Source organism: Vreelandella zhaodongensis, assembly GCF_013415115.1.
GTDB lineage: Bacteria > Pseudomonadota > Gammaproteobacteria > Pseudomonadales > Halomonadaceae > Vreelandella > Vreelandella zhaodongensis.
In genome coordinates this window covers 112,100-169,557 of record NZ_JACCDD010000005.1, presented here as the reverse complement: position 1 = coordinate 169,557, position 57,458 = coordinate 112,100, and the positions used below count along the sequence as shown (strand labels likewise).

Genomic DNA, 57,458 nt, shown 5'->3' with positions numbered 1-57,458 from the left:
CAGATTGTTTTCATGACAGCTTAGAGGGGATGGATCGTCTGCGCTGTCTCGTCAATGTGTTTACCCGCATGCGTTTTATCGATGCCGATAGCCGGCTGGATTTTGCCGCCAAAGAAGGGTTGGAAAGCGCGCCGGAAGGGTTTTATCCCTGGTTTCAATACCCAAGAAAAGATGCTCTTCAGCTACTGTTTGGGCACTGGGCTGCGCTAGGAGGCCACACGCCAGAAGCACAGGTTAATGTTGAAGCTCTGGATACTGGCTGCGTGTGGGGCGGCTCATTAACCGCAATGAACCTGGCAACCGGTAAGCGTACCAGCGTGCCAAGCCGTCAGCCGAGACATTAAAAAAAGGGCGATGCAGTGTTTCAGGTAGATGCGAAAACGCAAGGGCTCGCTGTGTATCGTGTTGGCGGAGCCGTTCGCGACGAACTGCTGGGGTGGCCGGTGTATGACAACGACTGGGTAGTGGTGGGTGCCACACCAGCGATCATGCGGCAGCGGGGCTTTAAACCCGTAGGTCGCGATTTTCCGGTGTTTTTACATCCCGATACCGCAGAAGAGTATGCGCTGGCGCGCACCGAGCGAAAGTCTGGCCACGGCTACAGCGGTTTTGAAGTGCATGCAAGTCCGGATGTGACGTTAGAGGATGACCTCTCACGACGTGATTTAACTATCAATGCTATCGCGCAGCGCTTTGATGGGGTATTAACCGATCCTTTTAACGGCCAGCAAGATATTCAGCGGCGTGTGTTGCGTCATGTGTCGGCTGCGTTTAGTGAAGACCCTCTGCGGGTACTGCGCACGGCCCGTTTTCTTGCCCGTTATGCGCATCTGGGATTCACCATTGCCCCTGAAACCCTTGCATTAATGCGTCAGGTTAGTCGCAGCGGCGAGTTAAGCCACTTGGCGGCTGAACGTGTGTGGGTGGAGACTGAAAAAGCATTGGGCGAGCCAAACCCAGACAGTTACTTCACTGCACTGGCTGCTTGCGATGCGCTAGTGGTCTGGTGGCCTGAGTTGGCTGAAAAATCGGTACTAAACAGCGCGCTTAAAGCGATGGCTGCGGCGCCGGCCAATAGTGAGTTGCCGCTTGCCCACTGGCGCTATGGCCTGTTGGTGTCGGTGCTGGACGATGATCAGCGTGATGCGTTAGCCGCTCGGCTAAAATTACCCAATGCAGTGGCGCAGCTGGCGCGCCATACGGCACTAAGTAAGGGGTTGCTGGGTGAGCCGCTAAGCGCTGAACGCGTTCTGCACTGGTTGGAGCGTTTAGATGGCTGGCGTAAGCCCGCTCAGGTTGAAAATCAGCTCCAGCTTATTAGGGGGCTGTCAGCAGACAATGTTGCGCCCTTGGTCAGTGCGTGGAAAGCGGCACAAGAGGTGAGTCCTCAGGCGCTGCTAGCGAAGGGGTATCGTGGTGCAGCACTTGGCGGCGCACTGCGCGAGCATCGGCAAATGGCAGTTGCTGGTGCACTATTACGTTAAGTGTACTGACGGGCGGTTAACGAGCGCTGGCCGACCTTTTTTCACTGTCTGCAAGGGATACCCAGCGGTTCCTCCAATAAAAATCTATCGCCCATAGGCGCTGTTCGCCAAGCTCGAAACGTTGCCATAGTGTGGCATACGGCGTATTGCAGATAGGGTGTCGCTCATTTGGCAATAGCTCTGCTAATGGTTGTAGAACAAACGCATTTTGGGTGATTTCCGCCCGAGGGAGACTAACGTTATCAAGAGTGCCGCAGGCGTTGCCCACTGTGAGCAGGTCGATATCGAGCGCGCGCGGACTGCACTTGAGCATCGTTGGGGTGCGGCCATGGGCAATTTCTAACTGCTTGGACCACGCTTGTAGCGCGCCCACTGTCCAGCTACTTTGAAAGGCAACCACAAGGTTGTAAAAATTACGGTTATCTTTAAAGCCCACGGGTTCGCTTTCAAAGATACGCGATATCTGTAGGTGCCCAAAGGTGTCTTCAAGCGCATCCAGGCACAGGCGAATATGGGTGTCGGGATCAATATTGCTGCCTAAGCTAAGAGTAACCAAGTTCATAAGTGCCGATCCTTGGAGGCCTCCTCCGGTAGCGTGCCGCGAATAATCTCTAGACCTACGCTGGCAGCCTTAGGCACCGCGCCAGGTTTACGCACAATGAGGCGTAGCCAGCAGATGGGAAACTCGCACTGTAGGCACTCTGCCAAGCGTTCAGCAAACGTTTCTACCAGCGCAAACTGGTGTTCATCAGCAAAGCGCTGGATTCGCTGGCAAATGGCGGCATAATCGAGCGTTAAGCGTAAATCGTCGGTAGCGGCAGCCGGCCGAATATCCGTCGCGAGTGATAAGTCCAAGCGCAGTGACTGGACTATTGTGCGCTCCCAGTCGTACACACCAATTACGGTGTCTACTGCCAGCGCTTCGATCAAAATGCGATCCACAGGCTTTCCCTCAGCGTCAACAAGCGGGCGATTGTACTTGAGGATGGCGTGAAACGACAGCAGAGCAGAGGCAAGGCATGGTGAACAGACCATGATATGGGTCGTAGTGGGCTACTTATGCGGAAGTTGGCTGGCGGCACTAAGTGTTTGTCAGCTGGCGGGTGTGCCCGACCCGCGTTTTTGCGGTTCGTGTAACCCAGGATTTTCTAATGTGCTGCGACTCTATGGGCCGCGCTTGGCGGCAGCCACGTTGCTGCTGGATACACTCAAAGCTATACCTGCGGTGCTAGCAGCTAAGCTACTTACGCTACCTATTTGGCTGCAAGGTATTGTAGGGCTGGCAGTGCTATTAGGACACAGTTACCCGCTCTGGCATGGATTTCGTGGCGGCAAGGCGGTGGCCAGCGCATTTGGTGTCTTATTGGTATTGGTGCCCAGTGTAGCGCTGCTAAGCGCTGTGTGCTGGTCGCTATTGGCATGGCGACTACGAACCGCGGCCGTGGCATCGTTAATCAGCGCACTGATAGCACCACTGGCTTGTCTCTGGCTAGCCCCCGCGTATGTGGGAGTAGTTAGCGGTTTCAGCGTGCTGGTCCTGACCCGCCACGGGTTGAATATTCGCCGCTTACGTCGGGGGGAAGAGCCAAATTTGCATGATTAGGTGGACGCCTAAGCCGCATTAGGGGGCGTTAATGTATCGAGTGGCCAGCGGGGCGTGGCTTTCATTACGCCGCGTTCATCCTGTTCGCCGGCAGCCAGCCGTTGAGCGCCGACATATGCCATCATTGCGCCATTGTCTGTGCAAAAACGACCCCGCGGGTAATAAGCGCGGGCGTTGCGTTTCTCGGTTTCAATGGCGAGGCGTTCGCGCAAACGTAGGTTGGCGCTGACACCCCCGGCGACCACTAGGCGCTTTAACCCGGTTTGATCCAGTGCGCGGCGGCACTTGATTACCAGAGTATCCACCACGGCCTCTTCAAAGGCTCTGGCGACGTCGGCCCGAGCCTGGGGGTCTAGTTCGCAGGCGATTTCTAACTGTCGAATAGCGGTAAGTGTATGGGTTTTTAATCCGGAAAAGCTGAAATCCAGGCCGGGGCGGTCGGTCATTGGTCGTGGAAAACGAAATCGTTTTGGGTCGCCCTGTTCGGCAAACTTGGCGACCTGAGGGCCTCCAGGGTAAGCAAGCCCAAGCATTTTGGCAGCTTTGTCGAAGGCTTCACCGGCGGCATCGTCAACCGACTCCCCCAATAGTTGGTAGCGGCCAAGCCCCTGCACTTCTACCAATTGCGTATGTCCGCCGGAAACCAGTAATGCGACGAAGGGAAAGTCAGGTGCATCATCTTCTAACATCGGCGCCAGCAAGTGGCCCTCCATGTGGTGTACGCCAAGTACCGGAATATTGAGCGCATGCGCCATGCCGTGGGCCGTGCTAGCACCGACCATGAGTGCGCCTACCAAGCCGGGGCCTGCGGTGTAGGCAATGCCGTCTAGATCGCGCCGTGTCATCTTGGCGTCGCGCAACACTTGTTCAATAAGCGGCAACAGCTTGCGTGTATGGTCTCGGGAGGCAAGTTCGGGCACCACGCCACCATATTCAGCGTGCATAGCAATCTGGCTATACAGCGCGTCGGCGAGCAGGCCGCAGCCGCCAGTAAGCGACGTATCGTAAATCGCAACGCCCGTTTCGTCGCAAGATGTTTCAATGCCCAGTACACGCATCACAGAAAACTCTAGGTAAGTTAAAAATTTTGGGTACGTTAAAAAGCTGCAGGATAAAAAGCAGTGCTGCCAATCAATGCGCTAGTTTAGCATTGTCATGTATGAGTAGCGTAAGCATTTGCAAAGATCGCCAACCACGACTAGACTACTTTGCGCTGTAAACTGGGTCGTACGCTATGTTCATTAGCGTACGTACTATCCGAACTCAAGACTCCTTAAGGTAGGTGAGTGCTTAATGCCTTCTGTAAAAGTACGTGATAACGAGCCGTTTGACGTCGCCTTGCGTCGCTTCAAGCGTTCTTGCGAAAAAGCCGGTGTTCTCTCTGAAGTACGCCGCCGCGAGCACTATGAGAAGCCGACTGCTGAGCGTAAACGCAAAGCGGCAGCTGCCGTAAAACGCCACGCCAAGAAGATTCAGCGTGAGCAAAAGCGTTTCGAACGGCTCTATTGATCCGTACCTGGGGATAGCCAGCGTAGTTAGCGGGTTATCTCAAGAGGGATGCCAAACGGCCGCCACTAGGTGGCCGTTTGTTTTTCGTTTCATGCACCATGTTATGCGTTGTTTAAGGTGATCAGACGCGCTGTCTGATGACGTTAAGCGCGCCCGCAAGCGCACTGCGCGAGGATGCCCGCAGTTCATGGCAGGCCAGATTCCACAGCGTTTTATAGACGACTTGCTTGGCCGCGTTGACGTGGTTGAAGTGGTAGGCGAGCGTGTGCAGCTTAAAAAGGCTGGGCGTAATTACGCGGGTCTTTGCCCCTTTCACCAAGAGAAAACGCCGTCGTTTACCGTCAGCGCCGACAAGCAGTTTTATCACTGCTTTGGGTGCGGCGCACACGGTAATGCGCTACGCTTTCTGATGGAATACGACAAACTGCCTTTTCCTGACGCGGTTGAGCAGTTAGCTAGTCGTTTAGGGCTGGAGGTTCCTAGAGAGGGAGCCGATGATCCGCGTGCTCAACAGCGCGAGAAGAAGCGCAAAGAGGGCGTCAATCTTCTGGAGCTTGCGGCTAGCTTCTACCGAGAACGGCTAAAGATGCAGGAGGGCCAGGGCGCCCAGCGTTACCTGCAGGAGCGTGGGCTATCATCGGACGTCGTCAGTGCCTATGGTATTGGTTATGCACCTGGTGGGTGGGAAGCGCTAAAGCAGCACCTCAGCGAACGAGGCATCGGTGAGCCTGTCCAGATAGAGTATGGTTTGCTGATTCACCGTGAAGATACTGGGCGAACCTACGACCGTTTTCGTGACCGAGTGATGTTTCCCATTCGTGACCTGCGAGGGCGTACTATCGCCTTTGGTGGTCGGGTAATGGGCGATGAACAGCCTAAATATCTTAATTCACCGGAAACCCCTGTCTTTCATAAGGGGCGTGAGCTATATGGCTTATATGAGGCGCGTCAGGCCTCAAGCAAGCTTGAGCAGCTGGTTATCGTCGAAGGCTACATGGATGTCGTGGCACTGGCCCAGTTCGGTATTAATAACGCCGTAGCAACGCTGGGCACGGCGACTACCGACGATCACCTGAGCCGACTGTTTCGTTTGGTTAGTCGCGTTGTGTTTTGCTTCGATGGTGACCGCGCAGGCCGTCAAGCCGCTAGTCGTGCGTTAGAAACAGCGCTGCCGCTGATGATCGATGGTCGTGAGGCGCGGTTTTTATTTCTGCCTGAAGGCGATGATCCGGATACGTTGGTACGTCGTGAAGGAAGCGAAGCGTTTCAAGATCGCGTTACCTGTGCAATGCCGCTATCTGAATTTCTCTTTGAGCAGGCGGCCCTGGGGCGTGACCTGAATACCGTAGAAGGGCGTGAGCGGTTTGCAAGTCAGGTGCTGGAGGCATTGAACAAAGTGCCTGATGGCATGCTCAAATCGTTATTGATGGAAGCGTTAGCCAAGCGCAGTGGGTTGGCTCAGGCACAGTTGCAGGTGCTGCTTGATAAGCGAATCAAAAATGCTGCACAGAAAGATGCTGCAAACTGGGAGCTAGTTGCTGAGCCGCAGCAGGAAGTACGGCAGGATCAGGCTCGCCGTTCAGAAACTACGCGGAAAAAGAGCCCCGCGAACCGGACTCACGTGCGCACCCAGGTACTTTCTACCGTCGCGCGTATCGTGCAGCTGTTATTGCACGAGCCCCGCTTGGTGACATCACTGCCTGACAGCTTGGACTGGTTGCCGGAGGGTGAAGAAACGCCGCTATGCCGTAACTTGATTGAGTTACTGCGTGCTGGGCGTTATCGCAGCCCACAAGTGGTGTTGGCACACTTTCAGGGTAGCCATGAAGGGCAAGTGCTAGCTGAGCTGGCTACTCGGGAGTTACTGATTCCCAAAGGGGCTCGGGAAGCTGAGCTTGCGGGGCTGGTTGAGCATCTTTTAGAGGTTCAACGAAAACGTTCGCCCCAGGAAGAGTATCAAGCGTTGCTGGATTTAGAGCGCTCTGGCCAAAAGCTTGATAAAGCACAAAGGCAGCGTCTGGCTAGCTTGGTAATGGAGCTGGTTCAGCGTAACTGAAGTGGTGGGGTTGAATTTTCTTAACCTGGACACCAAATAAAGAGGTCAGTTGCCAAACATTGGCCTAACCGAACAACCTAACACACCTGGATGACCGCGCAAATACGTTTCGCTGGAAAAAAACCTGCTGATTACGCTATACTGTTCGGCTTGTTGAGTTTAATCGATTCAGCGCCCCAGGTGTTTCATTCTTCTTCGTCGAGATAGGGTTTCTATGGCTGGAAATGCGCAGCAGCAGTCGCGTCTGAAGGAGTTGATCGCGCGCGGTAAGGAGCAGGGCTACCTGACCTATGCCGAGGTCAACGACCATCTACCCGAGGATATCGCCGACCCGGATCAAGTGGAAGACATCATTGGCATGATTAACGACATGGGTATCAGTGTCGTTGAAGAAGCGCCGGATGAAGACACTTTGATGATGTCGGATCACTCCACGGACGAGTCCGCTGCGGAAGAGGCCGTTGCGGCACTCGCCGCCGTGGAAAGCGACGTCGGTCGCACTACCGACCCTGTGCGCATGTACATGCGCGAGATGGGTACGGTTGAACTTCTAACCCGCGAAGGCGAGATTGAAATCGCTAAGCGGATCGAAGAAGGTACCCGAGAAGTCATGTCAGCGCTGGCATATTTGCCCGGCGCGGTTAATTCTATTCTCGACGCCTATGATGCCACGCAGGATGAAGAAGCGCCTGGTCGCTTGTCTGATCTGTTCTCTGGCTTTATCGATCCTGATGAAGGGATCCCGGGCGTTGCTGAAGCTGAAGTGCCTGAACCCGAAGTCGAACCAGAGCTAAGCGATGATGATATCGATAGCGACGAAGACGACGAGGATGATGACAGCACGGCGAGTGAAGGTGGACCAGACCCTGAAGAAGCGAAAGCGCGCTTCGAGCAGATTCGCGAGCAGAACGCTACGGTGGAAGCTGCATTAGCGAAGTATGGTCGTGGTAGCGCCGAACTTAAGGGTGAGCAAGCGCGTCTTGCTGAGCTGTTCTCACCCATTAAGCTGGTACCAAAGCATTTTGAGCGCTTGGTTGGTCAAGTACGCATCAGCGTAGAGCAAGTGCGTGCCCAGGAAAAAGCGGTCATGCAGCTGTGCGTTAAGAAAGCCAAAGTGCCGCGCAAAACGTTCATTAAGTCGTTTCCTGGGTATGAGTCTGACCCGAAATGGTTGGATGCCTTCCAGGAAGCGCAACCCAAGTACGCGGATCGCCTTGAGCCACTGCGCGCAGACATTGCACGCTCGCAGCGCAAGATCGCCTTTGAAGAAGACATGGTGCAGCTCACCGTGGCCGATCTCAAAGAGGTTAACCGCAAGCTCTCTATTGGTGAGGCAAAAGCACGCCGTGCCAAGAAAGAGATGGTAGAAGCGAACCTGCGTTTGGTTATCTCGATTGCTAAGAAGTATACCAACCGTGGCTTGCAGTTCCTGGATCTGATTCAAGAAGGCAATATTGGTCTGATGAAAGCGGTTGATAAGTTCGAATATCGCCGTGGTTACAAGTTCTCGACCTACGCCACATGGTGGATTCGTCAGGCGATTACGCGTTCTATCGCTGACCAAGCGCGCACCATCCGTATCCCGGTACACATGATTGAGACGATCAATAAGCTTAATCGTGTATCTCGCCAGATGCTGCAGGAAATGGGCCGCGAGCCGACGCCGGAAGAGTTGGGCGAACGCCTGGAAATGCCGGAAGATAAAGTACGTAAGGTGCTAAAAATTGCCAAAGAGCCGATCTCTATGGAGACGCCGATTGGTGATGATGATGATTCGCACCTGGGTGACTTTATCGAAGACGGCACCATGCTGTTACCGATTGATATGGCTACAGGCGAAGGTTTGATCGAGGCGACGCGTAATGTCTTGGGCGGCTTAACTGCCCGTGAAGCGAAAGTGCTGCGCATGCGCTTTGGTATCGATATGAATACCGACCACACGCTGGAAGAAGTGGGTAAGCAGTTTGACGTTACCCGTGAGCGGATCCGTCAGATTGAAGCGAAGGCGCTGCGCAAACTGCGCCACCCAAGCCGCTCGGAACCGCTACGCTCGTTCCTAGACGAGTAAGTCAGTCAGGGATAAAGGCATAGACGCCTTTGTGCTTGCTGGTAAAGTACTTACTGATAAAAGTACTCGCCGATAAAAAGCCCGCCGTTCTATCAACGGCGGGCTTTTTGCGTTATGCCATCAGCGTGATGCGATGAAAAAGCTTACAGCGTGTAGTGGGTCGCGGATCCAGGGCCAACTGGCAGGCCAAAGACAAATACCCAGATAAAGAACAGCAGCGTCCAGCCAACCAGCATAAACAGCGTATAGGGCAGCATGATAGCAACTAGGGTGCCAATACCCATATCCTTCCGGTAGCGCGTGGCCACGGCAAGAATCAACCCGAAATAGCTCATCATGGGGGTGATTAGATTAGTGACTGAGTCGCCGATCCGGTAAGCCGCCTGGATCACTTCAGGGGCATAGCCCATTAGCATTAGCATCGGTACAAAGATCGGAGCCGTCACCGCCCACTGAGCTGAGGCGCTGCCCAATGACAGGTTGACGAACGCACACATAATAATGAATAGGGCGAAGAGGCCAGGCCCTCTCAGGCCGAGGGACTGTAGCAGATCAGCGCCTGCAACAGCCGTCACTGTGCCAAAGTTGCTCCAGTTAAACAGCGCCACAAACTGCGCTGCAAAGAATACCAAGACGATATACAGGCCCAGGCTACTCATACTCTTCGCCATGGCATCGACTACGTCGCGGTCATGGCGCATCGTGCCAGCCAAACGGCCGTAGGTGAAACCTAGTAGGGTAAAGGAAACGGCAACGATCACGACAATGCCGCGTAAGAAGGGAGAACCACTAACCAACCCTGTTTCAGGGTCACGCAATATGCCACTCTCGGGTACCACCATGACGGCGATAAGTGCTATTAGAGCTAACGTTGCTAAGCCAGTGCCTTTTAACGCCCGTTTCTCAGTTGCTGTCAGGCCATCCATGCGTTGCTGATCAATGTCGCTATCAGCGTAGGTGGAATCGAATTTCCCAAGCTTAGGCTCTACAATGCGCTCGGTAACAAAGCCACCAATGAGTGTGACAAAGAAGGTGCTGGCGAGCATAAAGAACCAGTTGGCTTCTGCGCCCACAATGTAAGCGGGGTCGAGAAGTCGCGCGGCTTCTTGAGTAATGCCCGAGAGTAGCGGATCAACCGTGCCGATCAACAGGTTGGCACTATAACCACCGGATACCCCACAGAAAGCGGCGGCAAGGCCCGCCAGTGGATGTCTCCCCAACGAGTGGAAGATCATAGCGGCAAGCGGAATCAGTACCACATAGCCAAGCTCAGCGGCCATGTTCGACATAATGCCAGCAAAGACGACGGCATAAGTGACAATGCGCGGCGAGCGGTTGAGGACCAGGACGCGCATACTGGCAGAAAGTAGGCCCGAATGCTCAGCAACGCCAACGCCCAGCATTGCGACGAGCACCGTACCCAGCGGTGCAAAGCCGGTGAAGTTGGTGACCATTTCGGTGACTAAACGGCGCAGGCCTTCTGCATTAAGCAGTGAGTTAACTGCAATCCATTCGCCTTCATTGGCAGGTCGTGGGTCGGCAACAGAAACGCCGAGAGCCCCTGCAATGCCGCTTGCGACCACTACCAATACACACAGAATGGCAAACAGTGTTACCGGATGTGGTAGTAAGTTGCCCAGCCATTCAACGCTGTCTAAAAAGCGAGTGAACGCACCTCGCTTTAGGCTTTCTTCACGATTTTGTGGGTTTCTCATGAGGTTAATGTCGTCAGTAGGTGGTTTTTTAGCAAAATTGCCCATTAATTCCGGTGGACGACAGTACGTTGAAGCAATCAGTGGCGCAAATGGCTTTGCGCATAGCGAGATGTAAAAAATGAAACGCCGCCTAGCGATGCACTAGGCGGCGGTAAATAATCGGTTTGCAGTACGGATAGCAGGCCTTATAGAGCGTCTTGGCGTGCTTTAGAAATTCGCCGAGCGAGAAGTAAAAGTTCAATCATGGCAAACAGAATAAGGCTGTAGCCGAGCAGTTCCACGGCTTCTTCGGCAACGTTCTTAAAATCACGAACATAGTTTTCTTGAAGCACTGCTCGCCAGAGCTCTTGGCGGCCATAAAGGCGTGAAAAGATATAAGTAACCAGGACACCCGCAGCGAACAGTCCAAAAGCAAAAGTGTTGCTATAGTGTGAAAATTCCTCTAGGAAACGCCGACGATGGATGATGACCCAGGTTAGGCTTGGTAGCACAATCAGAGCCACGAGTATTTTCCAGGTATGCCGAGCCACGTAATGGTCGAGAAAATAATCTTGTTCACGTACCAACGATGCGGCGACAAAGGCGAGTAGTAGCAGTGTGACGGTAGGCCATACCTGGAGCACTTGACGTGTATAAATAAGTAGCGCGCAGCAGCAAGCTAACACAACTGTTTGGGTAAGCTCGGTAAACCCTAATTCGCTGTAGCGTACGTTAGGTAAATAAATAGCTTCCAAATAGCCGCCTTGGGCAATCCCTGCGATAAAGAGCACATAAAGCGTTGCGCGCAGTAAAGCGGAACCAAAACTGATTGGCCACTGAGGTGGAGAAGGGGGCATACGAATATCCTTATTGCGGAAATGCGTGACGAACGACGTTAAAAACATCCAGGTGTGGATGTTCATTATATCGTCACCTTTCTATGCTCGCACGCCGAACATACGGGTAATGGCTCGACGACTGACATGTATCGCTGCACATTGGCTGAATTCAAAGTGTAAAAAGACCGATAGCGACCGTTGAGAGGCGGATAACACAATGGCAATTAGCGTTTTTGATCTCTTTAGAATAGGTATTGGCCCATCTAGCTCACACACCGTGGGCCCTATGCGTGCCGCGCGTGCCTTTGGACTTTCGTTGACCGAGGCGTCATTGACACGCGTCACCGTCAGGCTTCACGGCTCATTGGCATCCACTGGCATCGGGCATGGTACAGACAGTGCCGTCATGATGGGGTTAATGGGCGAAGCGCCAGAAACGATTGACCCTGACACTATTGCGGGACGCCTGAAAGCGCTTGAGGAGGGGGTATTGTTAACGATGCCGAACGGTCAAGCGGTACCGTTTGACCGAGGGCGGGATATTGAGTGGGATGAAAGCTCTCTGCCGTTCCATCCGAATGCCATGGTGCTGACGGCTTATCAGCAAGATACGGTTATCGCGACGAATACTTATTACTCATTGGGTGGGGGATTTTATGTCGATCAAGCCAGCGCGGATCAAGGTGGTATAGAGGAAGACAAAACAGCGTTACCTTATCCTTTTGAAACCGCCAACGAGCTGCTCGCCCAGTGCCATACTCATGAACTGCGTATTAGCGAGCTGATGTTGGAAAATGAGAAGGCCTGGCGCAGTGAAGAAGCGATTCGTACTGAGCTGCTGACAATTTGGCAGGTTATGCGTGAAAGTATTGATAACGGCTTAGAGGCCACAGGGCATCTGCCGGGCGGCCTAAACGTTAGGCGGCGGGCCCATGGGTTGCATCAACAGTTACTATCACCGCCACCGAACCAACGACTCATCGTATCGAGTTTCAGCGTGATGGATTGGGTGAACCTGTTCGCGCTGGCGGTGAATGAAGAGAATGCAGCCGGTAAACGGATGGTGACTGCGCCTACCAACGGTGCAGCAGGTATTGTGCCCGCTGTACTTGCGTATTATTTGAAATTTGAACCAGATGCCTGTGATGAAGACATAGTGAATTTTTTACTGGCAGCGGGCGCTATAGGCATTCTGTGCAAAAAGAATGCTTCGATTTCTGGTGCCGAAGTAGGTTGTCAAGGTGAAGTTGGTTCAGCCTGCGCCATGGCTGCAGCAGGGCTTGCTGACGTACTGGGTGGTTCGCCAAAGCAGGTGGAAAATGCCGCTGAAATTGGCCTGGAACATAACCTTGGTCTCACCTGTGACCCAATAGCTGGCTTGGTACAAGTGCCGTGTATTGAGCGCAATGCCATTGCCTCAGTAAAAGCAATTAATGCCGCTCGTATGGCGCTGCATGGTGATGGAGACCATTTTGTCTCACTGGATAAGGTCATTCGTACCATGCGCGATACCGGCCGTGACATGCAGGATAAGTATAAAGAGACTTCCAAAGGTGGACTGGCCGTGAACGCAATTGAATGCTAAGCAGAGGTTTCCTAATTCGTCACATGCTGAGTCGTTGGGTGATTAGGCAGCGTCTTTTCAATATTCGCGACCAGATAATCAACGAGCTGGCGGATTTTGGGGGATAGATGGCGGTGGCGAGGGTAGACCAGCCAAACGGCCGTGTCGTGATGTTGAAAGGGTTCTAGCACAGACACTAATTCACCGCTTTTCAGATAAGGCGCAACGTAGTAGTCGGGCAGTTGGGCAAGCCCTAGCCCTTTCAATGCCGCATCAAGCAGCGCCGGCCCAGAGTTGCCGCTCCAGCAGCTTTCTACCTTTATTTCTCGCCGTTGCCCGTTAACTTCAAAGAGCCAGTTAGGCCGTGAGCCGATCAGACAACGGTGCTGACTTAGCTCGGATAACGTATGTGGCCTGGGTGCCTGGCGGAAATAGGCTCGAGATCCGACCACATACTCCCGCCTCTCACATAGCCTTCGCGCAATCAGGCTAGAATCCTTGAGTACACCCATACGAATGGCAATGTCGTAACCCTCCTCGATAAGCGCTACGGGACGGTTAGTAAAGTGCATATGCACTTCCAGCTGAGGATGCAGGCACTGAAAATCATTGACCAGCGGGGCGATATAGCGCTCACCAAACGTGGTGGCAGAGGTCAATTTAAGCAGTCCGTGGGGTTTGTCCTGAAGCTCGCTGATCGCTTGCTCTGCATCGCGCAGGCCATCAAATAGGTGACGGCAGTGCTCAACATAGATAACGCCAGCATCAGTTAGCCTGATTTGCCGTGTCGTGCGGTATAACAGCTGAACGCCCAGCTGATTTTCGAGCTGACTGACCAATCGACTGATATGCGAGGTCGACACTTTTAAGTGGCGCGCCGCCGCCGAAAACGTGCCTAGCCTCACTACCTCTATAAACGCTTCTATACGATCCCAGCGCTGCATGGGTAATCCTTGGGTATGATTGTTGCTCAGTGGCAATAATTTTATGAGTGTATCCCGCCTTATCCTGCTCGCCTAGCTGGCCTACACTGCATTCAACAAACCTTATTCAATTCAGTCATTCGATTAAATAGTACTCAGTTTTCCACTGAGGCTGTTAAGGAGATGCAAAGATGAAATCACGTGCCGCCGTCGCTTTAGAAGCGGGTAAGCCGCTTGAATTAGTTGAGATTGATGTAGAAGGCCCGAAAGCGGGTGAAGTGTTGGTTAAGATGGCGGCGACCAGCGTATGCCATACTGATGCCTATACCCTTTCTGGCGCGGATCCCGAAGGCAACTTTCCTGCGGTGCTGGGCCATGAAGGGGCGGGCGTGGTGCAAGAAATTGGCGAGGGTGTGACCAGCGTAAAGCCGGGCGACCACGTTATCCCGTTGTACACCGCAGAGTGTGGGAAATGTAAATTCTGCCTATCCGGCAAAACTAACCTATGTGGCAGCGTGCGCGCTACCCAGGGTAAAGGTGTGATGCCTGATGGCACTTCGCGCTTTTCGCTAGATGGCAAAATGCTCCACCACTACATGGGTACGTCGACCTTTAGTGAATACACCGTGTTACCAGAAGTGTCGCTTGCGGTGGTGTCTAAAGAAGCGCCGATGGATAAGATTTGTCTGCTGGGCTGCGGTGTTACCACGGGCATTGGTGCCGTGCTCAATACGGCAAAGGTAGAGCCTGGCTCGACGATTGCGGTATTTGGTTTGGGTGCCATTGGCTTGGCGGTTATCCAAGGGGCGGTAATGGCGAAGGCTTCGAAGATTATTGCCATCGATGTGAACCCCGATAAATTTGAATTGGCTAAGCAGTTTGGCGCGACCGATTTCGTCAATCCTAAAGATTATAGCGACCCGATTCAGCAGGTCATCGTCGATATGACGGACGGTGGCGTTGACTACTCTTTTGAATGTATTGGTAATGTGAATGTGATGCGCTCGGCCCTTGAGTGTTGTCATAAGGGGTGGGGCGAGTCGATTGTTATTGGTGTAGCTGGCGCTGGTGAAGAGATCTCCACGCGTCCATTCCAGTTGGTGACAGGGCGCGTTTGGAAAGGCTCTGCCTTTGGTGGTGTCAAAGGGCGCAGTGAGTTACCGGGTTATGTTGAGCGCTATATGAATGGCGAACTCAATATCGACGACTTTATTACCCACGACATGCCATTTGAGAAAATTAATGAAGCCTTTGATTTGCTACATGCAGGTAAGAGCATTCGTACCGTACTGCATTACTGAGTACTATGGGTAATAGGATAAAAGAACGCGGTAAGGGAAACTCGCCGCGTTTGCATCTTTACAAGGAGTCAGCCCATGAGCATGAGTGAAACTTTAGAACTAGTGTCAGCCAATCGCAGTTTTGGTGGCTGGCACAAGCGCTACCGCCACTACTCCCGGGCGCTGGATTGCGACATGGTGTTTGCCGTTTATCTGCCGCCTCAGGCGGAAAACGAGCGTGTACCGCTGCTTTGGTGGTTGTCAGGTCTAACCTGTAACGATGAAAACTTTATGCAGAAAGCTGGTGCACACCGCATCGCTGCTGAGCTAGGAGTGGCGATTGTTTGCCCTGATACCAGCCCGCGCGGTACCGACCTACCCGGTGAGCATGAACACTATGATTTAGGCTCGGGTGCTGGCTTCTATGTGAATGCCACACAAGCCCCATGGAAATCGAATTACCGCATGTATGATTACGTGATTGAAGAGCTGCCTTCGGTGGTGCGTCAGCACTTCCCGGTGAACGGGCGTGAGTCGATCAGTGGTCACTCCATGGGCGGTCACGGTGCGTTAATTCTGGCGTTGCGTCACCCTGGCCGCTTCCGCTCGGTTTCCGCTTTTGCACCTATTGTTAACCCAATGAACTGTCCTTGGGGGCAAAAAGCCCTCACCAGCTATTTGGGCGACGACCAGTCGCGTTGGCGTCAGTACGATGCCTGCGAGCTGGTAGCTAACGGTGCCTCGCGTCAACGACTGTTCATTGACCAGGGGGAGGCTGATCAGTTTCTGGAAGAGCAATTGATGCCCGAGCGTTTAGAAGCCGTGTGTGAAGCGCATGATCATCCGCTAACACTGCGCCGCCAGTCAGGTTACGATCACAGCTACTTCTTTATCGCCTCGTTCATTGAGGATCATTTGCGCTATCATGCGGAACACCTCATGAAGCGCTAAGGATACTGGAATGCTTAATCGCGCGTTGCGCCGTCTACTGCGTTTTATTTGGCGTCTTATCTGGCGTAGCGCGCTGGCCTTTGTTGCTCTTTCCATTGCGTTGGTGTTGCTCTTTCGCTTCGTGCCGCCCCCGGGGTCTATGGTGATGGTTGAGCGTAAAGTGCAGAGCTGGATCAACAGTGAACCGATACGTATTCAGCACCAATGGCGCCATTGGGACGAGCTTTCAAGCAATGCAAAATTGGCGGTGATTGCTGCAGAAGACCAGCGTTTTCCGCAGCACCGAGGGTTTGATTTAGTGGAAATGCGCCGTGCATGGGAAGCAAGCCGTGACGGGGCGCGCCTACGCGGTGCCAGCACGTTGAGCCAGCAGACCGCTAAGAATGTCTTTTTGTGGAGTGGTCGCAGCTGGGCTCGTAAGGGGCTGGAAGCGTGGTTTACTCTGCTAATAGAACTTCTGTGGGACAAGCAGCGGATTTTAGAGGTTTATTTAAACGTTGCAGAGTGGGATACCGGTGTTTTCGGATTGGAAGCTGCTGCTAATCACTACTTTGGTGCATCTGGTAGTGCTCTAACCGAACGGCAGGCCAGCCTACTGGCGGCTATTCTCCCCAGCCCCCGTACCCGTAGCGCTTCTCGTCCAGACGCCCAGGTTGAGCGTCGTAGCCAGTGGATTCGTCAGCAAATGCGTAATTTAGGCGGCGTTAGTTATTTGCAGCGCTTGTAATCGGTTAAGCTGCTGCTTGACGTGGTTGGCGTACCACCATGACGACTCCTGTGATGGCAATGACCATCCCTGCCAACCCGAGCGCTGGCAGGCGCTCGTCGAAAAGCCACCATGCTTGTAGCGCGGTAACCGGCGGCACTAGATAAAACAGGCTGGCAACACGGGATGCTTCGCCTTTTTTTATCAGCGCCATTAATAGCAAGATGGCGGCGATAGATAGAATAAGCACTAGCCAACTTAGGGTGAGCACAAACGTCATGCTCCATTCGACCTGACGGGTTTCAAACAGTAGCGCCCCAATGCCCAGTAGCACGCCGGCCGCAATATATTGAATAACCGCTCCAGAGAGAAGCGGCATACTGGTGCAGTAGCGTTTCTGATAAAGCGTACCCAATGAAATCCCCACCAAGGCGGCCATTACGCAAAGCAACGCACCCATACCGAACCCAGCAAATAAAGAGGTACCGAATTCCAGCTTACTGCCCAACACAAGGCTGATACCCACAAGGCCGAGGAGCAGGCCTAGCCATTGGCGCTTGGTTAGCCGTTCGCCTAGTAGAGGGCCGGCAAATGCTGCCGTTAGTAGCGGCTGAAGGCCGACTAGCAGTGCTGCCAATCCCGCGGGCATCCCCAAATTAATACCGTAGAAGACCCCTCCCAAATAGGCGCCATGAACAAGCAGTCCCGAAACACCAATATGTAACCAAAGTGCTGTTCCTGAGGGCCATGTAATGCGCATCATCCATATGATTGGAATGAGTAGCATCAGCGTAAGCACAAAGCGAATGAACAGAAAAGTAAAAGGCTCCGCATATGGCAGGCCAAATTTTGCGCCGATAAATCCTGTGCTCCACAGCAAAACAAAAATAACTGGCATGGCGGCAAGGCCAAAGTCAGTGCCATTGATGTTTTTTACGTTTATGATTTTATTGGACATATTTAAAAAGGCTCACGAATTTTATAAGGGTTTATATTTACACTATGTTCTTTTTGTTACATCTCATTACATGAAAAGTTGAACCTGTGCCTGAACAACGCGTCACAGGAGGCACATTCATAACGCATCAATGAGGTTTCTTACTATGCAACGCATTACTGCTCTGTTTTCTGCTGCTCTTCTCGCTACTGGCCTAATCGCTGGCACTGCACACGCTCAGCAAGCTCAAGACCCAGCTCAAGATCCGATGGCCACTCAGCAAGCGCCCGTTCAGGATTTTTCAGATGAGCAACTACAGCAGTTCGCCGATGCTTCTCAAGAAATCGCCGTGATCTCTCAAGAGTACACACAGCGTCTGCAGGAAGCGCAAGACGAAGCTACCCAACAGGAAGTTCGTACTGAAGCCAACGACCGCATGATCGAAGTTGTTGAAGATAGTGGTTTAGATGTAGACACATTTAACGCAATTGGCCAGTCAATTCAGCAAGATCCTGAAATGATGCAGCGTGTTCAGGAAATGGCTAATCAGTCCTAAGTTATAGTGCTAAGTTATCTTATGATGACAGGTTCTTCTTGAAGAGAAAAAGTCGTCTAGTGTAACTTTCTTGATCCTATTAAAGCCCAGCGTTTACGCGCTGGGCTTTTTTTATATCTTTTGACCGTCTCTTTTATACACCTTGGGGTTTACGATACTGCTCAATCAGGACAAACTTAACTCATTGATGTTGCTGCCGCGCCAAGTGCAGGAGATCGCATGGATGTCGAACTGTTGGAAATACGTCAGCATATGGGGCAATTTCCCCCATTTGATGGGTTATCGGATGAGTTGCTGGACGCTATCGCTGAGCAGGTAGAAGTACGTTACTTCAAGACCGGTAGCGATATTTTAGTGCTCAACGATACGCTTAATGAGCTGTGCTTCATCCGAAGTGGTGCCGTTGAGGTGTATCGCCGCCAGGGTGAACTCTATAATCGCCTGGGTGAGGGCGATATTTTTGGACACTTCAGCCTACTGAGAAATCACAAGGTGCGCTTTCCCGCCAGCGCCATTGAAGACACGCTGATTTACTTTATTCCCAATGCTGTTTTCCAGCGGCTGTGCGAGGAAGATGATGACTTTGCTGATTTTGTTGAGCTTGAGCGTCCTCGTTTAGAGACCGCCGCAGAGCAACAGAAAAAGTCCAACGACATGATGGTAACGCGGATACGCAAGCTGGTGACGCGTTATCCCGTCATGGTGGAATCAACGGCCAGCGTTCAGGAGGTTGCCAAGCAGATTAGTGGCGCCCAAGCATCAGCTGCACTGGTGATTGATGAGGGCAGCAGTAATCCGCGCTACAGCTTCCAGGATAGCGAAGGTAAAACCTGGCAAGTATGCGGTATTCTTACGGATAGTGATTTCCGCACTCGCGTCGTCGCAGAAGGGCTTTCACCGCAAACGGCTATCGGTGATGTCATTTCCGAACGATTAATCACGATACAGTCGGATTCATCAGTGTATGAAGCGATGTTGACGATGCTACGCAATAACGTCCACCACCTGCCCGTTATGTACCGCCAACGTCCAGTGGGAGTGGTGCATCTTTCCGATATTATTCGTTATGAGACGCAAAGCGGGCTTTATCTAGTCAGCAATATTTTCAACCAGTCTAGCGCTCAGGGATTAGCCAAGCTTGCGCCGGATGTGCGTGCTGCGTTTGTGAGGATGGTTCAAGAGGGTGCTAACTCGCAGATGGTTGGGAGTGCACTGTCGACGATTGGCCGCAGCTTCACTCGACGCCTACTTGAGCTGGCCGAGGAAGCGTTGGGGCCACCGCCGGTGCCTTACTGTTTTATGGTCAATGGCTCCATGGCACGTAACGAGCAGAGCATTGTCACGGATCAGGACAATGCGTTGATTTTGTCGGATGACTTTAACCCTGACGAGCATGATGAGTACTTTCATGCGCTGGCGGCGTTTGTCAGCGACGGGCTGGACGCCTGTGGTTACACTTACTGCAAAGGCGATGTGATGGCAACCAATCGTCAATGGCGTCAGCCATTACACGTTTGGAAGCGGTACTTCCAGGATTGGATGGCGAACCCTACGCCCGAGAGACTTCTCCATAGTTCGATCTTTTTCGATCTCGACAGCATCTATGGAGAGGATATCTTTGTGGAAGCGCTACAGGACCTAATTGCCCAGACAGCACCTAAGTCGCCGCTGTTTTTGGCTGCCATGGCGCGTAATGCGTTAAACCGCACGCCGCCACTTGGTTTTTTCCGCACTTTTGTCATGGAAAAGGATGGCAAGCATAATAATTCCATCAATCTAAAGCGGCGTGGTACCGCTCCCATGGTTGATCTTATCCGAGTGCACGCGCTAGCTTGCGGCTCCAAAGCGCAAAACTCGTTCCAGCGTCTGAACGATATTAGCAACACTCAGCTCTTGGCCGCTGGTGTCAGTGACAAGCTCAGCTATGCGCTTGAATTTTTGTGCATGTCGCGGATTCGTCACCAGGTGATAGACCTTCAGGAAGATCGTATTCCTGATAACAACATCGAGCCGGAGAATGTTGAAGACAGCGAACGCCATACGCTTAAAGACGCATTTCAAGTGCTGAATAATGCGCAAAAGTTTTTGAAGTTCCGCTACCCTATCCCTACCCAACGGCAGGGGCGTTAGCATGTTTGAAATCCGCCCGCGCAAAAAAGTAGTTCAGGCCAATTGGGAAGGCTATATGGCTGAGCGTGCACAGCGGGTGCATGATGACGCGCTCAAGCGGTTTTTTGACATGCCGCTTCCCAGTCCTGATACGCCTATTGGAAAGGTGCCTATGGTGGCGCTGGACATGGAAACCACCGGGCTAGACGAGCGTCGCCACGCCATTGTGAGCATTGGGGTCGTTCCCTTTACGCTGGACCGGATCCCTCTTGCTCAACGTCGTTACTGGGTAGTAAAGCCGTCAAGACCACTGGATGAGGCATCCATTGCGTATCACCACATTACCCATTCGGAAATTGCCAATGCGCCGGATTTAGACGCGGTGTTGGATGAGCTGTTAGAGGTACTAGCAGGGCGCTTAGTCGTGGTGCATTTCCGAAATATTGAACGGCCCTTTCTCGATGCTGCGGTAAAGGCGAGACGAGGAGAGGGAGTGCTGTTTCCAATGATTGATACGATGTCCCTTGAAGCACGTATGCACCGCCAGACCCTCTGGGCAAGGTTTCGGCGTTGGCTGGGGCGTCCGCCGGTTTCGATTCGCCTAAATGCTAGTCGTGAGCGTTACGGCTTACCTGCCTATCAAGGACACCACGCATTAGTCGATGCGTTGGCAACGGCAGAGCTGCTACAGGCTCAAATGAGTTATCACTACACGCCGGAAACGCCATTGAAAGCGCTTTGGTGCTAAAGGCACACTACTTTCGAGCTACCACCACTACTTGGGTGAACGTCATCAACGCAAACGGGCAGCCATTTGGCTGCCCGTTTGCGTTGGTGCAAGTGTCGGCGATTCGCTACACCGCTTTGGGTTCGCTCATCAGTCCTTTGACAATGGCATAACATGCCACTAATAGGATGATGGTGAACGGGAAACCGGTAGAAACTGCCATGGTCTGTAGTGCAGTCAGGCCTCCACCCAGCAATAACGCAATAGCAATCGCCCCTTCGATGATCGCCCAGAACACGCGCTGAGGTTTCGGTGCATCCACCTTGCCGCCTGCGGTAATGGAGTCGATCACCAGCGAGCCAGAGTCAGAAGAGGTCACGAAGAAAATAATGACCAGCAGGATCGCAATAAACGAGGTGATCTGCGAGAGCGGTAGCTGTTCTAGCATGATGAACAACTGTAGGTCTACGCCTGCATCGCGCACAGCACTAATACCTTGGCTGACGTATTGATCAATGGCAGTACCGCCAAACGTTGTCATCCACAGTACCGATACAACAGAAGGTACAAGAAGAACTGAAATCAAGAACTCACGCACGGTACGTCCACGGGAAACCCGCGCAATAAACATACCAACGTACGGAGACCAGGAAATCCACCATGCCCAGTAGAAGGCAGTCCAGCCTTGGCTAAAGTTAGCGTCTTCACGGCCAAAGGGGTTCGATAGCGCAGGCAGGTGCACGGCATAGTTAATCAGGTTTTCAAAGAAGCCTGTCGCAATGAGCAGTGTCGGACCAACGGCGATAACGAAAAACAGCAGTGCCGCTGCCATCGCAATGTTGATTTTTGATAAAAGCTGAACACCTTTGTCGACCCCTGCCATGATCGAGCCAATGGCGATGATCGTGATACCAACGATCAGCAGGATCATGGTGATGTCGCTTTCCGGTGCGCCAAACAAGTAGCTTAAGCCTGCCGCAGCCTGTGTGGCTCCCAGGCCGAGAGACGTTGCAAGACCAAACAGCGTAGCAAATACCGCCAGGATGTCGATCAAGTGGCCCGGCCAACCCCATACGCGCTCACCCAATATGGGGTAGAACACCGAGCGCATTGAAAGAGGGAGGCCTTTGTTAAACGAGAATAACGCCAGTGCGAGTGCGACCACTGCGTAAATCGCCCAAGGGTGTAGGCCCCAGTGGAAGATCGTCGCCGCCATACCAAGTGCAGCCGCACCTGCAGCATCCCCTTCGGCGCCAGCCAGTGGTGCCCAGTCTCCGCCATCGAATGACGTGCCAAAGTGGGTCAGCGGCTCGTTAACGCCAAAAAACATCAGGCCAATGCCCATGCCAGCGGCAAATAGCATTGAGAACCAGCCGACGTAGGTAAAATCCGGTTTGGCATCAGCGCCACCAATGCGGATTTTACCCAATGGAGAGATGATCAGTCCGAGGCAGAGGATAACGAAAATATTGGCAGCAAAGATAAAGAACCAAGCCAAATTGCCGGTTAAAAAGCTAAAGATAGCGCCATAGATCGGGGCGATAGTGTCTTGTAAAGCAAGCGTTAGAACGACAAACAACAGCACTACGATCGACGATATGGTGAATACCTTACCGTGTAGATCAAGGTTCACTCCCATCGGGCTGGGGGTGATGTTGTCTTGCCCGATCACATAGTCGGTGTCGATGAGGTTCGCCGCGCCGTCAGGGGCTGGGATGCCCTCTGAGACTGGCTCGTCGGGGGAGCGTTTAGAGTCAGGATTATCCACTGGAGCCTCTCCATTTTGAATATAAGCTGTGCATTCGAGGAGTGATGTTTCCTTGGAACCAAGGCCAACCGAAACAACCTTCCGTCCTTGAGATGCGTTAGCTGGCGATTGTTACGTGTACTAAGGTAGCAAATATTGCTTAATCTTATTTCAACGGGGTCACATTAATATAAGCAACAGCTGTATTTACAGCGACAGTGAGAAGCCGTGAACCCTACATTTTTTATAATTAAAATTTAAATTTCTCACGAATAGTGATTAATTTTCATTATACATAGATAGGCAATGTGTGTCACAACGCCTCTTATACCAGTGCCAAATTTTGCCACATGTGTCAAATTGACCCGATTAAAATGCGGGCTTTAATGATGGCTGCGCATGTTTTGTTTTATTTATTGTATTGATTATTAAGGTTTTTTATTTTTTTTGAGGCGGTTGGCACGAACTGTGAAGGAGTATGAATAACCCTATCAGTATGAGTGGAGGTCAGCTTTATGGATAAACAATCGAGAGACGTATCAAAACGCCCGCGTGTACTTACATTATGTATGTTAGCTGCAGCGGTAGGGACACTGGCACTGGCAGGGTGTGGCAATGGGAATGACGATATGCCTCCTGCGGAACAACCTGAAACGATGGAGCAAGATGCTACATCAACTACGGGTCAAATGCCTGAAGCTGAAGACAACGGTATGATGGATCCGCCTTCAGATCCCGCAATGACTAATGACCCTGCAATGGCTGACGACCCTGCGATGAGTGATCCGGGGTTAGGTGACGAAGCGGCTGCTTCTCAAGAGCCCGTGCCGGGTGAGACCCAAGACGCTATGAATCCAGATGAAGAACCAGGATTTGGTAATGGCACTGATCCCATGCCAGGTGCTGATGAAGAAGATGACGAAGAGATGAATATAGGTCAGTAATGGCCAACGCTCCCTACGATGGTAAATTGCATCAGCTGTCTGTTCCCTGCGGCTGCTCCACATGGTTTACCATCTTTTCACCCCCGCGCACGCGGGGGTTTTTTTGCATGAATGCCCCGTAAAATACTGGCTATGATGGCTCGCTATCGTCTTCCAGGCGGCGATAAAGTGTACGGCGGGCAATGCCCAGCACTTCAGCTGTTCGCCGTTTATTACCTCCGGTTGCCTCAAGTACTTTGCGAATATAACGCTTTTCTACTTCCTCCAAACTTGGCCATCGAGTGGGCGCTGGTGCGGGAGCTTGGGTGCCCGGAAGCACTTCTCCACTAAGTGTCGGGGTGATTTCCGAACCACCGTTGTGTTGGTTGGCTTGTTCACGTAGCCGCTCTGGCAGGTCATCGTGCTGTAGCACGCCTTTTTCGCTGAGCGTCACGGCACGCATAATAGCGTTTTCCAGCTCACGTACGTTGCCAGGGTAGGGATAATTCAGCAGGCTATTAAGCGCCTCGGGCTCGATTTGCTCAATCTGCTTCCCCTGGCTTTCGGCGTGCTTATCGATGAGTGCAAAAATAAGCTGCTCAATATCGGTGCCGCGTTCTCGAAGTGGAGGAATACGCAGCGAGAATGTCTCAAGGCGATAGAAGAGGTCGCTGCGAAAATTCTCTTGCTCGATCTCTTTTTCCAGGTTGCGGTGAGTTGCGGCAATAATGCGAACATCCACTGGCTCTTCGCGTTCGCTACCAACGGGGCGCACGGTTTTTTCTTGCAGTGCACGTAATAGCTTGGCCTGGAGATTGACGGGCATTTCACCAATTTCATCCAGAAACAAACTGCCACCTTGTGCGCTATGAAATAGCCCTTTGCGTGCTTCGTTTGCTCCAGTAAATGCACCTTTTACATGGCCAAAGAACTCACTTTCCATTAAGTCTGCGGGGATGCTGGCGCAGTTTACAGGGACGAACGGCGCGTCATGACGTTTGCTCTCCTGGTGAATGGCGAGAGCCAGCAGTTCTTTACCCGTACCGCTTTCTCCCAGAATCAAAATAGGTGCGTCGCTTTTGGCAAGCCGAGAGGCATCGTGAAACAGCGACTGCATGGCAGGGCTTTTTCCTACAATACCGTGGAAGTCATTCGGCTCAGCATCATGGGAAAGGGACAAGCGCTGGCGTTCTAAAACACGAAACACGGCTTCACGTATCGCATCTAAATCCAGTGGTTTGGTTAAAAAATCATCAGCACCCAGCTTCAATGCCTCGACGGCTTGGTCGATGGTGCCGAAAGCTGTGATGACAATAATACCGAGCTCACTGCCGCTTTGGCGTAGTTGCTGAAGTAGCTGAATGCCGGTCATGCCTGGAAGGCGCACGTCCGTAATCATCATGGCGACGGGTGTGTGGCTAAGCAGCGCAAGGGCATCTTCTGCACTGGGGACGCCGAGTGTGTCATAGCCCGCGTCGTTGAGCTCTTCTTCAAGTAACTCACGTATAGCGGCGTCATCTTCCACCACCAATAACGGTAAAAGGTGTTCCTGATGGGTCACAAACGTTTTCCTCAAGCGGATGCTGTTTCACTAAGGGGGAGCGTAATTTCAAATCCAGCGCCACCAAGGCCGCTATTAAATACGCCAATTGTCCCGCCGTGGTCGTTAATAATGCGGTGTACCATGGAGAGCCCTAAGCCGCTGCCTTGGCCCACCGGTTTAGTCGTAAAGAAAGGGTCGAAGACCTGTTGATGGTGCGATGTTGGAATGCCAGGGCCGTTATCTTCTACCCACAATGTGAGCTCTTCATTATGTTGTTGAGCGCTAAGGCGAATGCAGCTCACCTCGGCTGCTTGTGCTGCATTGCGTAATAAATTGGTGAGCACCTGAACAATTTGTTGCCCGTTTACCAGTAAGTGGGGGGTGGGCGAGGGAAGATCAATCTCTAAACGAATATTTCGGGGTTCCAGCTCCTCTTCCACAAGCTCACTGGCGCTCATAATAAGCTGATCCAGGGCTTGATTACCTTTCTCTACGTTATGTTGTCGACCCAATTCCATTAACTGGCGCACAATTTGTACAATCCTTTCAACTTCACCGCGAATTCGCCCCAGTCGCGCGCGCTCGTCGTCACCGATAGTGTCTCGCCGGGCTAAGCGCTGGGCTTGACCGTTGATGACAGTCAGTGGGGCGCCAATTTCATGGGCAACGCCCGCCGCTAGAACCCCCAGCTCGGCAAGTTTCTTGGATTTTCGCAGGCGCTTTTCTAACTCAATTTCGCGTCGTTGACGGGCATCGATATCGCGGTCTTTGTCTGCCATTGCATCTAGCATGCCGTTTAACCCTGATGCCAGACGACGATACTCGGTAGGGCCCTCCACGCTAGCCCGTTGGCTGCGGTCGCCATCTTCGACCAACAACATAACGCGTAGGAGACGATTCAGCGGCCGCTCAATATAGTGCCGAAAGCCCCACCAGATACTAAAGACAATACCTGCCGCTCCAATCACGAAGACCAGCACTGCGACAATGCTGATAAACCCAGTATAGTTTTCGATACCTGTATTCAGGCGATTTACCTGGAGCACGCCATGAACGGATCCATCCTGGGCACGCAGCGGTGTTAGCGCGGAGTAGTAAGTCCACCCTTCGTGCTGGCGGTAGTTGCTGTAGAGGTCGTCGCGTTCAATAACCTGCCGGATCTCTTCCGCGGTAAAAAGATCTTTACCTAACCCTAGCCCGTACACTTCACGGCCTTGGGTGTCGAAGACATAGGCACCATAGATACGGTGGAATGAAAAAGCTGACTGCAGCGCTTCTTCCAACGGCGTATCACTATCACGAGCGACCGCGTAGCTCAGCGATGTACTAAGTGCTCGGGTAATAATCTCTACTTCAGTTTGTAGCTTAGAGCGTACGTTGTCTTCCAGCGACTTGATAGCCACTAAGCTAAAGACCACCAGGACAACAAATAGCGGTACGATCACTGTCAAAATAATTAAGTTACGTAGTCGCATTGCGTATCCATGGTGGTCGTTCGCCGTTTGATAGTGAGTGGTTCGTATCAGCGTGTAAAAAGTGCGATTGAGGCGCTAGGAGGCCTGTTTAGTTGACGGCCTGCAAGCGATAAAGGCTGCCTTGGTTGCTGTCAGTCAATAAATAAATGGCGCCCTCAGGCCCTTGGCGGACATCGCGGATGCGACCGATGTGTCCTTGTAAAATAATCTCCTCACTCACGACTTCTCCATCTTCTAGCTGTAAGCGAAGTAGCTGTTCACTGGCTAGCCCGCCTGCGAGGAGCTGTCCTTGCCAGTTACCCAAGGCATCGCTGGTGACTTCGGCCAACCCTGATGGGGCGAAGCGGCCATTAAAGACATATACCGGATCGACCATGCCCGGCAGCGATTCAGCGCCAATAGGTTCATTGGTACGGTAATCATTGCCAAGGCTAACCTCAGGCCAGCCATAATTGCTGCCCGCTTGAATATGGTTAAGTTCATCGCCTTTACGTGGGCCATGTTCGGAGGCCCAAAGTTCACCGTTACTCAGTACGGTCATGCCCTGGATATTACGATTTCCTAGTGAGTAAATTTCATCCAGGGTGCTGTCATCATCCAAAAAAGGGTTATCGCTGGGTATGCCGCCAGTGTCGGTAAGACGGAGTGTGGAGCCCGCATGGTCGTTGCTTGCCTGGGCGCGAGATGGTTCAAGACCCCGATCGCCAATACTCATTAATAGCGTGCCATCTTTTAACCATGCTAAGCGAGAGCCGTAATGACGACCTGGAGAGGAGGCGCGGTCTTGCTCAAAAAGATGCTCCACGTCACCTAGCGAATCGCCCTGCCATTTTGCTCGGGAGAGAGCAGCGCGGCTATTGTTGCCGTCGGGTTTGCTCCAGGTGAAATAAACCCAATCGTTTTCGCCATCACCGAACTGGGGATGTAGTACAACATCTAACAGCCCCCCTTGTCCGTGATGGTTAACGGTAGGCGTTCCCTCTAATACCTGGGATTGGTCACGCTTAGGATCGATAAGGTTGAGTTGACCATTGCGCTCGCTCACCAGGTAGCGGCCATCAGGTAGGAAAGCAACTGCCCAGGGGTGTTGGAAACCTTCTGCTACTTGCTCAATCGAGATGGTTAGATGCTCGGTTTCGATGGCATCGTGAACGATTTCCGCTTGCACCGTACCCGTGGTACCCACGAGCAGTAGCCCGCCTAAAGCATATCGGCAAACCTGGGGAAATATCTGATGTGCGGCATACATAGCGCTCTCTCCAATGGTGGTCATCGCTAAGGTTCGAGTGTCATCAGTCTAGCAGTGACTGCCTTGAGCAGGAGGGGTTCCCTGTTGGTGCGATATAAAACACTGACATAAGGGACTACATCAGAAAGGCTAACAGCACGGGTAAATAGAAAAGAGAAAGAATGGTTGAACAGAAAACAAGGCTAGCCACATACGCAGGTTCACGCTGGGCGCGCTGGGCAAACAAATAGTTAAACACGGCGACCGGCATACACATTTGCAGTACCAAAATGCCTTGTGCCAACGGAGGGAGGCCTAGCCAGCCAGCAATCAGCCATGCGGCGGCGGCGGCGAGAGGAATGCGCACTAGGCTGAATCCAAGACCAGAACGCAGGCTTTTTACTTGGATGCTGGCGAGAGAAACCCCCAGTGTGATGAGCATGAGTGGGACCGTGAACCCAGACATCAAGTCTACCGTGTTGGCTAACCAAGGAGGTAGGGAGGCGTCGGTTAGCAACAGCACCATCGATAGCACAATGGCATATACCGTGGGCGTTTTTAGCAGCGTTCTCATTGGGTTTTCGCTGCTATTGAGCACGGCTCCCAATGTGAATTGAAATAGGGTTACCGTCACCATTACCGTAATGCCATAGGCGAATCCTGCGCTGCCGAAGGCGTACAGCACAACCGGCAGCCCCATATTGCCGGTATTGGGATACATCATGGGGGCCAGTAAAACACGCCAATGTCGACCCAGTAGCTTGGCGACCACGAAACTTGCAGCACCCATGGCGATAATGACTAGCGAGGTTGCTAGCATCATTCGCCCAAACGTCCCAGCATCAATATTGGCACCAGAGAGGGAGGCCAGCACCAGCGCGGGTGTACCAATGTTAAATACGAGTCGAGTAATAAAATCTACGGGGTAAGGGTGTCCTAGGCGCACCCATAAATACCCTAACCCGGCTCCTGCCAGCACGGGAGCCATGACGGCAAAAAGTTCGGCGAGCATTAATGTTCCTTAACGATCATCAATCGCTCATTGTCGGTAATTAGGCCGCTAACTGGCAAGCTGAATTCATTAAGTGGCGTGGGCTGTAGCCTGAGTGGTTTGCCAGGTGGTAGGTACGTGTTCGCGTAAAAAATCAAGCAGTGCATTGACTCGGCGTGAATGGTGCCCATAAGCGTAAAGCATGGTGATAGGTAAAGGGGTAGGCTCCCAGCCTGGCAAACAGCCAACCAGATCCCCGGGATGATGCTGTTCGCGCTTTCCTACTACCCAGTGAGGAAGTAGGCCAATGCCTTGCCCATAGGCGATAGCATCAATATGTAAGACAGTTAAATCAACCCGCAGCCGAGAGCGTGGGGCATGAAACAGATAATCGTCATGTTGAGGGTGGTGTAGCAGCAATCCATTAGAGGATGTGTCGAGTAAATCAATCCACGCGTGTGTCTTTAACTCGTTTGGGTGTTTTGGGTAACCGGCCTTGGCAAGGTAGCTCGGGTTGGCATATAGGCCCCGAGTCAGGTGCCCTAAACGTTCCTGATTGAGACCGCATTCGTGAGTTGCCCCTAGCCAGATATGCACACTGTTACTGTGCATTTTAGTTGGGGGAGATTCTCGAGTATGGAGGGTTAATTCCACCTTGGGGTAGCGGGTTAAAAATGCATCAACGACACCCGCCATCCAGCCGCGTGCAAGTGCTCCGTGCACTTCAAGGGTGACTTTTCCACTGATCTCCTCACGTAGCTCCGCCAGTGCCTCTTGGCTGTGTGCCGCCATGGCTAAAAGTTCTGTGCAGTAGCTATGAAACAGCAGGCCTGCTTCGGTAGGGATCAGCCGATTGGCTTGCCGCCTCAGAAGGGGCTGCTCCAATCGTGCTTCAAGTTGGCTGATACGGCGGCTGAGCGTCGATTTAGCAAGCCCTAGCTTGTGCGCGCTGCGCGTCAGACTGCCGGTGCTCATCACATCGGCAAAGGCAGAGAGTTCATCAAAATCGTACATGGTAGGGGCCACTGGGCAAACGTAGGCGTGTTATTGTGCCATCTAATGATGTGAATGAAAATAATTGGTATTTGTATTCCGTTTGGGTTTGTGCACCGGCTAGACATCGGTATGGCGTGTATTGAGACAAAAAGCGTTTTTAGCTCAAAACGGTGTGGCCTGTTTAGCAGCAGGTGAAATAAAAAGCCCCAGCATTAAGCTGGGGCATCAAATCAGCATTGAAACAGTAAAAGGAACGCGGTTAGTAAAGCGATACGCCTTAGTGCCGCTTAGAACTCATAGGTGGCTGATATCCAGAAGCTGCGGCCATCCAGTGCCACGCCATTGGTGAAGCTACTGGTTTGAGTAAAGCGGTAGGCACGCAGAGTTTCACCGTTGTGTTCAAAGGTATCAGAACCAGTGAAGTCTTTATCAAACAGGTTGTAGATAGTGCCGGTTACTCGCACGTTGTCGCTGAAACGGTAGGAGTTGCGCAGGTTAAACAGTGCGTAGCCATCGAGGTTATTACCAAGCTGCTCTACCAGGGAAGCAGACTCACCACTTGGCGTGCCGGTGAATCGCTCACGAGAGGAGTAGTACTCGCTTTCCAGCGTAGTGCTCCAGCGGTCGTTAATCGCCCAGGTAAGGTCGGCGGTGAGTTTATGTTTCGGGGTGTTCGTCAACAGCTGACCTTCGTTGGCACCCGACTTCACTTCAGAGTCGGTGAAGGTGTAGCCACCGTTGACATGCCACGCCGGGGCGATTTGATAGCTTGCGTTTAGCTCGACGCCACGGGTTTCGGCTTTATCAATATTGATCTGCTGACGGAAGTTTTCTTGCTGTGTAAAGCTGCCCACGCTGACACAGTTGGCGAGTCCCGCATTGGGGGTGTTGCCGTTGTCATCGATAAACTGGCAGTTAGGTAAGGGAGTGCTGTTGGCAATGCGATCCGTAAAACGATTGTAGAAAACGGTAGCTCCCGCTGCAAAGCCGTCTTGGTTGTCGTAGATAGCACCGATTTCATAGTTGGTGCTTTTTTCTGGTTCCAGGTTGGGAGAGCCAATCGTTACGGTACGGCCTTGCGCAGTAAAGCCGGTTACGCCGTCATGCAGGTCGTTAAGTGAAGGCGTCTTGTAACCACGGCTTACGCCACCTTTCAATGTCCAATTGGGGGTGCTGTTCCACACCAGGTAGCCGCGCGGGCTAAAATGGCCGCCGAAAGCATCGTGGTGTTCGTAGCGTCCGCCAAAGGTAAAGGCGAGATCGTCTCGCAGCATCCACTCATCTTCCGCGAACAGCGCCCAGCTTGTTTGCTCAAACGCTTGGTTACCCGCAGCACCATCTTCTAGCTTGGCATCAATATATTGGCCGCCAACGGTCACCATATGATCAGCAATTGGTGCAACAAACTTGGTGTCCACGGTGATATCGCGGTTTTCTAGCAGGCGAGGTTCGCCTCCTTCAGCTTCATAACCAAAGTCTGGAGCGCTTCCCGGGGGCAGGGTGCGGCCTAGGGTTTCGGTGGTGTTGTGAGTAACGCTGCTTTCCCAGGTGCCTGCGCTGTAGTGCCCCGTGTGTCCAATAGCGACCTGATCGCGATTGAAGCGCAACTCATCTTTATAGCCCCAGGCACTGTCCGGAGCTTCTGTTGAGCAGTCGCGTGCCCATCCATCAAGGCTGCCAAGGCGGCAGTCGTCATTGCTATACGTTTGACGCGAGCGCTCGGCGTCTAGCCAGAATTCATTAGTGTCGTCTGGTGTTACGTTTAAGCGCCCACCGATAGAGTAATTGCGTGCTTCTACTGGGCGAGGGTCGCGCCCTGCGCTGTTTTCAACCATGCGCTCAGAGCTGTCGCGGTCGAATAGGCGACCACGTAACTGAAGGCCAACAGTATCTTCTACCAAGGGGCCAGATGTGTATAAGTTGATCGCTGAGCTATTACCCGTATCGCGATCCTGCTGGAAAGTGTTCTCAACCGTTACTGAACCTACCCACTCTTCGCCTACGCGGCGGGTAATAATATTGATAACCCCACCCATGGCATCGGAACCATAAAGTGTCGACATTGGGCCGCGAATAACCTCAATACGCTCAATAGCAGACAGCGGCGGCATAAAGCCCGTGGAGGTTTCCCCAAAGCCGTTAGGCGTGACACTGCCTGAGGTGTTCTGACGACGTCCGTCAATCAGAATTAATGTGTAGTCGCTGGGCATGCCACGAATCGAAATATTCAGTCCGCCGGTTTTGCCCGTACCGGAACGCACATCAACGCCTGGAACGTCAGCGATGGCTTCAGCAATGTTGGAAAACTGCTTTTGCTCCAGCTCTTCACGGGTCACCACAGAAATGCTGGCAGGCGCACTGTTCAGCGACTGCTCATACCCTGCGGCGGTGACCACCATATTATTAAGTTGGGTATTTTCTTGAGCGCTGGCCACGGTGGCGGTAACGCTAAGGGCGACGGCGCTGGCGAGGGCAGTGCGAGTGAAGCGTGGCATGGTGATCCCCTGAGATGAAACTGAATGCTAATGAAACTGATTATCAAATGAGGCGGCGATTCTAAGAAGAAAAGTTCCCATGTGCGAGCCTGTTTCATCGAACATTGCGTTGCTGAATCTCGAACGCTTATCAATGCCAAACGCCAGAGATCAACTTTATTAGAATGCTAATTAAATTGACGTTGCAGTATCTCGAACAAACGATTCGTTGAAATAGTGATGCAAGTGCTTTTGAGAATCGTTACTATCAGTAGCCACTAACATTCAGGAGAGTCACTAATGGGGTACTCGTCGCTGCGCAACTGGCTAGTGGGTATTGTGGTAAGTGGACTGTTAGTAGGTGGGTCGATGGCAAGCGTCGCACAGGCGCGCACGCTGGACACCGCTTACGGAGACGTTGAGGTTAGCGATGCGCCACAACGTGTTGTCACACTGTATGAAGGCGCACTAGATGCCGCCCTGGCGGCAGGCGTCACCCCAGTTGGGGCAGTTACCACCCGTGGAGGCGATAATGTTGCTGACTACGTGGAAGCCCATCTCAATGGCGAGCGGCCTGAGATTGTCGGTGTGGTACGTGAAATCAATATTGAAGCCGTCCTGGCCCAGCAGCCCGATTTAATTCTGGCGGCTGCTCAGCTACCCGAAGCGCAGTACCGTTTACTTTCTCGCATTGCGCCCACGGTGGTTCCCCACACTCAGCCGTTAGCGTTTGATAACTGGGAAGCGGAAGCGCGGCTTTATGGCCAGGCGCTTAACCGTGAAGAGGCAATCGAAGGCGCCATTGCGGCTGTCGATCACCGGATTAGCCAATTGGCCACTGCTATTGATGATGCCGGAGTGGGTGGCACTGTGGTGCTGGCTCGCTGGATGCCCAATGGCCCGATGGTGATGTCCACAGAGCTGATCGCCACTGGCCTATTAGCGAGAGTGGGGCTGGCGGTTCAGGATGCCGGTCTTGTCAATGAAGGTCACCCCCATAGCGACATACTCAGTCTTGAAAACCTTTCCCAGGTCGACGGCGATTGGCTATTCCTAGCCACGCTTAACGCCGATGGCCAAGCGGCGTTAGATGCCGCTAAGAAAAGCGCGGCCTTCACACGTTTGGACGTGGTTAAACAAGACCAAGTTGTGCCGGTGAATGGCCAGCTGTGGAGCAGCGCCAATGGCCCGTTGGCTGCTCAGGCCATGTTGGATGACATTGAGAACGCATTGTTGCCGTGAAAGATGCCGTGACATCACTACCTAGCGCAGTGAGCAGCGCCAGCCGGCGCTATGCTCCCCGTACATGGATGCTTATTCTTCTCACCGCCCTTGTGGCGGTGAGCGTCGTTAGTTTGCTGATTGGGGCAGGTGAGGTAGGGCCACGGCGAGTCCTGGGGTTGCTGCAAAACGCAAGCGACAGCGAGGCGCAGTTTATCGTCTGGGAGCTGCGCGCTCCACGCACCTTAATTGGTATAGCTGTCGGTATTTCATTGGGCGTTGCTGGGGCGCTGCTCCAAGCCATTTCCCGCAACCCACTTGCCGAACCTGGTTTGTTAGGGGTAAGCGCTGGGGCGGCTTTTGCGGTAGCACTGGCACTCGTGCTAGGGGCGAGCGCTGCTACGCTACGTATCTCGGTTGCCCAGCTAGGAGCATTGGTTGGCTGCATCTGTGTTCTCAGCGTGGCGCGTTTTCGTGGAGTGGGGAATGACCCCGTGCGCCTAGTGCTGGCGGGGGCGGCATTTTCTGGATTGTTAGGCTCACTCACCTCATTAATGCTGTTGTACGATCAGCGGGCCGCCGATGAGATTCGTTTTTGGGTGGTGGGCAGCCTTGCCGGAAGACGGCTGGATGATCTTGTGGCGGTGCTGCCGAGCTTATTAGTCGCGGCGATAGCGGTGGTTGTTATGGCGAGGCCACTGGCAGCGCTGGCGCTAGGTGAGCGAGCGGCGAGTGGCCTGGGGCATCACCCCACGCTGATTCGCTGGGTAGCCGTAGGCTGCGTAGCACTGCTGGTTGGCGCGGCGACTGCCATTGCAGGGCCGATTGCCTTTGTAGGACTGGTGGTGCCGTTTGTAGCGCGAGCGTTTGCCGGGCCGGATATTCGCCGCACGCTGTGGTTTTGCCTGCCTATTGGCCCACTGATTGTGCTCACAGCGGATATTATCTCGCGTGTTGTCGTTGCACCTTCCGAGCTGCCATTGGGCGTGCTCACCGCGCTATGTGGCGCGCCGGTATTGATAGCGGTGGTGCGTGCCAAACGGCTCCCGATGCTATAACGCCTTTTTTTAACACCATGCCGCCCAGGCGTCACGGTGTCATCTTGGTGATGTGTTGATATGAAAATAATGGCGAATCATCCGTCTTTAACGGGCGTTGCCACCGAAAGCCATGCTGTTCCAAACCATGCCGCGGAATATGCCAATAGGGTGCCAGCGCCGGAAGGTTACTGGCATATCGCGCTGCCCCGTTGGGGCTATAGTTTTCTTCTCGAAAAGCGCGCACTAGCGGTCAATATTGGTTTGTTGATTGCGCTGCTGGCAGCGTGCCTTCTCTATCTAAGCTTAGGTAACGTACCGCTGGCGCCCAGTGCGGTCATTCCTGCGGTATTGGGGAAAGGTGACATGATGACGGCCTTTATGGTTCAGGAGTTGCGCTTACCACGTTTAATCGCTGCTTGCTTTACCGGAGCGGCGTTCGCGCTTTCAGGTATTTTGATGCAAACCCTGGCCCGCAATCGTCTGGCTACGCCCGGTATTATCGGTATTGATAACGGCGCGACGGCCTTCGCTGTGGCCTCTATTGTGGGCATGGGCGTGTCTATTGCGCCACCCGCCATGGCCCTGGCAGGGGCAACCACTGCCGCTGTGCTTACCTTTGGCTTGGCTGCTGGTAGTGGCACCCAGGGTTACCGGTTTATTGTCGCGGGGATTGGTGTGGGGGCGGTATTTGGTGCGATCACTCAACTGATGCTGGCGCAGGTAGCGATCGATACCGCCAATGCCGCTTATCCATGGACTGTTGGCTCGTTGAATGCCCGCCCAGGCGGGGCAGTACAGCTACTGGGCATTGGCTTGGCATTAGGGATAGTTGCCGCCTTGGCGCTGGCGCGCTCGCTGAGCCTGCTGCGTTTTAAAGATGCCACTGCCAGCGGTCTCGGCGTTCGTGTCAAAGCTCGTAGGCTGCAGGTGCTAATGCTATCTGTCGTGCTCACTGCCTTTGCGGTTGCCGTGGCGGGGCCGGTGGGCATGGTTGCGTTGATTGGCCCTGAAATTGCCCGCTCGCTTTCCCGCGCCCGCCATGTGCCGATTCTAGCCGCCACCTTAGCGGGGGCTCTGGTGATGCTGTTGGCAGACCTTGCCGGGCGCACCCTGTTTGCCCCCGTTGAAATTCCTGTGGGCATTGTCACTGCGGTGGTTGGTGGCCCCTGGCTAATCTGGATATTAATGCGCCCACAACGGAGCCGCCCATGAATGGCACATCGCTTTCACCAACGCTTGCCACCGATGCGTTGTGTATGAGCTACGGCCAACGTCGAGTAATTGAAGACCTGGGCGTTAGCTTACCCAGTGGGCAGGTCACGGCCATTGTTGGCCCTAACGGCTGTGGCAAATCAACGCTACTTTCTGGTCTGGCTCGTCTGCACAAACCTGACAGCGGCGCGGTACTGCTGGATAGTCAGGATATTCAGCGTCTGCCCGCGCGTCAGTTAGCCACCCAGCTAGCGTTGTTGCCCCAAGAAGCAGTGGCTCCGGAAGGGCTAACCGTCACCGAGTTAATTCGCTTTGGCCGGCAACCCCACCAAGGCTGGCTGCGTCAATGGTCGTCTGAAGACCAGCGTGTGGTGCAGTACGCGCTCGATGCTGCTGGTTTGGAAGACCTTGCCGACCGGCCGTTAGAGGCGCTTTCCGGCGGGCAACGCCAGCGCGCCTGGATCGCCATGACCATTGCTCAGCAAACCCCATTACTGTTACTAGATGAACCGACCTCTGCACTCGACTTAGGCCACCAGATTGAAGTATTCGAGTTAGTGCGCCACTTGGCTTGCCATGGCCGTACGGTAGTGATGGTATTACATGACCTCGCCAGCGCCTGCCGTTATTCAGACAACCTGATAGCCATGCGCGATGGCCAGGTTATTGCGCAGGGAGCGCCTGCCGAGGTAGTCACGCCAGCGCTAGTGCGTGAGCTTTACCAGGTAGACTGCACGCTGCTGCTTGACCCGGATACTGGAAGCCCCTTGCTGGCCAATGTGCGCCGTTTGGCTCGGCCAGAATAAGCGTCACGCTGTAACGCAGCTTAATAGGTTGCCTACCATTTACTTCTTTAAAAGGAACCGATGTGGCTTCTTCTCCACCCGATTCTCACGCTAAACCTTCAGGAAATCAGGGGGCTCATAGCCAAAGCTTTCAAGCACTCGTGCGACTGCTGCGCTATGCCAAAGGGTATCGGCGGCGGATTGCCGCAGCGACCACCTGCTCCATTATCAACAAACTGTTTGATATCGCTCCGGAAATCCTTATCGGTGTGGCGATTGATGTGGTGGTGAACCAGGAAAATAGCTTTGTAGCGAGGCTTGGCTTCGAAACGCCGCACCAGCAAATCGCCATTCTTGCGGTGCTAACGTTCTTTATTTGGGCGGGGGAGTCGCTGTTCGAGTACCTCTACCAGATCCTCTGGCGCAACCTTGCCCAGCGGCTGCAGGCGGATATGCGCCAGGATACCTACGAGCACGCCCAGCGATTGGACATGGCGTTTTTCGAATCGAAAAGCTCCGGCCAGCTTGTCGCCACCATGAACGACGACGTAAACCAGTTGGAACGCTTTTTAGACGGCGGTGCCAACTCGCTGATTCAAGTTGGCGTGACCGTAGTGGCGGTGGGTGCGGTGTTCTTTGTGCTGTCGCCGCTTATCGCTTTACTGGCGTTTACCCCAATCCCACTGATCATTTGGGGTGCCTTCTTCTTCCAACGTAAAGCTGGGCCGCTGTACAGCGATGTGCGTGAAAAAGTTGGTGATTTGGCCAGCCGTCTTTCCAATAACCTGAGTGGCATCGCCACCATTAAAAGCTTTACCAGCGAAACGCGGGAAGCCGAGCGGCTGCGCGCGGTTAGTGAAGCCTATCTAGAAGCCAATCGTCGGGCGATTAGGGTGAGCTCCGCCTTTATTCCGGTCATTCGTATGGCGATTCTGGCAGGCTTTCTTGCCACTTTTACCGTTGGCGGCATGATGGCGCTGAACGGTACTCTGAATGTCGGTGCTTACGGTGTGCTGGTTTTCCTTACCCAACGCCTGCTGTGGCCGCTTACCGGCCTTGCCCAGGTGATTGACTTGTTCGAGCGCGCCATGGCCAGCACCAAGCGAATTCTTGACCTGCTGGAAGTGCCGATTACGGTGAAAGATGACAGCACGACGCCCCTGGCTGCGCCGATTAAAGGCGAGGTGCGATTCGAAGCGGTGAGTTTCCACTATGCCGAGAGCCACGTCGGGGTGAAGGGCATCGACCTGCATGTGCCAGCAGGCAACACCTTAGCGCTGGTAGGGGCGACGGGTTCCGGCAAATCGACCCTGATCAAACTGCTGCTACGTTTCTACGACCCCACCAGCGGTCGTGTACTGGTCGACGGCCAGCCGATCACCGACGTCAGCATGCACTCGCTGCGCCAAGCGATTGGTTTGGTCAGCCAGGATGTGTATCTGTTTGAAGGCAGCATTCGCGACAACATTGCTTACGGCAAACCCGATGCCTCTGAGGCCGAGATTATGGACGCCGCGAAAACCGCCGAAGCCTGGAGCTTTATTGAAACGCTGCCCCAAGGATTGGAAACCCCCGTTGGTGAGCGGGGCGTGCGGCTTTCTGGCGGCCAACGCCAGCGACTTTCGCTGGCCAGGGCGCTGCTTAAAGATCCGCCAATTCTGGTGCTGGATGAAGCCACTAGCGCGGTGGATAACGAAACTGAAGCCGCCATTCAGCGTTCACTAAAGCGCATCGCCCATGGCCGCACGGTGATTATGATTGCCCACCGGCTTTCAACCATTGTGCATGCCGATGAGATCGTGGTGATCGAGCAAGGCCAAGTGGCTGAGCGCGGCAACCATTCAAACTTGCTGGCGGCCGATGGCCACTATGCCGCCCAGTGGCGAGTACAAACTGGCGCCGCCCAGGCAGGAGATGTGGAAACACTCAGTCACTGAGCGCGCCTTTTTAACGTGCTAGCGATTCACCAGAAGGGCATTCAGGGTGACTGGTACGTGCTCGTCAATCTCTTGATAGCCTAACAACGACAGCACGGTTCGCACCGTGCTGTTGGCCATCAGCGCGTTACCATCTAGCGCCATGGGCTCAGCGTGGGTAACGCGCACCTCGTTCAATCCTTCACGGGTAAAGCGTAGCGGCACCGCCTCTTGCTGATTAATCAGGTCGGTTTGTACCCGAAAGGTCAACGTTTCCACCATGGATTCACCAATATCCAAACCATCCAAGCGCTCCGGTGGCATTTGCGTGACCAGCGTGACCAGCGTGGTATTGGCCAGTAAGCCCACCCACGGCGGCAAATCACCAAAGCGGGTAAGCAAATCCGTTTGGCTCAAACGCAACGGCAGGCGCAGGGTGCCATCATCAGAAATATCACCCTGCAAATTACTCACCTGATGGTGGTGGGTTTGTGGGGCATCGCCATCTAATTGAGTAATCGACGCCTGTACCTGCGACTGACCAGGGTCTAGCTGCCAATCCGCATGAACCGGCACCGCCAACAATAGCGGGATAAGAGCAATCAAAGCTTTCACAGCGCGTCTCCGCATTAGGAACTCACTACCAGACCTCACGCTTTTAAATAAGTGCCCCTAAAAAATTGCTGCGATCACCACAAGATAGCACTGCTAGGGGTAGCCTCGCCCGAACACATTCGCTATTATATGCACGCTTTGCGGGCCTATAGCTCAGTTGGTTAGAGCAGGGGACTCATAATCCCTTGGTCGTAGGTTCAAGTCCTACTGGGCCCACCATTTCTATATTTGCCTATTTTAAAAGCTGGGGATTATCAGTCCCTTGGTTTGCGGCAATAAAAGCTTTCAATTTCTTAAGTCTATACAACTGAGTGACTAAGCGAGTACGCATGATTATGCCGCTATGGTCTAAGGCGGTAGTATGGCTATAAATTTTATAGGTTCGTGCGTGCCTGTATAGGCAAATACTATCGCCAACGGTCTAGTCGTTGATGGCATTCGTTTTTCGGTAGCCTGGCACCCGCTTTTAGCATCGATTCCAAAGAGTCGGCCAGTTGGCTTGGCGAAAGAAGGGCATGAGCTTCCAGCTCATCTAATATCCAAAGTACACCACGAACCTCTAGTTTGCTTTGTTGCCCTGATTTCCTGAGTGCGCCGTCATTGGTCAGCAGCGTCCAGCCTCTTTCCTTGGCTAGGAAGTAGCACGACACATCCGCTAGTGAGGAATTACCCAATGTTTGGCGTAGCATAAAAAGCGTTGTAACTTCCTCACCATTGAATGCCTCAACCACAAGGCCTAATTCCGTTAATTCTTGGCCAGTGGGCTTTTTCAGCTCCCGCCACACAAAGTCGGTGGTAACGAACTGGTGAGGTAGGGCAAACACGGTTTCAAGCAGGCCACTGCGGTGAAGATCTATCCAGATATTGGTATCAGAGACAAGAATTTTCGCTGACATGCTCACCATCACCTGCCTGTCCGTTTGCCATGATTTCCTCAATCTCGCCGAGGCTTACACTGAGTAACTCCGCTGCTCTTGAAGGAGTAACCAGTCCTTCAGCCAGCGCCCTGTAAACCAATTGCTTCAGGCGATAGGATTTTTCAGGCTCTTGTCGACCAGGTTCACTTTTTCGAAAACCCTTCATCGACCACAGGCGAAAAGTGTTCTGATAGAAGCTCGAACTAACGATATCCAGGTCATATAACCGGCGCAAAGTGGCTTGAATAGAAATACCCCACTCCTCCTTGGCCAAAAGAAACTCTTGGAACAGCACCCGTTTGCGGTGCTCACCAAAGGTGACGCGCACTTGATTTGCAGGGAAGAGAAACGCCCCAGCAAAGCGGTGGCACCAGTTTTCTTCACCCCGAGTGCCATGAAGCTCCTCAGGCAATGACATAACCAAATGTCCTAGCTCATGGGCGAGATTAAAACGCTGACGTTCACCAGGACGCTCAGTATTACTGACAATAACGGCATCCGCGCCATCGTTGACGAGGGCGCAAAGCCCATCAAATTTCTCGTGAGCCTGAAGACTGACGACTTTAATGCCGTTTTCTTCCAGGGTTTCAGTCATATTGGCGATGGGGTTTAGCCCAAGCTGCCATTCTTCGCGGAGTTTATTAGCTGCTTGTTCAACTTCATCGATATTGGATACGGAAAAACGCTGATGCCATTTGGAAAATTCATCAGGTGATTGGCCGGTGTGAAACAGGCTCTCTGCTGCTAAATAGCGCTCAAGATGCTCACGCACTTGCTCCTTGACGGCTTCTTGCTGGCGTTTCCCAAAGGCAGAGTGCTTACGGAAATCTACTTTTCCCAGTTCTACTGAGTCTGAACGGAAAAAATACTCAGGGTTAACCCCAAGCGCATCCGCCAGCTGAATCAAGCGAGTCGAACTGGGCGCGTCCTTGCCCTGTTCATATTTCGACAGAGCTTGCTTGGTTATGTCTCCCAGCAGATCAGCTAACTGCTGCAAGGTCATATTCTTAAGGACACGCGCACGATGTATACGATCATGCAGCATGATTTTCTACCTTATTTTAAGATGGTTTAAGTTGACAATGTGATGATTCGGTTGATGCCTGTCAACCAAATATGTAAATTTAGACATAGGAATACTTCATGTAGTGGCTTCTTTATTAGAGAGCTACTACAAGGAAATCAGGGAAGACGAAATGAAGAAAAGGATTCCCAACCAAGGTTGCCGCCTTGGCCGAGAGGACGCGAAAGAGCAGGACTTAGCATGGCGGCCCTGTTCTCTTGGCGAGTTGCTATATTCGATAGCATGGCGAAGATTAATCTTTGCCTGGCCAAAGGTCATTGCTTGTATTGGTAAAAGCGCTAATGCGAAGCAAGTTCGTTGAAAAAAGCTGGGTTGTCTTGAATTGTCGCCAGTACCTTAGCGGCTAGCCCCGTTGGGTTACGGCGCTTGGTTTCCCAGCTTTTGATGGTGTCCACACTAGTTCCCATGGCCTCGGCAAACTCCGCCTGAGAGACATGAAGCTTGGCGCGAATGGCTTTTACATCAGCCACCTCATGGCGTGTGATGCGACTGGCCTGCGCTTTACCATGTTTGATCTCAACGGCTTCCTGCAGCGATGTTTGCAGTTCGTCAAAAATGCTCATTTGGAAACTTCCCCCTTCAGTTGGTGGGTCAGTGTTTTCAGTGCAGCCTTTTCATCGGGCGTTAAGCTGTCTTTCATGCTCTTGGGGTAGGCCATGAGCGTGACGGCTTGTGACGACGCGGTTGCTATGTCCAAGTAACGCTTGAGCCACTGTCCCTGTGCGTCAACCTGGAAAGCCTCATCCGCAAGTCTTCCCTTGATTTACTCCTAACGTTGGGTTGCAGGTGGCCATTGGAGAGCCGTATGCACCACGTTAAGCACACGTACCTGTATGCACACGATGTCATAGACAAGCATGTAATTGGGGTGGACGATCAGCTCGAGGGTGCCCGGCGTCCTGTCAGTCCGTCCGCTGCTAGGGTGATTCATCAGAATTGCGGCCTGCTCGGAAAAAAGCCCATCTAGCGTCAAGGCCGCCAGCGGGTTTTCAATCTCTATGTAATCGTAAATGTCATGACGGTCTTGTATTGCCTCCGGTGTCCAGGCCAGCTCTATCATTTAGTCTTTGCCAGCCGGGCTTGGGTTGCTGCACGACGGGCTGCAAACTTGGCTTCAACATCGGTGGCTGGGATAAGATTACCTGCTTCCGCAGAAGCTCGTGACTGCTCTACCTTGGCAATCAACCAAGAGTCATAATCCTGTGCTTGCTGCTGCGCCACATAGCTGCGCATAAAGTCGCGCAGAAGCTGTGCCCCTGTACGGTCGTGGGCCTTGGCTACACTGGAAAATTCTGTTTTAAGGTCCTCATCGACCTGAAAGGTAAAGGTAGCATCGCTCATGATACATATCCTCATGTGTTACACGGTAAGTGCATGGTGGCACAGAAGGTTTGCTATGCATCTACTCTAGCTAGTCATGAAGAAGTAGCGCAGTGGCTCAAATGCTAGAATTCAATTACTTACCTACTGCAATTGTACCTTTTTTACGTCCTTGTTCTTGAGCTTGGCCAGTATTCTTGCCATGGTTTCTTCGTCATTGCGGGCGGGGAGGGAGGTTGAGTGTCAGGTTGATATTTTTCTCTTTATTCCCTGAGCTCAGGCATCAAGACAGGTATTTGGTAATGTGAAATTGGTTTTTAAAATATTGATTATAATATAAAAAGGAATTTTTATGCGTATTGGGCAGGTGGTAGGTGCTGTCGCGATGGCAGTCAAAATGTTCGTGACACCAGTTTTCGCTGATGGCTATCCGGAGTCCTTGATTAATCGACATCTTCAGGAGGCCAAAGAAACCGTTGATGTGAACCTGTCTCAGCTTAAACCTGGTCAGCGACTGATCATCGAATACATCGATTACCCAGTGTTTATCTATCGGCGTACAGAGGCAGACTTAAATGAGTTAGAAGACAATGTGATGAAGCGAGCTGACCCTGATGGAGAAACCCATCAAGTCAGTATCGATAAAATGTACACCTATTCAGGCGCTCGGGTCTTGTCGCAGATATTATCGATCACTCCGCCCGATATTACGCACCAAGCATATCGCTCGCTAAGCGAAGAATATTTTGTTGCTGTAAGTTTTGGACCGGTAGAGCGATGTATGCTCCGATTTGTTGATAATGATAAACAAACCCCTACCGTATTCTTCGATCCGTGTAGTGGAGTACGTTATGACACGGCTGGACGAGCGCTTTCGAATGCAAACAAAGCTGAATCTGAAGTGGCACGTTTTAGTTTATATATTCCGCCTCATTCTTTTCCAGGTAACTCTTTACTCAAATTAGGTTTAGGCCCTGAAGATTGGCCTCTTCCTGATCCACCGGAAGTTCGAATTCATGATCAGCATCTTAGCCCTACACAACGCTTGATCCAGGCAGCAAACTATAACGACCTTGAAGCTGCGCGAGCTGCAATCAATGAGGGGGCGAATGCCAATTATTTCTGTTTGGGTGAAGACAGTCCGTTCAATGCTGCTATCATTGGAGGCTCAATGGAGTTGCTTAATCTTATCGTGGAGGCTGGAGGGCGGCCGACGCCTAATTCTCTGGAGGTGGCTAAAATTATGGATCGAAAAGATGCTATTGAGCTCATCAAAGAACTGGGCGATTCCTCCATCTCACGAAATGCCTTGAACCCGCCGTAAAAAGAGGGGTTAGGGAGTCGAATATAGCAGCAATTTGCACATACTGGCAGCGCTGAACTAGTTATACCGGTTAGATCTGATAAGCCCAGTGATCCTAGATTCGAAACATTGAGTATCGAGACTATCAACCCTTAGAGAGTCCCACCCTCAGTGTAACGGCACTCACAAGGAATAGTGTCAGTGCTTCCATCCTCGCTATTCGAACCATTTTTAGCCCTAGTGCTGCGCGCTAATGCCGTGGAAAATTTGACGAAGAAGTTTCCATGGTAGGGTGGTCCGTTAGGTGGCATGCATAGCCGCTCACGTCAGGGATGCCTATTTGCCTTATCAGCAAGTTGTCGTGTTGACTGTAATGATTTTTTTATAATATCAACATCTTGGAATACAATGCGCAGTCGTCGGCATAGCATTTACAGGACGCTTCGATCAGTCCCTGTCGGTCAATGATGATGATTTCTCCGCGGTGATAGCGGATAAGGCCGCGTGTCTGCAGGGCAATGGCCGCTAGTGTAATCCCCGCGCGTCGAACGCCTAGCATCATGGCTAGAAACTCGTGGGTCAGCTGCAGGGTATTCGTCTTGGCGCGGTCATGGGTCATTAATAGCCAGCGAGCGAGGCGCTCTTCAATACGGTGAAAATGAATGCAAGCTGCTGAGTTAGCCAGTTGGTTCATGACCACATAGAGGTATCGTTTCAGGCGTTGATGCAATACAGGACTACTTAACAGGAGCCGTTGAAAGTTGGCCGCGTTAATGCGTAGGGCTTGCCCCTCACCTTGAACTAATGCAAGCAGCGGTGCTTCTTCGACGCCAAGCACCAGTGAAATACCTAGCATGCCCTCACGTCCTGCCATCGCGACTTCAAGCCGACTGTCTACCAGTATGGCGATCTGTGAAATGAAGCTATCGATAGGAAAGTAGGCATGGGTAACTTGCTGGGTGGGCTGGTACAGCACCTCGCCAAAGGTAAGTTGCACGGTTTCGCAGGTAGCTATAAAGGCATCCCGCTCAGCGACAGGCAGATCAGCAAGCAATTGATTGGCATCGGCAGCGTGAAAAATAGACGTCATGTGCCTCTCCGGTTGAAAGAACCTGGCAATCGGCACAATGAAGGTTATTATCATTTCGATGTCGGCTGCAGATACATCGTCAGAAGGCCTTCTGGCTATGTATCCACATATTAACATTGGATAAATCAAGCGTCGGCACGCTAGCGTACATAACTCGCTAAAACTATTAGCATTATGTTAGCGGCTTCATTTCTATCGCTCACATAACGTTATGGTGGTTTAACAAGCGGTCATACTCGTCCTTAACGACCGAATAGCATTCGCAAACCCGCTCTTCTAGGCCTAGTCGGTCAAGCACGTTGATATGCCCTCGGTGGTAGGAGATCAGGCCAGCCCTCTGCAGTTTACCCGCCGCCTCGGTGACTCCCTCGCGACGAACGCCCAGCATGTTGGCAATTAACTCCTGAGTCATAATCAGTTCATTGCCTCGTAGTCGGTCAAGACTGAGTAGCAGCCAGCGGCATAGCTGCTGGTCGAGGTTATGATGGCGATTGCAAACTGCTGTTTGCGCCATTTGTGTCAGCAGGGCTTGGGTATAGCGCAGCAGCAGTCGCTGCATGGGGCCAGCGCGGTAAAATTCGTTTTTGAGCAGCTGGCCTTTTAGGCGTAGTGCTTTTCCGGCACTCTGCACGATCGCGCGGCTGGGGGTGGTTTCACCGCCCATGAACAACGATACGCCCACGACTCCTTCATAGCCTACGACAGCAATTTCCGTAGAGGCACCATTCTCCATTACGCACAGTAGCGAGACGATGGAATCCAGCGGAAAGTAGACATAGTTCATGTGCTGCCCTGATTCACACAGCGATTGACCCAGGGTAAGCGTCACTTCCTCAAAATGAGGCAAAAGGCGGTTCAGTTCTTCTTGCGGCAGTAAACCAAGCAACGCATTTTGCTGAAAATCACGTGGTTCAAGCATTGAATATCACCTTATCCTTAATTGACGCGCCGCTTCTGATGAAAAGTCGTCCACCTAGGGGTGCCGAATTGTGTGTTTTAGGGTTGGCCACCTCAAGTTGATAGGCACATATCTTTTAAGTATAGAGTGCTTGGAAATAAACTCTGTACGTTATCGCACATAGCGCTCATTTAAGTAGGCGTAGAAGCGGTAAATTTTTTGGGCTGTGAGTATTTTGCAACTGTGTACGCCAGCGCACAGTGAGTGATTGAATTAGCGCCTAATGTCAGTATCAGTGTGGCAACGGATATGCCTAAACAGGATGTTGCACTGCGCGCTGCAAGGAATGCAGCGCCGACCTCGCTTTCTACCAAAAGCCCAGCTCGCTGCTGGGCTTTTGGCGTTGACGCCAACTGTTCTGTTAGGCAAGAGGATTTTCTATCTATACTGGGTGCATTGCCTGTTCATCTTGAGCCTGAACAGCTAACCAAGGAGCTGGTAATGCCGCTGATACGTTGCCGTTTTATCGCTGTTTTTACGTTTGTGATACCCGTTGTACTCCTTAGCTGGGCGGTCTCCGCTAATGCTCAGCAGGCGAGCACTCAGGTATTAAGCGCTGAAGACTCTGACCCTAACCGGCTAGGATGGATGCAGGGTTTTCCTCCCGCGCCGGAGCGGGTGATTGGCCAGCCGGACTCCAACTACTTTAGCTTCCCCAAAATGCGCTGGACGGTGTGTCACTTCCGCGAGCTACTGCCCACTAAGCAGGTTAGCCGTGGGTTGGGCGCGCCTGTGCCGCTGACCTACGCATTAGATGACGCGATAAACGATGTCACTTTCACCCCGATTGACGGTAGCGAGTCTATGTCTTGGCAGGCATCGCTAAATGAGAACTACACCGATGGTCTGCTGATACTTCACCAGGGACAAGTGGTGTATGAGGTTTATTCCGGTTGTTTAGATGAAACGGGCCAGCACGGCGCTATGTCGGTGACTAAATCCATGACTGGCTTGCTGGGTGAAATTCTGGTGGCAGAAGGCGTGCTGAATGAGCAGGTGTTGGTGGGGGATATTCTGCCGGAATTAGCCGACAGTGCTTTTGGTAATGCCACTGTAAAACAGTTGCTTGAGATGACCACTGGTCTTGCTTACAGCGAAGATTACAGTGATCCCAACGCTGAAATCTGGGCCTACAATGCCGCGGCAAGCCCGTTACCCAAACCAGACGATTACACCGGACCGCGCACCTATTATGAGTATTTAGCGACGGTGCAACCGCAAGGCGAGCACGGGCAAGTATTTGGCTATAAAACGATCAACACCGATGCATTGGGATGGGTGATCGCGCGCACGACGGGCGAGTCGGTGGCATCGCTGTTGTCTTCGCGACTTTGGCAGCGGTTAGGCATGGAACAGGATGGCTACTTTACGGTAGATTCTATCGGTACGCCGTTCGCTGGTGGTGGCTTGAGTGCGGGCCTTCGGGATATGGCCAGGGTAGGGCAGCTGGTGCTCAATGAAGGCCGAATGAATGGCGAGCAGCTATTTCCCGCCGCGGCCGTTGAGCGCATTCGACAAGGCGGCGACAGACAAGCGTTTGCGGCCGCGGACTACCGTTACTTACCTGGCGGCAGCTACCGTGGCATGTGGTGGTCGCTGCATAACGAGCATGGTGCCTTTGCCGCTAGAGGCGTACACGGACAAACCATTTATATTGACCCTACCGCTGAGATGGTGATTGTGCGCTTTGCATCGCACCCGATGGCGGGCAATGCGGCTAACGATCCTACTTCGCTACCCGCCTACCAAGCCGTGGCGGAGTACTTGATGGAAAAAGCGGCCAAGCGTTAAAGCGTTGCTACGAGCTCTACTAAGCCAAACGCCGCGACTCCGGCAGCCACGGGCCAGCCTAAAGAACGTAACCGCCACCACACCAGTAGCGTGATGGAAAGCCCGATGGCGGTGGCTAGCCAGGAAATAGCGCTTGGGTTGACTGGCACAATGGAAACTCCCAGCACGGCGGCAATCATTAATGGCCCAAGAATACCCAGCCACTGAGGCATCGTGTTAATGCCCGTGTCGCTACCCAGGCGACGCTGCATCCATAAGAAGGGCACCACGCGCATCAGTAGAGTGCCAATAGCGGAAACCGCCACGGCTAGCCATAGCTCGATACTCATGATGTGCGCCTCCATGTTTCGAATTTCACCATGTAAAAGCACAGTGCGCCGCAGGCAGCAGCAAGCGGAATAGCCACGTTGCTCCACCCCGCGATGGTTAAGCCCAGTGCGGTTAAAATGGCGCACCCCATGGCGGCTGCCCAGCGTTTATTGGTGAATCGCGGTGCCACCATGGTCAAAAATAGTGCGGGCAGTGCGAAGGGCATGATTTCTCCCAGTAGCGGCCAGCGTGCGGTAAATGCTTCACCTGCTGTGGCGCCCACCGTAGTACCTACAATCCATGCACTCCACGCTAGTAGCGATGCGCCCACAAACCAGCTAAAACGCTTAGCGTCTGGCAGCTGTGGAAGCCGGGTTAAGGCCAGGGCAAACACTTGATCGGTGAGACCATGCATTAGCCAAGGCCAGTGGCGACTGCGTGGTAATAGTCCGGCTAGGTTGGGGCCGTACACCACATGGCGTACGTTGATCAGCAGTGTTAGCGCCACCACCAACCATAGCGGTGCGCCGGTGGCGATCATACCGACAAACAGAAACTGTGAAGCGCCTGCGTAAATTAGCGCTGAAATAGCCGTGGCTTCCAGCGTGCTAAAGCCTGCCTGGCTAGCCACTAACCCGAACGACAGCGCCACTGGAATGTAGCCGCCTAATAGAGGAATGGCTTCCCGTACGCCCTGCAGTGCGCTACGCCACGGCGAGTGGTTGGCAAGTTGGTTCATTATGCATCTCCCTGTTCGCCGTAGGTAACGGTGAGTAGCATGGTGGCTTCTTGGTCTTGGGTGCGGTAGCAGTGTGGCTGGTCGGCGGGAAACGTTTTGGTCTCTCCAGGCGTTAGCACTGTGGTGGCTCCCTCTGGACCTACTTCTAACCAGCCGCTAATCAGGGTCAGCGTTTCTTGAGTACCCCGTGTATGAGCTTCAGCGTGGCGCAGGGTATGGGGAGCACAACGCATCCAGTAAGCATCTACCTGGGGCACGCCTTTTCCCTGATCAATCAGCTGCACCTGCACGCCATCTTCGCCGAGAGGCACATTAATGGGGGCAACCAACGTGCCGAAGGGCACGTTAAGCTGTACTGCCAACCGCCAGATAGTATCCAGAGTTGGATTGCCGTTGCCTTGCTCAAGGCGGCACAGGTTAGATTTGGCAATACCCGCTTTATTGGCTAAATGCGACAGCGACCAGCCCCGCTCAAGCCGAAGTGCTTGAAGGTGTTGGCCTAGCGTGTTGAGTGAGGGCTTATCCATGACCTGTCGTCCAGCTGTTCTTTATATAGAACGTTCTATATAAAGAACGTTAGCCTGTCAACGATTGTGTTGATGACTTCCAGTGACATCCTTTATGCGTCGACTTTTAGATACTCACCATAAGGCAGTGCAAGGCGCTCACTGGTAATGGCGCTGGGGGAAGGGCTTCTCTAGCACATTGGCGGAGATGATCATGTCAGGTTATAGCGATGCGAGTGGGTGCAAGTGCTTCACGGGTCACAAAAGAACGGCTTGCTCTCTAAGCGGCAAGCCGTTTTATTTTATTGCGTGGGTAAGTAATTAAGCGACGGCTGTTGGGGCGGTGGGTGTGAAGTATGAAAGACCGTGTGCCGTGTGAGAGGTAGATGGTACGGTATCAGTTGTGCTTAAGGCTGCCATATCGGCATAGGCCTGTTCGGTAAGGGTGACTACATCTGGGGAGGCTCCCCATTTCAGCAACATTTCGTCGATATGACGTTCAGCTGCTTCAAACTGGCCGCAATGGCTAAGCAGTTTAGCGATGGTGTAGTCGCACTCTGGGGTGTCAAACATTTCTTCTTTGATCTCTTGGATCGCTAATTGGAGACCTGCTTGAGAAATGTCTGCTAGTTGGGTGTTGTGCATGCCACGACTCCTTGTGAATGCGTACAATGACTGTTGTACAAACAGAGTAACCATATACGTTGTACACTACTTGTATCCATTGAGGCTAATACAGTGTTTTGTGAGAAGCAATTGCATAGGCAAAATATTTATAAAAGTTAACTGGGGCCAATGATTGCCTATCTGACAAGGATTTCATTAAGCGATATGGTCTAATATTTCTAGCGTCCAATGCCTCGAGAGTGCTTCAGTGTCCAATAACCGCCCCATAGCCGTGTGGCTGCTGTGACTAGGCAAGCGGCTGCAAACAGGCCCGCTAGCCAAGGGAAATGCTGTGGGAAGAGACAGAATAGCACCAGCGCGATAATGGTTTCTGTCCCTTCGGTTAAGCCCTCTAAATAGTAAAAGGCTTTTTGTGGAAAGTTTGGCCGTTCGACATTGCGAGCTTTCGCCGCAATAGCAAAGGCTAAAAACGAAGTCCCCGTTCCGATAAACGCGAATAGCAGTACCGCCGCCGCTAGCGCATTTTGCGTGGGGTTAGCCAGCGCAAACCCCAGTACTATCGCGGCATAAAAGACAAAATCCAACCCGATATCAATAAACCCGCCTGCATCGCTTTGCTGGCCGCTTAGTCGGGCAAGGGCACCATCCAGCCCGTCACCCAGTCGGTTCAATAAAATCGCTATTAGTGCTAAAACGTAATATTCAAAGGCCAGTAGCGGTAGTGCGCTCATGCCAACCAGAAAAGCAACCAGGGTGACTTGATCAGGAGTAATTTGTCTGCTGTTGAGATGCCGAGCCAAACTGGCCAGTGGACGATGGGTTAGCGGCATGGCGAAACGGTCGAGCACGTGAGTATCTCCTTGGAAAAGCGACTCAAACCTACCGTGATAAGAGCGCAGTGTCATGTCAGGGTAAGGCAAATTAATAAATGCGACTAAAGTGGTTAGACTTTGGTTGTAATTTCCGGCAGTTCGCTGGACTAATCCTTTCCCGCAGTGAATAAAGGGCACCGAAAAAGCTAGCTAGTTTTTTAATACGTCATAGGGTTTTGCTTTACGAAGCGGCCTTTCGTTCACCTGACTGCGAGCGGTACTTAAATAATGCGCAGAACTGCCACGATGACGCTCTGGGATTCGCTTTGGCACTCCCATGACCAAGTCAAACATCTACTTATGTGCGCGTTGCCAGCCTCTGGCGCAGGGCGTTCATCCTCTAACCCTTCAGGCAAGCAACAAAGCGCGGGTGGCAAACCGCCGAAACCGCCTGCTTATACTAAAGCTCAAAAGGTTGGCTTGGTGTTAGGGCCGATGCTGTTTGCGTTTGTACTGCTGTTTTTTCACCCTGCGGACCTGAGCATAGAAGGCCGAATGGTACTTGCCACCACGCTATGGGTGGCTGTTTGGTGGATCACCGAAGCGATCCCTATTCCGGTCACGTCGCTGCTGCCCATCGTGCTACTGCCCATTACTGGGGCGCTTGAGAGTAGTGCGGTAACAGCGGCTTATGGCAATCCTATTATTTTCCTTTTCCTCGGCGGTTTTATGATTGCTCTGGCGATGGAGAAATGGGACCTGCATAAGCGTATTGCACTCAATATTATTTCGGTACTGGGCACTAGCATTAACAGTATTGTGTTCGGCTTTATGGCGGCCACCGGCTTTTTGTCGATGTGGGTATCCAATACCGCGTCGGTCATGATGATGCTGCCTATCGGCACCGCGATTGTGTATCAGGTGACCCAGGAGCTGAATAAAAGCGAGGGTGACCATAGCGAAGACATTGATAAATTCAGCAAGGCGCTCATTTTTGGGGTTGGTTACGGCGGCACGATCGGTGGTTTAGGAACGCTGATTGGTACCCCTCCTAATATTATTCTGGCAGCGATCGTGAATGAGCTGTTTGGTGTAGAAATCACCTTTGCCAGCTGGATGATGTTTGCTTTTCCAGTCGTTGTGATACTGCTGTTTATTGGTTGGCTGATGCTGACGCGTTTTATTTACCCGATTAAATTTAGCAGCCTGCCCGGAGGTAAAGCACTTATTGCCCAAGAGAAGGAAGCATTGGGAAGGATTACCTTCGAAGAGAAGGCCGTGTTGGTCGTTTTCCTGTCAGCGGCATTTTTCTGGATTACCCGTTCTTTCTTATGGCAAGGCCAGATTCTGGCTATTCCTGGTATTAACGACACGATGATCGCCATTGTAGCGGCGATTGCACTGTTCTTGATTCCTTCGCCAAACAAAGGTGGTTGCCTACTGGGATGGGATATCGCCAGGGATGTGCCTTGGGGTATTTTGCTGCTGTTTGGCGGTGGTTTGGCGATTGCTGCTGGTTTCAGTTCTTCTGGATTAGCCGTGTGGATCGGTGGTCAGATGAGTGTGCTGGAGGGCGTTAACTTCTTGCTGGTGATCTTGTTAGCCGCTGGAATGGTGCTGTTTTTGACCGAGATCACCTCCAACACAGCAACAGCCACGATGATTCTTCCGGTACTGGCATCGCTGGCCCTGGCGCTGGACATTCACCCATTTGTACTGATGGTGCCAGCGGCAATGGCAGCCAACTGCGCCTTTATGCTGCCGGTGGGGACACCGCCTAACGCGATCATTTTTGCCACCGGTAAAATCAAAATTATTGAGATGGTACGCAATGGGTTCTGGCTTAATATTTTTTCGTTACTGCTGATTGTGGCGGCGGTTTATTTCTTACTCCCCCTGTTGTGGGGAATCGATCTAACCACGTACCCGGATGCATTCCGCAACTAGGTCTCAGCCAGCACCCCTTCTCTAAGCCCCGCCATGTGCGGGGCTTTTTGCGGAAGGGTGAAAGACAGTTTGGAAGGTGGATTGCTATGATAGGTCATATTTTTTGCGTTGAGCCTGCCATGCGACTACTTCATACCGCCGATTGGCACTTAGGGCGGCTGTTTCACAATCTCTCGCTGCTTGAAGACCAACGCCATGTGCTGAATCAGCTGCTGGAGATTGTTGACCGCGATGCGGTGGATGCTGTGCTGATTGCTGGTGATATCTATGACCGTTCGGTGCCTCCAGCCGCCGCCGTCACGCTATTAGATGACGTGCTTGGTGAGTTGTGTGAAAAGCGTGGTTTGCCGGTGATTATGATTTCTGGCAACCACGACGGCGCTGAGCGCCTTGGCTTCGGTGCGCGCCACCTGCGCCAAGCAGGGCTGCATATTCTGTCTGATCTATCCGCCTGCGATCACCCCGTGACACTGTCGATTAACGGGGCAGACGTGGATGTGTTCGGTATTCCTTACGCTGACCCAGAGTATGTGCGCAGCCAGTTTTCGGTGGATGTACGCGACTTTGATGGTGCTCACCGCTACTTAGTCGAACGTATCAACACCCAGCGCCAAGTTGGCCGTCCCACCGTACTGATGAGCCACTGCTTTGTGGATGGTGGCAGTGCCAGTGATTCAGAACGCCCGTTAACCTTAGGAGGCGCGGAAAGTGTTGCTTGGGAGCCGATGCAGCCGTTTGACTATGTCGCCTTAGGCCACCTTCATGGCCCGCAATATCGCGGCGGTGAACATATTCGCTACAGCGGCTCGCTGCTTAAATACAGCTTCTCAGAGGCTAACCAGCGCAAAGGCGTCACGCTGGTGGATATTGGCCCAGAGGGGGTGAACCAGATCGAACACCGCCCGTTGATACCGCGCCGAGAGGTACGTGTGTTGGAAGGCGAACTGGCCGAGCTGTTAGTACAAGGCAGAGCTGATGCCCAGGCTGATGACTACCTGTTAGTACGGCTGACCGACCGCCACGCGATTCTTGACCCCATGGGCAAGCTGCGCGAGGTCTACCCCAATGTGCTGCATTTAGAGAAGCCTGGCATGCTGGAAGCGCGAGGGCGTCAGCAGCTAGATCGCGAGCGGCTGCAGTTCAGCGCGTTGGACATGTTTAGCGATTTCTTTACCCAAACCAGTGGAGACACCATGAGTGATGAGCAGGCCACCGCTATGCGTGAGCTTATCACTGCCCTAAGTCGTGAGCAGGAGAGCCAGCCATGACGCCGTTAGCGCTCACCATGCAGGCGTTCGGCCCCTTTGCAGGCAAAGAAACAATCGATTTTACTGCGCTGGGCAAAAGCCCACTGTTTCTGATTAACGGCCCCACGGGTGCCGGAAAAAGCTCGATATTAGATGCTATCTGCTTTGCGCTTTATGGCCAAACCACCGGTAATGACCGCGATGCTGGGCAAATGCGTTGCGACCAGGCCGCCGATACCTTACTAACTGAGGTCAGCTTGGATTTTCGCCTGCGCGAGGGAGCTTATCGAGTGCGTCGGGTGCCTCAGCAGGAGCGCCCCAAGGCGACTGGCGAAGGCACTACCACACAAAGTGCTGAAGCCCAGCTGTGGCGGCTGACTCCGGAAGGTGAAGAGGATGAATGTCTGGTGGCGCGTAAGGTCACTGATGCCAACAGCCAACTGCATGCATTAATAGGCCTGGATGCTAACCAGTTTCGCCAAGTCATGGTGCTCCCCCAAGGGAAGTTTCGCGAACTGCTGCTAGCAGAGTCGAAGGATCGCGAGAAAATTTTTTCTCAGCTGTTTCAAACCCAGATTTTTCAGCGCATTGAAGAGCGTCTGCGTACCCAGGCAAATCAAATTGAACGAGCGGTGAATGATCATCGCCAACATATCAGTGGCATTTTAGCCGGTGGTGAGCTGGAAAGCGAAGCGGCGTTAGCGCAAGAGTTAGCGGCGCTAACGCCGCAAGTAGGGCAGGCGCGCCAGCGTTTTGAAGCCGCTCAGCAGCAGCGCCGCAGCGCTGAACAGCGGCGAGATGAAGCCCTAACGCTACAGCGCCAATTTGAAGCGCGGGACAGCCTTGCCACGGAGAAAGCACGCCACCTTGAGCAGCAGGCGCAAATAACGGCCTCTCAGAACCGCTTGACCCAAAGTGACCACGCCCGAGCGCTGCGGCCTCACAGCACTGCGTTAGTCCAAGCGCAACAGGCGCTGAGTACCGCTCAAGCAGAGCAGCAGCAGGCAACTGCCGCGCTAACTACCCAGCGTACCAATACTGAACAAGCACAGCGTGCATTTGAAACGGCGCGTCAGCGCCAAGCCGAACTGCCCGCACTACGTGAACGCCATCGTCAGTTGGGCGAGTTTATCCACAAAGGCCAGCAGTTAAGCGAGCTTGAAGCGCGCTTGCAAACGGCCCAGGTCGCTTGGCAGCAAGCCGATGCCACCCTAAAGCGCGATGAGGCGCAGTTAGACAGCATTCGCCAACAAGGTGAAGTGATAAGCCTTAATCTTGAGCGCCTGCAAGCGGAGGGGCAGCAGCTGGCCAGCGCCTCCGCAGAGCTAAGTCGCCATGAGAGCCTGCTAGCTCAGCGACAAGAGTTGGATGATCTGACTCGGCAGGGGCGTGAGCTCACTGCTCAGCAACAACAGGCTGCGGAGGCTCTCAACCACCGACGCAGAGAAGCGGAGCAGGCTAGGCGGCACGCGACTGAGCAAGAGATGCGCTGGCACCAAGGGCAAGCCGCACTGCTAGCGCTCACCCTTGAAGAGGACGCACCTTGCCCAGTGTGTGGCAGCCTTGAGCACCCAGCTCCGGCGGTTAAACATACTGACATCGTTACCCAAACCCAGGTGGAAACAGCCCGCTCAGCCGAGGAACAGGCCCGCCACGCATTAGAAACCGCCGAGCGTCAGGATCAACAGTTAGCACAACAGATTCGTTACAACGCCGAGCAGAGGCAGCGCCTTAGTCAACAGCTAGGCGAGTGGGCCAACCAGCCGCAGGCTGCGTTACAACAGGCATGTGAACAATTACGCCGCCAAGTCGAGCGTCAAAAAAATGTCGAGGGTGAGATTCACCAGCAAAACAGTGCCCGTGACGAGCTACGCAGTGGTTGGGGCACGCTGGATAAACAACTCAAAGCCCAGCGGCCTATGGTTGAAAAGGCTAAAGAGGAAGCGCTACGAGTAGAGAGCCAGCGCGATCAATTAAGTCAATCGCTGCCAGAGGATGCCCGCAACCCGTTGACCATGCGCCAAACGCTCACGGAGCTAGACAGCCAGATTGCTGAGCTTGAGCAAGCCTGGGAGTGTGCTCAGCAGGTGCTCTCAGCTAACCAAACCCAGCAGGCGCGGTCAGAAGAGCAGCTGCGTGGCGCGAATCAGCGAGTAGAGCGTAGCCAGCAAGCGCTTGAACAAGCGCAGTCTGAGTGGCAAACGGCACTACAAGCCAGTTCGTTTGAAAGTGAAGCTGCCTTTCAGGCTGCTCAGCTAGAAGATAACCAACGGCAAGACCTGGCACGCCAAATAGAGGCGTATCAGCGCCGCCTAGCAGAGCTTGAAGGCGCGCTACACAATTACCACACTCAGCTTGCCGAAAAAACGCCGCCAGATCTCGCCGCACTCACCACTCTGACAGAAGCCGCTCAAGCAGAGGAGCATACCCAGCTAGAGGCGTGGCGTGCGCAGGATGGGCGGTTAAAAACCCTGCAGGGTGTTCGTCAAAAACTGACCGCCGCTCACACGGCCCAGGCCGAACTTGAAGCCCAGTATCGGGTGTGGGGAACGCTCAGCGAGGTGGCCAATGGACGCACTGGTAATCGCATTAGCTTGCAGCGGTTTGTGCTAGGAGTGCTGTTGGACGACGTACTGATTCAAGCGTCTGAAAGGCTGGTGCGTATGAGCCGCGGGCGCTATCAGTTGGTGCGCCGCGAAGATCCTTCAAAAGGCAATAAAGCGTCAGGATTGGAGCTGGACGTGGCCGACACTTACACTGGCAAGAGCCGTTCAGTAGCGACGCTCTCTGGTGGTGAGTCGTTTATGGCGGCCTTGGCGCTGGCATTGGGGCTTTCCGACGTGGTACAGGCCTACGCGGGTGGCATTCAGCTGGATGCGCTATTTATTGATGAAGGCTTTGGCAGCCTGGATCAGGATGCATTAGATCAAGCCATTGCCATGCTCAGCGAGCTGCAAATGGGCGGACGTATGATTGGGATTATCTCCCATGTTAGCGAACTCAAAGAGCAAATGCCGGTCCGTGTTGAAGTACGAGCCAGCCGTCAAGGAAGTTCGGTAGACGTGAAAGGCGCGTTAATATAACAGTGTCCAGCAGCGTTGAGTGCTGCCTCGACATGCGCTTTGTGGAGTGACGTATATTAATACGTCGCCTGTTAAATTACTTGGGAGTACAAGGATGAACGCAAGCAACATTCTCCAGCAGCTTATGCAGCAAGCATCTAGCGGCGGTGCGCAAACGGGACAGCACAATAGCCGTCAACAGCAACGCCCACAGAGCGGTGGCCTAGATGTAAAAGGGATGCTGGGTGGTTTGGCCCGACAGTTGGGCATGGGAGGAAACCAGAGCCGACATAGCAACCAAAACGCCAGTCGTGGTGGTGGTCTGGACATGACAAGCTTACTCGGCGGCGGCGCAATGGGAATGCTCTTGGGCTCTCAACGTGGTCGCAGTACCGGAGGCAATGCGCTTAAGTATGCCGCTATTGCGGGCGTGGGCAAGCTGGCTTGGCAAGCGTGGCAAAACTCTCAGGCAGCCAAAAATGACACGGCTCAGCAGGGGGCAACTCAGAGCTCATTCGAAGGCGAACAGGTAGAAGCACTAAGCGGCGAAATGCAGGAGCAGCGCAGTCTTGAA

Annotated in this window: 52 protein-coding genes and 1 tRNA gene (2 of these 53 running past the window's edge); 26 read left to right on the top strand and 27 right to left on the bottom strand. The window is 53.0% G+C overall.

Annotation, left to right across the window (positions count from 1 at the left end):
• Positions 1–344 carry the 3' portion of a symmetrical bis(5'-nucleosyl)-tetraphosphatase gene (locus tag HZS79_RS10510; protein WP_179927836.1) on the top strand. 472 nt of this gene lie to the left of the window's left edge, so only the last 344 of its 816 coding nucleotides appear in the window; its start codon lies beyond the left edge, outside the window; the stop codon is at positions 342–344.
• Positions 345–359: 15 nt separating this feature from the next.
• Positions 360–1,484 (top strand): tRNA nucleotidyltransferase/poly(A) polymerase-related protein, encoded by a 1,125-nt coding sequence (locus HZS79_RS10505; RefSeq protein WP_179927835.1) that lies wholly within the window; start codon positions 360–362, stop codon positions 1,482–1,484.
• A gap of 16 nt (positions 1,485–1,500) precedes the next feature.
• Here the strand turns inward: HZS79_RS10505 and folK are convergent, their stop codons facing one another.
• Entirely contained in the window at positions 1,501–2,046 is a 546-nt protein-coding gene (gene folK, locus HZS79_RS10500) for a 2-amino-4-hydroxy-6-hydroxymethyldihydropteridine diphosphokinase (protein WP_162217794.1), read from the bottom strand.
• Positions 2,043–2,426, bottom strand: coding sequence for a dihydroneopterin aldolase (gene folB, locus HZS79_RS10495; RefSeq protein ID WP_179927834.1), 384 nt, complete (start codon positions 2,424–2,426; stop codon positions 2,043–2,045). The genes folK and folB overlap by 4 nt, the downstream gene beginning before the upstream one ends.
• A gap of 91 nt (positions 2,427–2,517) precedes the next feature.
• Here folB and plsY point away from each other — a divergent pair, with 91 nt between their 5' ends.
• Complete coding sequence (gene plsY, locus HZS79_RS10490) at positions 2,518–3,087, top strand: glycerol-3-phosphate 1-O-acyltransferase PlsY (protein ID WP_162217796.1); 570 nt, start codon at positions 2,518–2,520, stop codon at positions 3,085–3,087.
• A gap of 8 nt (positions 3,088–3,095) precedes the next feature.
• Here the strand turns inward: plsY and tsaD are convergent, their stop codons facing one another.
• Entirely contained in the window at positions 3,096–4,145 is a 1,050-nt protein-coding gene (gene tsaD / locus HZS79_RS10485) for a tRNA (adenosine(37)-N6)-threonylcarbamoyltransferase complex transferase subunit TsaD (RefSeq protein WP_179927896.1), read from the bottom strand.
• Positions 4,146–4,380: 235 nt separating this feature from the next.
• Between tsaD and rpsU the strand changes: the two genes are divergently transcribed.
• From rpsU to rpoD, 3 genes are all read left to right on the top strand, one after another.
• Positions 4,381–4,596, top strand: coding sequence for a 30S ribosomal protein S21 (gene rpsU / locus HZS79_RS10480; RefSeq protein WP_007113641.1), 216 nt, complete (start codon positions 4,381–4,383; stop codon positions 4,594–4,596).
• Between the two features lie 187 nt (positions 4,597–4,783).
• Positions 4,784–6,652, top strand: a complete 1,869-nt coding sequence (dnaG, locus tag HZS79_RS10475) for a DNA primase (protein WP_179927833.1) — start codon at positions 4,784–4,786, stop codon at positions 6,650–6,652.
• 214 nt (positions 6,653–6,866) lie between these two features.
• Positions 6,867–8,720: an RNA polymerase sigma factor RpoD gene (rpoD, locus tag HZS79_RS10470; protein WP_162217798.1), complete on the top strand. Its 1,854-nt coding sequence runs from the start codon at positions 6,867–6,869 to the stop codon at positions 8,718–8,720.
• Between the two features lie 143 nt (positions 8,721–8,863).
• Here rpoD and HZS79_RS10465 read toward each other — a convergent pair whose 3' ends face one another.
• The gene (locus HZS79_RS10465) at positions 8,864–10,435 is read right to left on the bottom strand and encodes an AbgT family transporter (RefSeq protein WP_179927832.1); all 1,572 of its coding nucleotides are present in this window, start codon (positions 10,433–10,435) and stop codon (positions 8,864–8,866) included.
• Positions 10,436–10,620: 185 nt separating this feature from the next.
• Positions 10,621–11,271 carry a hypothetical protein gene (locus HZS79_RS10460; protein ID WP_179927895.1) on the bottom strand — a complete coding sequence of 217 codons (651 nt, stop codon included), beginning with the start codon at positions 11,269–11,271 and terminating at the stop codon, positions 10,621–10,623.
• Positions 11,272–11,470: 199 nt separating this feature from the next.
• Between HZS79_RS10460 and HZS79_RS10455 the strand changes: the two genes are divergently transcribed.
• Positions 11,471–12,838, top strand: a complete 1,368-nt coding sequence (locus HZS79_RS10455; RefSeq protein ID WP_179927831.1) for an L-serine ammonia-lyase — start codon at positions 11,471–11,473, stop codon at positions 12,836–12,838.
• 11 nt (positions 12,839–12,849) lie between these two features.
• Here the strand turns inward: HZS79_RS10455 and HZS79_RS10450 are convergent, their stop codons facing one another.
• Positions 12,850–13,761 (bottom strand): LysR family transcriptional regulator, encoded by a 912-nt coding sequence (locus HZS79_RS10450; protein ID WP_179927830.1) that lies wholly within the window; start codon positions 13,759–13,761, stop codon positions 12,850–12,852.
• Between the two features lie 170 nt (positions 13,762–13,931).
• On the opposite strand from HZS79_RS10450, the gene HZS79_RS10445 reads away from it, so the two are divergent.
• The 3 genes from HZS79_RS10445 (at position 13,932) to mtgA (ending at position 16,698) form a co-directional block, all read left to right on the top strand.
• Entirely contained in the window at positions 13,932–15,041 is a 1,110-nt protein-coding gene (locus tag HZS79_RS10445; RefSeq protein WP_162217803.1) for an S-(hydroxymethyl)glutathione dehydrogenase/class III alcohol dehydrogenase, read from the top strand.
• A gap of 75 nt (positions 15,042–15,116) precedes the next feature.
• Positions 15,117–15,971 (top strand): S-formylglutathione hydrolase, encoded by an 855-nt coding sequence (gene fghA / locus HZS79_RS10440; protein WP_162217804.1) that lies wholly within the window; start codon positions 15,117–15,119, stop codon positions 15,969–15,971.
• Positions 15,972–15,981: 10 nt separating this feature from the next.
• Positions 15,982–16,698: a monofunctional biosynthetic peptidoglycan transglycosylase gene (mtgA, locus tag HZS79_RS10435; RefSeq protein ID WP_179927829.1), complete on the top strand. Its 717-nt coding sequence runs from the start codon at positions 15,982–15,984 to the stop codon at positions 16,696–16,698.
• Positions 16,699–16,702: 4 nt separating this feature from the next.
• Here the strand turns inward: mtgA and HZS79_RS10430 are convergent, their stop codons facing one another.
• The gene (locus HZS79_RS10430) at positions 16,703–17,635 is read right to left on the bottom strand and encodes a DMT family transporter (RefSeq protein WP_179927828.1); all 933 of its coding nucleotides are present in this window, start codon (positions 17,633–17,635) and stop codon (positions 16,703–16,705) included.
• 145 nt (positions 17,636–17,780) lie between these two features.
• Between HZS79_RS10430 and HZS79_RS10425 the strand changes: the two genes are divergently transcribed.
• From HZS79_RS10425 to HZS79_RS10415, 3 genes are all read left to right on the top strand, one after another.
• The gene (locus HZS79_RS10425; protein ID WP_162217807.1) at positions 17,781–18,170 is read left to right on the top strand and encodes a DUF4168 domain-containing protein; all 390 of its coding nucleotides are present in this window, start codon (positions 17,781–17,783) and stop codon (positions 18,168–18,170) included.
• 219 nt (positions 18,171–18,389) lie between these two features.
• Positions 18,390–20,300: a DUF294 nucleotidyltransferase-like domain-containing protein gene (locus tag HZS79_RS10420; RefSeq protein WP_179927827.1), complete on the top strand. Its 1,911-nt coding sequence runs from the start codon at positions 18,390–18,392 to the stop codon at positions 20,298–20,300.
• A gap of 1 nt (position 20,301) precedes the next feature.
• A complete protein-coding gene (locus tag HZS79_RS10415; RefSeq protein WP_179927826.1) occupies positions 20,302–21,027 on the top strand; it encodes a 3'-5' exonuclease in 726 nt (241 codons plus the stop codon).
• 106 nt (positions 21,028–21,133) lie between these two features.
• On the opposite strand, the gene HZS79_RS10410 is transcribed toward HZS79_RS10415, so the two are convergent.
• Positions 21,134–22,774, bottom strand: a complete 1,641-nt coding sequence (locus HZS79_RS10410; RefSeq protein WP_162217810.1) for a BCCT family transporter — start codon at positions 22,772–22,774, stop codon at positions 21,134–21,136.
• A gap of 494 nt (positions 22,775–23,268) precedes the next feature.
• Between HZS79_RS10410 and HZS79_RS10405 the strand changes: the two genes are divergently transcribed.
• Positions 23,269–23,697, top strand: coding sequence for a hypothetical protein (locus tag HZS79_RS10405; RefSeq protein ID WP_179927825.1), 429 nt, complete (start codon positions 23,269–23,271; stop codon positions 23,695–23,697).
• Between the two features lie 130 nt (positions 23,698–23,827).
• Here HZS79_RS10405 and HZS79_RS10400 read toward each other — a convergent pair whose 3' ends face one another.
• From HZS79_RS10400 to HZS79_RS10375, 6 genes are all read right to left on the bottom strand, one after another.
• Positions 23,828–25,237: a sigma 54-interacting transcriptional regulator gene (locus HZS79_RS10400; RefSeq protein ID WP_162217812.1), complete on the bottom strand. Its 1,410-nt coding sequence runs from the start codon at positions 25,235–25,237 to the stop codon at positions 23,828–23,830.
• A gap of 11 nt (positions 25,238–25,248) precedes the next feature.
• Positions 25,249–26,694 (bottom strand): sensor histidine kinase, encoded by a 1,446-nt coding sequence (locus tag HZS79_RS10395; protein ID WP_162217813.1) that lies wholly within the window; start codon positions 26,692–26,694, stop codon positions 25,249–25,251.
• 88 nt (positions 26,695–26,782) lie between these two features.
• Complete coding sequence (locus HZS79_RS10390) at positions 26,783–27,943, bottom strand: PQQ-dependent sugar dehydrogenase (protein ID WP_162217828.1); 1,161 nt, start codon at positions 27,941–27,943, stop codon at positions 26,783–26,785.
• A 115-nt stretch (positions 27,944–28,058) separates the two neighbouring features.
• Positions 28,059–28,934 (bottom strand): AEC family transporter, encoded by an 876-nt coding sequence (locus tag HZS79_RS10385; RefSeq protein ID WP_179927824.1) that lies wholly within the window; start codon positions 28,932–28,934, stop codon positions 28,059–28,061.
• 69 nt (positions 28,935–29,003) lie between these two features.
• Positions 29,004–29,927: a LysR family transcriptional regulator gene (locus HZS79_RS10380; protein WP_162217815.1), complete on the bottom strand. Its 924-nt coding sequence runs from the start codon at positions 29,925–29,927 to the stop codon at positions 29,004–29,006.
• Between the two features lie 269 nt (positions 29,928–30,196).
• Positions 30,197–32,404, bottom strand: a complete 2,208-nt coding sequence (locus HZS79_RS10375) for a TonB-dependent receptor domain-containing protein (RefSeq protein ID WP_179927823.1) — start codon at positions 32,402–32,404, stop codon at positions 30,197–30,199.
• Positions 32,405–32,683: 279 nt separating this feature from the next.
• Between HZS79_RS10375 and HZS79_RS10370 the strand changes: the two genes are divergently transcribed.
• From HZS79_RS10370 to HZS79_RS10350, 5 genes are all read left to right on the top strand, one after another.
• Positions 32,684–33,625, top strand: a complete 942-nt coding sequence (locus HZS79_RS10370; RefSeq protein ID WP_179927822.1) for an ABC transporter substrate-binding protein — start codon at positions 32,684–32,686, stop codon at positions 33,623–33,625.
• A 68-nt stretch (positions 33,626–33,693) separates the two neighbouring features.
• Complete coding sequence (locus HZS79_RS10365) at positions 33,694–34,662, top strand: FecCD family ABC transporter permease (RefSeq protein ID WP_162217829.1); 969 nt, start codon at positions 33,694–33,696, stop codon at positions 34,660–34,662.
• A 60-nt stretch (positions 34,663–34,722) separates the two neighbouring features.
• The gene (locus tag HZS79_RS10360; protein WP_179927821.1) at positions 34,723–35,856 is read left to right on the top strand and encodes a FecCD family ABC transporter permease; all 1,134 of its coding nucleotides are present in this window, start codon (positions 34,723–34,725) and stop codon (positions 35,854–35,856) included.
• Entirely contained in the window at positions 35,853–36,662 is an 810-nt protein-coding gene (locus HZS79_RS10355) for an ABC transporter ATP-binding protein (protein ID WP_179927820.1), read from the top strand. Before HZS79_RS10360 ends, HZS79_RS10355 begins: the two co-directional genes overlap by 4 nt.
• 62 nt (positions 36,663–36,724) lie before the next feature.
• A complete protein-coding gene (locus HZS79_RS10350) occupies positions 36,725–38,578 on the top strand; it encodes an ABC transporter ATP-binding protein (RefSeq protein WP_371829570.1) in 1,854 nt (617 codons plus the stop codon).
• Positions 38,579–38,596: 18 nt separating this feature from the next.
• Here the strand turns inward: HZS79_RS10350 and HZS79_RS10345 are convergent, their stop codons facing one another.
• Positions 38,597–39,187: a hypothetical protein gene (locus HZS79_RS10345; protein WP_179927819.1), complete on the bottom strand. Its 591-nt coding sequence runs from the start codon at positions 39,185–39,187 to the stop codon at positions 38,597–38,599.
• A 127-nt stretch (positions 39,188–39,314) separates the two neighbouring features.
• Between HZS79_RS10345 and HZS79_RS10340 the strand changes: the two genes are divergently transcribed.
• Positions 39,315–39,391 (top strand) — tRNA-Ile (locus HZS79_RS10340).
• A gap of 188 nt (positions 39,392–39,579) precedes the next feature.
• Here HZS79_RS10340 and HZS79_RS10335 read toward each other — a convergent pair.
• From HZS79_RS10335 to HZS79_RS10315, 5 genes are all read right to left on the bottom strand, one after another.
• Complete coding sequence (locus HZS79_RS10335; protein WP_179927818.1) at positions 39,580–40,068, bottom strand: PIN domain-containing protein; 489 nt, start codon at positions 40,066–40,068, stop codon at positions 39,580–39,582.
• Positions 40,043–41,134 (bottom strand): XRE family transcriptional regulator, encoded by a 1,092-nt coding sequence (locus HZS79_RS10330; protein WP_179927817.1) that lies wholly within the window; start codon positions 41,132–41,134, stop codon positions 40,043–40,045. The genes HZS79_RS10335 and HZS79_RS10330 overlap by 26 nt, the downstream gene beginning before the upstream one ends.
• Positions 41,135–41,451: 317 nt before the next feature.
• A complete protein-coding gene (nadS, locus tag HZS79_RS10325; protein ID WP_179927816.1) occupies positions 41,452–41,736 on the bottom strand; it encodes a NadS family protein in 285 nt (94 codons plus the stop codon).
• 206 nt (positions 41,737–41,942) lie between these two features.
• Complete coding sequence (locus HZS79_RS10320) at positions 41,943–42,233, bottom strand: type II toxin-antitoxin system RelE/ParE family toxin (RefSeq protein ID WP_218927980.1); 291 nt, start codon at positions 42,231–42,233, stop codon at positions 41,943–41,945.
• Positions 42,230–42,514 carry a CopG family ribbon-helix-helix protein gene (locus tag HZS79_RS10315; protein WP_179927815.1) on the bottom strand — a complete coding sequence of 95 codons (285 nt, stop codon included), beginning with the start codon at positions 42,512–42,514 and terminating at the stop codon, positions 42,230–42,232. The genes HZS79_RS10320 and HZS79_RS10315 overlap by 4 nt, the downstream gene beginning before the upstream one ends.
• A gap of 331 nt (positions 42,515–42,845) precedes the next feature.
• Between HZS79_RS10315 and HZS79_RS10310 the strand changes: the two genes are divergently transcribed.
• Positions 42,846–43,817, top strand: a complete 972-nt coding sequence (locus tag HZS79_RS10310; protein WP_179927814.1) for a Rieske (2Fe-2S) protein — start codon at positions 42,846–42,848, stop codon at positions 43,815–43,817.
• Positions 43,818–44,178: 361 nt separating this feature from the next.
• On the opposite strand, the gene HZS79_RS10305 is transcribed toward HZS79_RS10310, so the two are convergent.
• Positions 44,179–44,886, bottom strand: a complete 708-nt coding sequence (locus HZS79_RS10305) for a Crp/Fnr family transcriptional regulator (RefSeq protein WP_179927813.1) — start codon at positions 44,884–44,886, stop codon at positions 44,179–44,181.
• 199 nt (positions 44,887–45,085) lie between these two features.
• Complete coding sequence (locus HZS79_RS10300; protein WP_162218712.1) at positions 45,086–45,805, bottom strand: Crp/Fnr family transcriptional regulator; 720 nt, start codon at positions 45,803–45,805, stop codon at positions 45,086–45,088.
• Positions 45,806–46,048: 243 nt separating this feature from the next.
• Here HZS79_RS10300 and HZS79_RS10295 point away from each other — a divergent pair, with 243 nt between their 5' ends.
• Positions 46,049–47,635, top strand: a complete 1,587-nt coding sequence (locus tag HZS79_RS10295) for a serine hydrolase domain-containing protein (protein WP_340159019.1) — start codon at positions 46,049–46,051, stop codon at positions 47,633–47,635.
• Here HZS79_RS10295 and HZS79_RS10290 read toward each other — a convergent pair.
• The 5 genes from HZS79_RS10290 to HZS79_RS10270 all read right to left on the bottom strand — a co-directional run bounded on the left by HZS79_RS10290 (position 47,632) and on the right by HZS79_RS10270 (position 50,664).
• Positions 47,632–47,964, bottom strand: coding sequence for an AzlD domain-containing protein (locus HZS79_RS10290; RefSeq protein WP_162218709.1), 333 nt, complete (start codon positions 47,962–47,964; stop codon positions 47,632–47,634). The genes HZS79_RS10295 and HZS79_RS10290 overlap by 4 nt on opposite strands.
• A complete protein-coding gene (locus HZS79_RS10285) occupies positions 47,961–48,683 on the bottom strand; it encodes an AzlC family ABC transporter permease (RefSeq protein WP_179927812.1) in 723 nt (240 codons plus the stop codon). Before HZS79_RS10285 ends, HZS79_RS10290 begins: the two co-directional genes overlap by 4 nt.
• Positions 48,683–49,210: a helix-turn-helix domain-containing protein gene (locus HZS79_RS10280; RefSeq protein WP_179927811.1), complete on the bottom strand. Its 528-nt coding sequence runs from the start codon at positions 49,208–49,210 to the stop codon at positions 48,683–48,685. Before HZS79_RS10280 ends, HZS79_RS10285 begins: the two co-directional genes overlap by 1 nt.
• A gap of 300 nt (positions 49,211–49,510) precedes the next feature.
• Positions 49,511–49,834, bottom strand: coding sequence for a hypothetical protein (locus HZS79_RS10275; protein ID WP_179927810.1), 324 nt, complete (start codon positions 49,832–49,834; stop codon positions 49,511–49,513).
• A gap of 200 nt (positions 49,835–50,034) precedes the next feature.
• Positions 50,035–50,664 carry a CDP-alcohol phosphatidyltransferase family protein gene (locus tag HZS79_RS10270; protein WP_179927809.1) on the bottom strand — a complete coding sequence of 210 codons (630 nt, stop codon included), beginning with the start codon at positions 50,662–50,664 and terminating at the stop codon, positions 50,035–50,037.
• Positions 50,665–50,916: 252 nt separating this feature from the next.
• Between HZS79_RS10270 and HZS79_RS10265 the strand changes: the two genes are divergently transcribed.
• The 4 genes from HZS79_RS10265 to HZS79_RS10250 form a co-directional block, all read left to right on the top strand.
• Complete coding sequence (locus HZS79_RS10265) at positions 50,917–52,575, top strand: DASS family sodium-coupled anion symporter (protein ID WP_238401447.1); 1,659 nt, start codon at positions 50,917–50,919, stop codon at positions 52,573–52,575.
• Between the two features lie 119 nt (positions 52,576–52,694).
• The gene (locus HZS79_RS10260) at positions 52,695–53,843 is read left to right on the top strand and encodes an exonuclease SbcCD subunit D (RefSeq protein WP_179927808.1); all 1,149 of its coding nucleotides are present in this window, start codon (positions 52,695–52,697) and stop codon (positions 53,841–53,843) included.
• Positions 53,840–56,905 (top strand): AAA family ATPase, encoded by a 3,066-nt coding sequence (locus HZS79_RS10255; RefSeq protein ID WP_179927807.1) that lies wholly within the window; start codon positions 53,840–53,842, stop codon positions 56,903–56,905. The genes HZS79_RS10260 and HZS79_RS10255 overlap by 4 nt, the downstream gene beginning before the upstream one ends.
• Before the next feature lie 94 nt (positions 56,906–56,999).
• On the top strand, positions 57,000–57,458 hold the 5' portion of the coding sequence (locus HZS79_RS10250) for a tellurite resistance TerB family protein (protein ID WP_179927806.1). The gene runs 333 nt beyond the window's last position; only the first 459 of its 792 coding nucleotides appear in the window; its start codon is at positions 57,000–57,002; its stop codon lies beyond the right edge, outside the window.

What these genes read in the sequence shown, in the direction of transcription:
- fghA (WP_162217804.1), top strand. Translation starts at nt 15,117, where the DNA reads ATGAGCATGAGTGAAACTTTAGAACTAGTGTCAGCCAATCGCAGTTTT.
- HZS79_RS10265 (WP_238401447.1), top strand. Translation starts at nt 50,917, where the DNA reads ATGCGCAGAACTGCCACGATGACGCTCTGGGATTCGCTTTGGCACTCC.
- HZS79_RS10300 (WP_162218712.1), bottom strand. Translation starts at nt 45,805, where the DNA reads ATGCTTGAACCACGTGATTTTCAGCAAAATGCGTTGCTTGGTTTACTG.
- HZS79_RS10445 (WP_162217803.1), top strand. Translation starts at nt 13,932, where the DNA reads ATGAAATCACGTGCCGCCGTCGCTTTAGAAGCGGGTAAGCCGCTTGAA.
- HZS79_RS10380 (WP_162217815.1), bottom strand. Translation starts at nt 29,927, where the DNA reads ATGTACGATTTTGATGAACTCTCTGCCTTTGCCGATGTGATGAGCACC.
- HZS79_RS10460 (WP_179927895.1), bottom strand. Translation starts at nt 11,271, where the DNA reads ATGCCCCCTTCTCCACCTCAGTGGCCAATCAGTTTTGGTTCCGCTTTA.
- HZS79_RS10415 (WP_179927826.1), top strand. Translation starts at nt 20,302, where the DNA reads ATGTTTGAAATCCGCCCGCGCAAAAAAGTAGTTCAGGCCAATTGGGAA.
- HZS79_RS10430 (WP_179927828.1), bottom strand. Translation starts at nt 17,635, where the DNA reads ATGTCCAATAAAATCATAAACGTAAAAAACATCAATGGCACTGACTTT.
- folK (WP_162217794.1), bottom strand. Translation starts at nt 2,046, where the DNA reads ATGAACTTGGTTACTCTTAGCTTAGGCAGCAATATTGATCCCGACACC.
- HZS79_RS10395 (WP_162217813.1), bottom strand. Translation starts at nt 26,694, where the DNA reads ATGCGACTACGTAACTTAATTATTTTGACAGTGATCGTACCGCTATTT.
- HZS79_RS10260 (WP_179927808.1), top strand. Translation starts at nt 52,695, where the DNA reads ATGCGACTACTTCATACCGCCGATTGGCACTTAGGGCGGCTGTTTCAC.
- HZS79_RS10310 (WP_179927814.1), top strand. Translation starts at nt 42,846, where the DNA reads ATGCGTATTGGGCAGGTGGTAGGTGCTGTCGCGATGGCAGTCAAAATG.
- HZS79_RS10465 (WP_179927832.1), bottom strand. Translation starts at nt 10,435, where the DNA reads ATGAGAAACCCACAAAATCGTGAAGAAAGCCTAAAGCGAGGTGCGTTC.
- HZS79_RS10345 (WP_179927819.1), bottom strand. Translation starts at nt 39,187, where the DNA reads ATGCGGAGACGCGCTGTGAAAGCTTTGATTGCTCTTATCCCGCTATTG.
- HZS79_RS10370 (WP_179927822.1), top strand. Translation starts at nt 32,684, where the DNA reads ATGGGGTACTCGTCGCTGCGCAACTGGCTAGTGGGTATTGTGGTAAGT.
- HZS79_RS10405 (WP_179927825.1), top strand. Translation starts at nt 23,269, where the DNA reads ATGGATAAACAATCGAGAGACGTATCAAAACGCCCGCGTGTACTTACA.
- nadS (WP_179927816.1), bottom strand. Translation starts at nt 41,736, where the DNA reads ATGAGCATTTTTGACGAACTGCAAACATCGCTGCAGGAAGCCGTTGAG.
- rpoD (WP_162217798.1), top strand. Translation starts at nt 6,867, where the DNA reads ATGGCTGGAAATGCGCAGCAGCAGTCGCGTCTGAAGGAGTTGATCGCG.
- HZS79_RS10285 (WP_179927812.1), bottom strand. Translation starts at nt 48,683, where the DNA reads ATGAACCAACTTGCCAACCACTCGCCGTGGCGTAGCGCACTGCAGGGC.
- HZS79_RS10390 (WP_162217828.1), bottom strand. Translation starts at nt 27,943, where the DNA reads ATGTATGCCGCACATCAGATATTTCCCCAGGTTTGCCGATATGCTTTA.
- HZS79_RS10275 (WP_179927810.1), bottom strand. Translation starts at nt 49,834, where the DNA reads ATGCACAACACCCAACTAGCAGACATTTCTCAAGCAGGTCTCCAATTA.
- HZS79_RS10420 (WP_179927827.1), top strand. Translation starts at nt 18,390, where the DNA reads ATGGATGTCGAACTGTTGGAAATACGTCAGCATATGGGGCAATTTCCC.
- HZS79_RS10315 (WP_179927815.1), bottom strand. Translation starts at nt 42,514, where the DNA reads ATGAGCGATGCTACCTTTACCTTTCAGGTCGATGAGGACCTTAAAACA.
- rpsU (WP_007113641.1), top strand. Translation starts at nt 4,381, where the DNA reads ATGCCTTCTGTAAAAGTACGTGATAACGAGCCGTTTGACGTCGCCTTG.
- HZS79_RS10290 (WP_162218709.1), bottom strand. Translation starts at nt 47,964, where the DNA reads ATGAGTATCGAGCTATGGCTAGCCGTGGCGGTTTCCGCTATTGGCACT.
- HZS79_RS10320 (WP_218927980.1), bottom strand. Translation starts at nt 42,233, where the DNA reads ATGATAGAGCTGGCCTGGACACCGGAGGCAATACAAGACCGTCATGAC.
- tsaD (WP_179927896.1), bottom strand. Translation starts at nt 4,145, where the DNA reads ATGCGTGTACTGGGCATTGAAACATCTTGCGACGAAACGGGCGTTGCG.
- HZS79_RS10355 (WP_179927820.1), top strand. Translation starts at nt 35,853, where the DNA reads ATGAATGGCACATCGCTTTCACCAACGCTTGCCACCGATGCGTTGTGT.
- HZS79_RS10385 (WP_179927824.1), bottom strand. Translation starts at nt 28,934, where the DNA reads ATGCTCGCCGAACTTTTTGCCGTCATGGCTCCCGTGCTGGCAGGAGCC.
- mtgA (WP_179927829.1), top strand. Translation starts at nt 15,982, where the DNA reads ATGCTTAATCGCGCGTTGCGCCGTCTACTGCGTTTTATTTGGCGTCTT.
- HZS79_RS10280 (WP_179927811.1), bottom strand. Translation starts at nt 49,210, where the DNA reads ATGGATAAGCCCTCACTCAACACGCTAGGCCAACACCTTCAAGCACTT.
- HZS79_RS10305 (WP_179927813.1), bottom strand. Translation starts at nt 44,886, where the DNA reads ATGACGTCTATTTTTCACGCTGCCGATGCCAATCAATTGCTTGCTGAT.
- HZS79_RS10375 (WP_179927823.1), bottom strand. Translation starts at nt 32,404, where the DNA reads ATGCCACGCTTCACTCGCACTGCCCTCGCCAGCGCCGTCGCCCTTAGC.
- plsY (WP_162217796.1), top strand. Translation starts at nt 2,518, where the DNA reads ATGATATGGGTCGTAGTGGGCTACTTATGCGGAAGTTGGCTGGCGGCA.
- HZS79_RS10455 (WP_179927831.1), top strand. Translation starts at nt 11,471, where the DNA reads ATGGCAATTAGCGTTTTTGATCTCTTTAGAATAGGTATTGGCCCATCT.
- HZS79_RS10425 (WP_162217807.1), top strand. Translation starts at nt 17,781, where the DNA reads ATGCAACGCATTACTGCTCTGTTTTCTGCTGCTCTTCTCGCTACTGGC.
- HZS79_RS10450 (WP_179927830.1), bottom strand. Translation starts at nt 13,761, where the DNA reads ATGCAGCGCTGGGATCGTATAGAAGCGTTTATAGAGGTAGTGAGGCTA.
- HZS79_RS10330 (WP_179927817.1), bottom strand. Translation starts at nt 41,134, where the DNA reads ATGCTGCATGATCGTATACATCGTGCGCGTGTCCTTAAGAATATGACC.
- HZS79_RS10360 (WP_179927821.1), top strand. Translation starts at nt 34,723, where the DNA reads ATGAAAATAATGGCGAATCATCCGTCTTTAACGGGCGTTGCCACCGAA.
- dnaG (WP_179927833.1), top strand. Translation starts at nt 4,784, where the DNA reads ATGGCAGGCCAGATTCCACAGCGTTTTATAGACGACTTGCTTGGCCGC.
- HZS79_RS10255 (WP_179927807.1), top strand. Translation starts at nt 53,840, where the DNA reads ATGACGCCGTTAGCGCTCACCATGCAGGCGTTCGGCCCCTTTGCAGGC.
- HZS79_RS10365 (WP_162217829.1), top strand. Translation starts at nt 33,694, where the DNA reads ATGCTTATTCTTCTCACCGCCCTTGTGGCGGTGAGCGTCGTTAGTTTG.
- HZS79_RS10335 (WP_179927818.1), bottom strand. Translation starts at nt 40,068, where the DNA reads ATGTCAGCGAAAATTCTTGTCTCTGATACCAATATCTGGATAGATCTT.